Here is a 56,410-nt window from a genome sequence, read left to right as displayed (position 1 = left end):
CCCCTCGGCCTCAAGGAGCACGGCAGCTGCCTGTGCCCCATGCATCGCGGCCTGAACGACGCGGTGAAAACGGTCGAAGCCGCCTTCAAAGAAACCTTGGTAGTGGACTTGCTAAAAACCCGCTCCAAATCCATGCCGCTCGGAATCGACCTACCTCGTCGCGCCCCCTGCAAGCCGAAGTTCACTTCCACCTAAGCTGCGTCCAGCAGCACGGATAGGTTTTCCTCCTGGCTAGCCTGCGGAGGAGCCGCCAAGACGGCGCAGCTTTGAGCGCTTCGCGAACACCAGCCAGCCTTGCTACGATAGACGCTTGTCGCCGTATCCTTCCCATCAATACAAGCACCCGATGCAAAACGAGGCTCTCCGGATAAGAAACAGCACGGCGACCAGCGCAAGCGTAACGGTACGCCATGCGAGGGAAACCTCAGGGCTTCGCCCCAACGCTGCGCGTTGCCCTTCTCCGCTTCGCTACGTCTACCGAGCCATTGAAATGGCGACATGACCACAAGAGCCCAACCCCTTCGGGCTTCTCGCCCCTGCGTCGACGCGTTCATTCGGGTGCAAAGCGCTAAACCCGAAACTGACAGTCACCACTTTTCTAAAGTGGCAGCCTCGCAGGGACTCGAACCCCGACAGAAGGAACCAGAATCCTTATTTATTAGCATTTTATCAACGACTTACAGAGTAAATGTGTAATAATGTGTAATTTAGGAAAAGGTCAAATTGGCTACTTTGACTCCCGAAGAACCTGAATGGCACAACATCCAATGCAAACAGTCAGCGACGCACCATCTAATTAATTCGCATTGCAAGATGCGGAGAATCCGAAAAGTTGGCCAAATCCCTGGAAAGCCTTTGTAAGCTCCAAGGAGACAAAGGAACGGCAGCTATCCGCTCCTGAGACCTCTCGCGGACGGATCGGGAGCGGCTTCTGAAGAACGGCTTCCTTCAGGAAGTCATCAAGGGATGGTAGGTTCCAGCACCATCGGACGAAACCAACGGCGAGAGCACAGCATAGTACGCCACTTTCTGGAAGTTCTGCGCCGCTTACCTCAACGAACGCTTCGGTTCCGAATGGAGCTTGTCGTCCGAGCATTCACTCAAATTGCAGGCGGGGAACTGGACTGTACCTGGTCAACTGCTTGTCCGAGCAAAGAACGCCGGCAACAAGGTGACGAACATTCCCCACGGCACTTCCCTATTCGACATAAAAGCGAATATCCCCTCGTCCGAGGAATCATTATAAGTCGAAGGGCTGCGCCTCTTTTCACTAGAATACGCTTTCGTCGCAGTTAGCCCGACTTTTTTCAAGCAATCCCCAACCAGGCCCGAGCGGCCCTCGCGATGCTACGCGACGCGTCACCACTACTCTCAAGGCTCCCCGAGGGGGGCGCAGCACGGTCGCAGGTAGACTGGCGGGAGTTTACCGCAATATTGGGAGTACGAAAATCGCGGACGAAATAGTCGCGACCATGGAAGCGGCAGGATATTCGGTTAGGGAATCGGACCCTTTCGTAGACGGCGTCAGAGTTCGGATCGCCCAAGCGGGTACTTCGCCCATTGCCAGTCGCACAAACCTGATATGGCAGACTATGCGAAAACACGTGACCGAAATATTCCCGCAAGCGCCTGGACCGCCGAAAGCGAAAAATCGCTAGATGAAATCCGCGGTTGATGCCTATACGACCGACGGCTACAACTCGCCATCTATCGAAGGCTACAAAGTGACGCCAGCGTTGATCGAGTGCGTCAAAAGCGACAGCTGGAATCCCGATGACATCGATACGGATCTAGCGCACCCCGATGCCATGGCGGCCCGCAGGTACTGGCAGTCATTCCAAACAGTCCGTTGAAGCGTTCAAGCGGTTCTGGAAGGCGGCAATCTAGGCAAGGTAGCCGACTCAGACCATGGCAGCTGGTACCGGGAACTTTTCGCCCCAAGCGTCTTCTTCGGACTTCATGCTCCGGCCGACCCGGCAGGCTACCGACGCGGGCAGGTCTACATTCGAGGATCGATGCACGTACCCGTGAAACGAGAAGTGCTCTCCCAAAGCATGGAACCCCTATTAGGCTTATTATCCTTGGAAGAGTCAGCCGCAGTTCGCGTCGCGCTTGGCCATTTCTTCTTTGTATTCATTCACCCATACATGGACGGCAACGGACGCATCGGCCGGTTCCTGATGGACATCATGCCAGCGTCCGGTGGATGCCCTTGGACCGTGATACCTGTCGAAGCGATAGCCGACTATATGCAAGCGCTGGAAGAGGCCAGCGTCAGACAGAACATAAGACCATTTGCGCAATTCGACGCAACCCTCGTCTACAAACAAATGGAAGGCAGCGGAGCAATCACCCCACGCCCCGGGAAAACCAAGAATTCCCCATTTTGAGCCACCGACTTCCCGGAAGCTTAAGCACTCCAACACCTCCCCTTGAGGCTTGGAACCGGATCGAAATCCGATTTATGCGACTTGATCGCCACTTTCAGCCGCGAAATTGCAGAAAATCAGTTCATTCGAGAATCAATAAACTACTAAAACCTCTTTTTTTCTTTTAATTTGGATGCTTTTGTCCATTTTAAAGTTTCAAGAAGACAAACATCATGGAAAACAGCCAATGCCCAGCGAACCTAACAAAATCTCGCTTCTGCGATTTGGCCGTCGCGGAGCCATTCCGCATCTTCTTTCCCCTCGGGATGGCGTTCGGAATCGCAGGCGTCGCCTTGTGGCCTCTTTTCCAGGGCGGCCTTATCGACTTTTACCCGCTCGACGCCCACATCCGGTTGATGAGCTACGGATTTCTGGGAAGCTTCGTGGTCGGTTTCCTCCTTACCGCCGGCCCTCGCCTTCTGTCCTGCCCTAGCCCCAGTAAGCTACTCGTCCACCTCCAGCTTGGATTGAGCCTAGCGACCGCTCTTGCCTCCCTCGTAAACAACGTCATTGCCGACACGGCGTTTCTTCTGCAACTCGGGTCGCTCTTCGCCTTCGCGGGCTACGGTTTCGCAAAGCGCCAAGACCTCCCGCCTCCCGGATTCCTCCTCGGCCTCGCCGGCTTGCTCAGCGCCTTCGTGGGTGCAGCTTGTCTTCTTCAACTTTCCCTCGGGAACGGTGGAGCGACGAGCTATACCCTTTCTCGAGTCCTCTTGTTCCAATCTTTTCCCGCCTTGCCCATCATCGGCATTGGGGCTTTCTTTTTCCCCAAACTCACCGGATCGCCCAATCCCCAGAACTTCCCGGAAAACCCGCTGCCCAGCATTCCCTGGTTGAAACGCGCCGCCTGGGCCGTCGCCACCATACTCCTTTTCCTCGCTACCATCCCCTTGGAGATGAAGGGCAACGCCAGCGCGGCCTACGCCATTCGCGCCCTCGCTTGCGGACTGTACGTCGCCTTTGAAACACCATTGCTTAAGCGCGCAAAGTCGACGACCAGCCAACGCCTCCACCTAGTCCTTTGCTGCGCCTCGCTCGTCGCCAGCTTCCTTGTCATCGCCCTTTACCCGCACCTCCGGGTTGCAGCCTTGCATATCTTCTTCATCGTGGGCCTTACCGGTTCGATCCTACTCGTATCTTGCCGCGTCATCTTCGGACACAGCGGCAGCTTCAAGCATGCTCGCCACAGCGCGAAGCCGCTTCTGATCGGCATCGCTATCCTCCTCGGCGGTGCAGCCAGCCGCTTGCTCATGGACATCAGTCCCTCTTGGCGGGCGGTCGAGCTATACGCCGCAGCGGCGCTTTGGCTTTCCGTCGCCCTCGCATGGATCTTCCTGGTCGCCCCCAAATCTGCGACACCTGATCCCGACGACACACCCTGCAGCCACTAAAGCCAATGAAAGCTCTCGCACTAATCTTTGGGTACCTGGCGACCATCGCAGCGACCTTTGCATCGTCGCCAGTGGACACAACACCAATGCGTCTCATCCCCGAGGGGCAATACGAACCCCTCTTCACTTCGCCCGACCAGCCGAAACTACGGAACGTCGCTAGCTTCGAGCTGGACGAACACCCCGTATCGAACCGCCAGTTCCTCGCGTTCGTCACCGAGAATCCCCGCTGGCAACGCTCGCGAGTGTCTCCCCTTTTTGCCGACGAGACCTACTTGAACCATTGGGAGAGCGACACACGACTCGGCGCCGCCCTAGAACCCTATGCAGACCATCCTGTCGTGAACATTTCCTGGTACGCCGCGCGAGCCTACGCGAGCTGGGCGGGCAAACGCTTGCCCACTCAGGCCGAATGGGAGTATGCAGCCCTTGCGAGCGAAACCTCCGCCAACGGTCGGGAAGATCCCAGCTACCATCAACGCATCCTCGAATGGTACGGACGTCCAAATCTTGGATACGCGGACCAAGCTCCGGGCAGCTTTCGTAACGTCCACGGAATCTACGACCTTCACGGACTCGTCTGGGAATGGGTAGAGGACTTCAATACCTCTCTCACCACCGGCGAATCCCGCGGCGACACCGGACTCGAGCGAAAATTCTTCTGCGGCAGCGCCTCGGTCGGCGCATCCGACTTCAAGGACTACGCCGCTTTCATGCGCTACGGGTTCCGCAGCAGCCTCCAAGCAAAATACTCCGTAAACAATCTTGGCTTCCGTTGTGCCCGCGACCTGCCCAAAAACCTCACCCCCGCCTCGAAATGAAAATCATCGCACCAGCCACCCTCCTCGTCGCCCTTACCGCACCCTTCGAGCTCAATGCGAGCTGCCCCATGCATCCCCAAGCTCCACCCGAGCTGCAAGCCGACCATTCATGCTGCCGCATCGCCCAAGAGAAATGGGAAGCAGCACTCGCCAAAATCGCCCCTTCCGACCTCTCCCTCTACCAAGTCACTTCCGAATGGCAGACCCAGACAGGTAATAAAATCGTCCTAGCCGACCTTGCCGGACAACCTCAATTCGTCGCCCTCGCGTATACGAACTGCCAATACGCCTGCCCGAGGCTCATTGCCGACCTTAAAGCGATCGAATCCTCGCTCCCTGCAGACTCCGAGGCGAAGATCCTTATCGTATCCATCGATCCAGAGCGCGACACCCCAGAACGCCTCGCAGCCTACGCGTCCGAACAGGAACTCGACACCTCCCGCTGGACGCTCCTGAACGGCGCTCCTGGCGACGTTCTGGAGCTCGCCAATCTACTCGGCGTCCGTTACGCGAAGACGCCGACCGGCGACTACACGCACTCCAACATTATCACCTTACTGAATGCCAAGGGGGAAATCGTGCATCAGCAAAACGGACTCGGTGCTGACAATAAGCCCACCCTCGAAAAACTCGCAAAACTCGACTCCTAGCTCTATGCCCGCCCCAACAATCACCTCGCATTCCCCAGCCATCGAGGAAAAACCCAGCAATCAGGCCGCCCTGACCGCCATATCGCACAGCCTGCGCCAAACCGAACTCTTCAAACGGCTCGACTCCCCTTCGCTCAGCAAACTCGCGCAACTCTGCCGCATCGTGAAGCTGCCCAAAAACGGGATCCTCTTTCACGAAGGTGAAGTCGCGCAAGGCTTCTACATCGTCCACACCGGATCGATATCCCTCAGCCGTATCAGCATCGAAGGGAAGGAGCAGGTCATCAGCCTTTTCCGGCCCCACGACTGTTTCGCGGAAGCCACCCTCTCGACCTTGGAAACCTATCCAGCGACCGCTTCCGCACTCGAGCCAACTCAAGTGATACTCGTATCCAAAAAGTCATTTCGCTCCTTCATCGCAGAACGACCCGATCTCGCCATGAGCATGCTCGCCTCCATGAGCCTGCACTTGAAGCACCTCGTGCAGATGATCGAGGACCTCAAGTTCAAGCAAATCGAGTGCCGCCTCGCCAACTGGCTGCTGCGCCAACTCGAAAGCGAAAGCGACATCGTCAACCTCCCCTTTTCCAAGAAAGTCCTCGCCAGCCGTCTCGGCGTGACCAGCGAAACGCTTTCCCGCGCCTTTGCCCGCTTCCGCAAGGAAGGCCTCATAACCGTCAACACCCGCGACATCCTCATCGAGGACCGCGAAGGATTGTCCGCCTACCTGAGAGAGCTTTAAGCTCAAAAACATAGCGCCGATCAGAGCCGCAAACGAAACACGCACTTTAGACAGCGGCCGCATTGCTAGATCCAAGCTCCGAGTTCGCTGGCTGAAGCTCAGCGCTACCTCTATCGCGACATCAGAAACATGACGCAACACCAACCCGGCGTAGTTTACACCAGCGAGGGGCGTTATTCGATTCGTGGGAGCGTGCTTCTCACGCGAATACACAACATAAGTCCATCGCAGCACATAAGTCCATCGCAGCAATCGAGCGACAAGGGCACTCCCACAATCACCAATCCATCGTACTGATTTCCGCACAATAAAGGCGGCCCTCTCGCAAGGGCCGCCTTATGACTTGTTTATCCGTGATATAAATTCGCAGGCTTGTTAGTGAGCACTCTTGACTTCCATGACGTCTGTCGCCGTGACCTCGCCTAGCTTGTTGCCGAAGCTGTTCAACACATAGGTCACCACGCTAGCAACTTGCTGGTCGTTCAAATTGACCGCAGGCATCACTCCATTGTAGCCCTTTCCGTTAACCTCGATGGGACCTTGTAGACCGTTCACCACTACATCTATCACCTTCTTTGGGTCGTTCTTGAAATAGGAGGAGTCAGCTAGAGGAGGAAACGCTCCGGTGATACCAGCACCGCCGGGTTGGTGACAGGCCGCGCAGTTGGAAGCGTAGATCCGCTCTCCCGATTCCATCTTTTCGGCGAAACTCAAGGCTCCTGAAGGAGCAGCTGCCTGAGCGCCAGGGATACTCTGGATACTGCTTCCTTCGGGCAAGTAGATGCCCTCTTCTTCCTTCCCGGAGTAGATGTCCTTGTTCTCTTCTCCGCCGACCTTCAGCATGCCGATAGCACCCTTGTTGAAGGCGCGAAAGATCGAGTGGTCGACCAGGATATAGGTTCCTGTCGTATCCAGCTTGAAGTCGACCATGGCCGATCCGCCAGCGGGCACCAGCGTCGTTTGCACGTTTTCGTTGATCGTCTTGGTCCCGCCTTCTACGTAGACCTTGTCAAAGATTTCGCCGATGACATGAAAACTGGATACGAGGTTCGGCCCGCCGTTTCCGACGTAGAGGCGAACGGTCTCGCCCACTTCGGCCGTGATCGCGTTGTCTCCCACCATCGCTCCGACTGATCCGTTGAACACAACGTAATCAGGAATTTCCGTCAGGGCTTTCTCCATGCTGAAGGGCTGCAAACCTTCGTTTCCATAAGCGCCCTTCGTATAAAATTCGCTTTGCATCACATAGTATTCCTTGTCCACCGGAGGCAGACCTTCTTCTGGCTCAACGAGGATCAAGCCATACATACCGTTTGCGATGTGCATGCCTACCGGAGCCGTAGCGCAGTGGTAAACGTAGAGCCCGGGATTGATGGCTTGGAAAGTGAAGCGCGTCGTCTTCCCCGGAGCCGTGAAAGAGGACGCCGCTCCCCCGCCCGGACCCGTCACCGCATGCAGGTCGATATTGTGCGGCATCTTGCTGGAAGGATGGTTATTTAGATGAAACTCCACGAAGTCACCTTCGCGAACGCGTATGAACATTCCGGGTACTTCTCCCCCAAAGGTCCAAAAGGTATACTCAACCCCGTCCGCCAATCGAGCGTTTAGCTCTAACGTTTCGAGGTTCACCACCACTTTCGCGGGATAGTCGCGCTCGATGGGAGGGGGCACATTGGGAGCATGCGTCAAAACGGCGTTTTCGACAGGAAGTTCGTCTTGAGCCATCACGAAACTAGCGAGAGAGCAAACTCCCGCCGCGACGGCTTTGTTTATGATTTGCGATAGTTTCATGTGATGATGGGGTTGGCCGTTATTCCGGCGATTAACAAAGAATACGGCGAAATCTCCGCCGGAGCCTTGATCTAGATCAAAACCGGAGGGCAAGAGGCTCGCGTCCCTCCCCAAAAATGCGGTTAATTGCCCCCATAATACAGAACGTAAGCGTTCCTTATCGCACGCGCTCGCCTCCCAGCTCTCGCCCGACACAAAGGAACACTTCCTACCTCATGCCCCATGATTAAGTTCGGAAAATTTTCCCAGTACGCCATCGCGTGCCTGACCTGTCTCGCTGAATCTTACGAAAAAGCTGATTCCAAGGTCAGCTCGTCTGAAATTTCCCGCAGGATTCAGCTTCCCAAGCCAACGGTATCCAAAACCATGAACGCCCTCGTCATAGCCGGATTCGCCCAAAGCTCCCACGGACCTCACGGAGGGTTCTCTCTCGCCCGCCATCCAAGCGAAATTTGCTTGATAGAAATCGTTCGCGTCTTCGAAAAGTGCGACGGACTGCCCTGTTGCTATAAAAGCCAAATGCATAGCCACACTTGCCTACATCCCTTGCACAATTCCCTGAACGCCATCAGCGAATCGCTCGAATCCCTATTCAAGGAGAAGACACTCGAGGCCTTAATCGATTCAAAAACGGCTGCCCTGAAATCCGAGCGAGCCTCTCTCTAACCAGTCACGTTTGCCTCAAGCGGCCTACCACTGACCAATGCATTCACTTCGGCCTGCGTGAAATTCCGGAAGCGAACCTCGTAGCTCCGATCCAGGCACAGGCGAGCCAGCTCAAAGCGTCTCCGCATATCCGCCACGTTTCCCAATGTCTTCCCCTGGCGAAACAACTGCAAGTAGAGCGTCTTCCCGAAACCTCGAGAGTCCAGGAAATCCATCATCTCGTCCACCGCTCGCTCGCCCACGATGTCGCTGTGAACTGTGGTGCGCAGCTCCCAATCGATTCCGCTTTCCTGCAGCAAAGCGTAGCAATGCTCCCACTTTCCAAAGTCACCCCAGCCCGTCACCTGCTCGTAGTCTCCCGGCCGCGCTTTGAAATCCATCGCGACATAGTCCACAAGCCCCTCCTTTAAGAGCGTATCCAGGCGGTCCGGATAGCCGCCATTCGTATCCACTTTTATGAGATAGCCCATCGACTTCACTGCCCGGACGAGTTCCAGCACGGAGGAGCTGAGCAGACACTCTCCACCTGAAAGCACCACGCCATCAAGCTGCCCCTTCCTGCGCTCGAGAAAGGAAAGCACTCCATCGACCGAAATTCTTTCCCCCCTGCCGAGCGCCAGCTCTGGATTGTGGCAGTACGAACAACGCATTTGGCAGCCACTCAGCCAAAGAATACAAGCCGAGCGTCCAGGGAAATCCTGCAGGCTAAAGCGGGTTACCGCCGACAAGGGTAAACGTTTCTTCCACGTATCAGTCATACGGACACAAATGCTAGATGGGACGGCAATTCCCAGGAGCTGCCGTCCGCTAATTTTTAATCGCTTCCTTTTTCCTATTCGAAGAGTGGAAGATGCGGATTCGCCTTCAAGGAGAAGTGCTTCCGTTCCCTATGTTCGCCCTTCTTGCCCCGGTTGAAGCTGCTGACAGGGCGATGATATCCCATAACGCGGGTCCAAACTTGAGTATTCTGACCGCACTGCGGGCAGCAAGGTTGCTCGCCGTTCAAGTATCCATGATCCTCGCACACCGAGAAGACAGGCGTGACCGTTAGGTACGGTAGCCGGAAGTTGCTGAGAGCCGTCTTGACGAAGCTTTTGCAGGAGCGTCCATTTTCCAGCCGCTCATCCATGTAGAGATGCAGTACGGTGCCGCCCGTGTACTTGCTTTGCAGCGCGTCCTGCTTTTCCAAGGCGTAGAACGGATCGTCCGTGTATCCCGCTGGCAACTGGCTGCTGTTTGTATAATAAATGTTCTCGCCGCTGCCTGCCTGTACGATCCCAGCGAAGCGTTTCTTGTCCTCCTTCGCAAAGCGATAAGTCGTTCCTTCAGCGGGAGTGGCTTCTAGGTTGTAGAGGTTGCCGGTCTCCTCCTGAAAGACCTTCATGCGCTCACGAACCATATCCAATAAGTCGATACTCATCTTGATCCCAGTTTCGGTCGCTATGTCGTAGCGGTCCTCCGAATAGTTACGCAGCATCTCATTCAAGCCGTTCACACCAATCGTGCTGAAGTGATTCCTGAAGTGTCCGAGGTAGCGCTTGCTGTAGGGAAACAAGCCGCGGTCGAACAAGGACTGGATGAACACGCGCTTCTTTTCCAGAGTGCTCTTCGCCAATTCCATCAAGCGCAGCACCTCCGCTTTAAGCCCATCCCAATCGCCTTGGAACTTGTAGCCGAGCCGAGCCAAGTTGATCGTCACCACGCCGATCGACCCCGTCATTTCCGCCGAACCGAACAGGCCGTTGCCCCGCTTCAAGAGCTCCCGCAAGTCGAGCTGCAAGCGACAGCACATGCTGCGAACCGCATTGGGCTGGTAAGCGTCGGGGTTGGGCACCTTATTCCCCTCCTCGTCGTACATCCATTGGCTCCCGAGGAAATTCTGGAAATAGGAGTTTCCGACCTTTGCCGTGTTGTCGAACAAGGCCTCCGCTGCAGGAGATTCCCAGTCGAAATCTTCCGTAATGTTCACCGTCGGAATCGGAAACGTAAACGGCTGCTCTTGGCTGTCGCCTTCCGTCATCACCTCGTAGTAGGCAATATCGATCATCTCCATTTCCTTCTGGAAATGCTTGTAGCGCAAATCCGTTAGCCGCTCCACGCCCCGCTCGCGAGCCAAAGCTTCGAGAGCCGCATCCTCCACCCCTTCGAAAAGGTGACGATAGTTGCGACTGGGCTGCTGCCCGGCCAAGTCCTGCGGCGGAGTAAAATCGAGCGTGATGTTCGTGAACGGACTCTGTCCCCAACGAGCGGGTACATTGAGATTATACACGAAACGGCGGACCGCCTTTTTCGTTTCTCCGAAACTCAACTGGTCTTTAAACAATAGCGGCGCCAAGTAAGTGTCAAAGCTGCTAAAGGCCTGCGCTCCGGCCCACTCCGATTGCAAGATTCCCAAGAAATTAGCCATCTGCCCTAAGGCTTCGTTGAAGTGGTTTGCCGGGCGACTCGAGACTCGGCCGCTCACCCCGTTGAAACCTTCGTCCAGCAACACCCGCAAGCTCCACCCGGCGCAATAGCCAGACAAGCTGTCCAAATCGTGAATATGGTAGTCCGCGTTCCGATGGGCCTCCCCCTCTTCCTCGGAGTAGACCTGATCCAGCCAGTAGTTCGCGATCAGCTTACCCGCCGACTGGTTGATCAAACCTGCATGACTGTATCCAACATTTGCATTCGCGTTTATCCGCCAGTCGACCTTGTTGATGTACTCTTCGATCGACTGCTTCACGCTGACGAGCGAATCTCTCTCGCCCGTGCGACGGCTCACCGAATCGACAGTCTCGTCCTTGGTCGCCGACCAAAACGCCTTCAAGGCTTTCACCATCCCCATGCCAGCCAACTCCTCCTCGGCCACCGCGTATTCGTCAGGCAATTCGCCTTGCTCGTTAGCAGCCTCCATGCGCGAAGCAATGTTAGCGTAGAGCTCCGGAGAGAAAGCCGTTCCGCTCTCCGACAAGGCCACCTTGAGATGGCGCAGCAAGCGCTCGGACAACTGGTAGCGAGCGATCGATTCTGAAGGGATACGAGAAGGTTCGGAAATATTCATGGTACGTTTCATTCTATATATTGGGGTCAATTTCTAAACACCCACAATATATGGTGTCGCAACCGAAAACCTTGATCCAGATCAAGACAGTCGAACTCCTAACGACTTTTATTAGCGCAGGTTTTGCGATCACGTTTTTGGATCGTTCGCCGCTTCTCCTTCTGGATAAAAACCGCTCTGCGATAAGCACGAGAAAGAGCGCCCACCGAATGGACACTCTTTCCCTTAAACCTAAGCTGCGGAACCAAGTTCCTTACTCGCTTGCCTTGCGCGCTTGGATCGCCTCCAGCACCTTTTCTGGCTTCCAGCGGTTTCCAGGCCAAACCTCGAGCAAGCGTCCCTCTGGTCCAACCAGCAGGGTTCTCAAGTCGTGACTGATCGCTACTCCCTCGCCGGAATAGCTCAAGCCAGCGAAAGTCGCCAGTCGAGCCACCTCACTCGACTCCCCTGTCGCGAAGCGCCAAATGTCGGGATTCGCCCCCACTCGCCGCCCGTAGTCAGCCAAGACATTAGGCCGGTCCCACTCCGGATCCAAACTCACGCTCAATAGCGTTACCTCCGTATCCAGTTTTTGGAACTCTGGATTGTGCAAGATCAAGCCCTGCAGCCGCGCGAACTTGCTCGACAACAAGGGGCAAAACTCCGGAACCGGGCAACGGGTGAAAATAAAGGTTACAACCGTATAGCGCCCCTCTAAGTCGAAATCCCGAATGGAGCGACCGCTCTCGTCCAACAAACGAAAGGCAGGCAGCAAACTGCCTTCTCGGGACCCAGAGCCAAACGTCTTCCCAATCGCACCGCTTTTCCCACTTCGCCTAGCCGCGTCCAATACCTCGAATCGCTCCGCCCGAGAGCTTCCTTCTCCCACTACAAACTGAAAACGTACCTCGTCGCCCAAGGCTAGGCTTACCTTCGGTTCTCCCTCTCCAAGGTAGAACGGCATCGTCATCGCCGGCATGAGGCCGGGAATGTCTTGGTGCTCCACCAGCAAGGTTCCTTCGGTAACTGGGCCTCTAACAATCCCTCTCACCTCGAAAACGTGCTCGCTGCCCGCCAAAAGGACGGGCCCCAAACATCCTAAGGCGAGCCAAGCCAGCATCCATCTTCTCAGTTTTACAAACAGCTGAAAGGCGTTCATGCCTCCATACTAATCGATATAATTCCGCTACGCCTTGATCGACATCAAGGAATCGCGAGGCGATCGCGGTTATTCTGATGCCCACATGAAACGCATCACGATCACTTCACTACTCGCATCATTCGCTCTTTTTCTCGGAGCCTGTGGCAACGACGCCAGCAAGCAAAACGCCGCGCCACCGCCGAGCGACGACGGAGTACGCACCATCGCCATCACCGCAAACGACTCCATGCAATTCAGCGTCACTTCCATCGAGGCGGCTCCCGGCGAAGAGATCCGTATCCAGCTTTCCAATATCGGCCGCATGCCCAAGCAAAGCATGGCTCACAACTGGGTTCTCCTTCAACCCATGGACAACGCCGCCATCAACGCCTTCGGTATGAAAGCCTCCAGCCACGCGCCCGAGTACATTCCTGCCGGAGCTAGCGAGGTCATCGCGCACACAAAGATGCTCGGAGCCGGCGAGTCAGACACCCTCACCTTCAAGGCTCCAAGCGCTCCCGGCCCCTACCCGTTTATCTGCTCCTTCCCTGGCCACTACGCCATCATGAAGGGCACGCTCACCGTCAAATAGCCCTATTGCCAATCGCCGTCGCCCATCCAGAAGATCCAATGCACGAAACGACCTTTCTCCCCTCCATCATCCAAGGAGGCATGGGCGTCGGCGTCTCCAACTGGTCTCTCGCCAGAGCCGTTTCCCAAGCCGGACAACTCGGCGTGGTTTCGGGAACCGCCCTCCCCACTGTCCTCGCTCGCCGACTACAGCTGGGAGATCCAAGCGGCCTCATGCGGGAAGCGCTGTCCGCCTTCCCAATCACCGAAATCGCCCACAAGGTCATAGAACGCTATTTCAATCCGCGAGGAAAGCCCAGCGGCGACAGCTTTAGTTCCAACCCACTTCCCAATCTGGCACACCGCTTTGCGAGCGAACTTACGATCGCTGCCAACTTCGTGGAGGTGCATCTCGCCAAGCGCGGACACGACGGCTTCGTCGGACTCAACCTCCTCGAAAAGGTCCAAATCCCAACCTTGCCCTCGCTCTTTGGGGCCATGCTCGCAGGGGTGGACTACATTCTCATGGGAGCAGGCATACCGCGCTCCATTCCTCGCGTGCTCGACCAATTCGCTATACGTGAACCCGCTCAACTCAAGATCGACGTTCAAGGCGCGCTGCCCGACGAACCTTTCTACGCCACGCTCGACCCAGCAAAGTACGACATTCCCGAGGCTCCTCTCAAACGCCCGGCTTTCCTCGCAGTGGTCTCCTCCGACATCCTCGCCAAAACGCTTGCCAAACGATCCGAGGGCGAGATCAACGGCTTCGTCATCGAAGGCGTTGAAGCCGGAGGCCACAACGCGCCGCCTCGCGGTCCCCTAAACCTGGATACAAACGGCGAACCTCTATACGGACCTCGCGATACTCCGAATCTAGAGCAAATCCGCCAACTCGGGCTTCCCTTCTGGCTCGCAGGTTCTTTCGGTCGACCCGGCAAACTCGCCGAGGCCAAGGAGCTCGGTGCTGTCGGCATCCAGGTCGGCACCGCCTTCGCCTATTGCGAGGAATCCGGCATCGCCCCCGAAATAAAAGCAAGAGTCCTCGATAAAAGCCGGCGCGGCGCCATCGAAGTCTTTACCGACCCACTCGCGTCCCCCACCGGTTTCCCCTTCAAGGTCCTCCAAATGGAAGGCAGCGTTTCCGAACCGGAAGTCTACGCCGTGCGAAACCGGGTCTGCGACCTCGGCTACTTGCGGTCCGCCTACCGTCGCGAAGATGGCTCCCTGGGCTACCGATGCCCCGGCGAACCGGTGAAAGACTACGTCGCCAAAGGCGGAACGCTCGAGGAAACCAAGGGCCGCAAGTGCGTCTGCAACGGCCTCCTGTCCACCATCGGGCTTCCCCAGATTCATAAGTCCAAAACCGAGCCTGCCCTCCTTACCACTGGCCGCGACGCCGATCGCATCCACACCTTCGTCCCCGCAGGCAAATCCACCTACTCTGCCGCAGAGCTTATTCAGACGCTACTGGCACCCTACCCGGAACGAAAAAAAGCTCAGTGCTCTTGATTTAAGCTATACAAGCTTTACTTCCCTTTACGAAGCCCTAACTCCAATCGAAAACCTGCTCCACAAACTGCAAATACTCGTCGCCGCTGCTTGCTTGCTGCTGAGCACCGGCTTCCACATCGCCACCATCCAAGGCGTCGCGTGGGCGAGTATGTACGCAGGCTACCAGCAGACCCTTTCCCCCATCGAAGCGATCGAGCGTACCTTGTCCGGCAACGACCCCTGCGACCTCTGCATAGTGTCCATGGAACTCAGGGAAGAAGCCGACGAAACTCCAGATCGCATTCTATCCCATTGCAACATCGTCTTGTTGCCCCCGACTCAAGAAACCATTCTCGTCGCACCTCCCCCATCAACTTTCCATTGCCAACGGATCCCGCTTAGCAGGATACCACAGGCGCTTATTCGAGAAATAGAGCCACCGCCTCCCAAATCGCGTATCTGCTAGTTTGATACGTTTTGGAAAGTTCGAGCTATTGCTCGAGTGCTGAAACGTAACGTATCCATGTTTTGATACGCAAAGCAACCGATCCCACTAAAGCTCGCCCGTCCGAGCTGTTCGGACTCACTCCTCAAATCTCGAAGTCGCTCGCGAACGTGCACGGCAGTTGTACCTGTCGCACCGATCAAAAAGATCTGCCACGCGCGAGCCTACACAAACCGGATAAAAATCCACCATGAAACACTTTCCAATTACCGCCGCTACCCTAGCGGCCTCCATCACTTACTTAAACGCGGCCACAGCCCAAAACGCTTCGACAACAAAGACCGTCGATCTCGATCCCTTGGTCGTCACCACCACCGAAGCCCTCAACACCTACACCACCCGCTTCGATCCGACAGTAGCCATCCAGCCGCTCCCCGCCAACGACGGTGCGGACGCCCTCCGCCACGTAGCCGGCATCAACGTATCACGCAAAGGCGGCGCCAACGGCGACCCGACCTTCAGAGGCATGGCAGGCTCCCGCCTCAACGTAGTCGTCGACGGCGTTTCTACCCTCGGAGGTTGCGGCAACCGTATGGACCCGCCCACCGCCTACGTCTTCCCTTCCTCCTTCGACCAAGTCACCATACTCAAAGGACCCCAAAGCGTACAGCATGGCCCGGGAGCCAGCGCCGGCTCCATTCTCTTCGAACGAGCTCCCACCCGTCTCACGACTTCGGATACGCAGCTAGTAACCCAACTCGTCTACGCCGGACACGGTCGACGCGACGCTTCCCTAAACGCCCTCACAGGAAACGAATCCCTCTATGCCCGGCTACAAGGCTCCTGGGCCGAGGCGGACGACTACACCGACGGCTCCGGCAACCGCGTCAACTCCGCCTACCAACGCTGGAACACCCAAGCCACCCTCGGTTGGACGCCATCCGAAAATGCGGCCCTAGAACTCTCCTACGGCCTTTCCGACGCCCAAGCCGCCTACGCAGACCGTGGCATGGACGGCGACGCCTACGATCGCGAAACCTTCACCCTGCGCTACCAAGCCGACCAACTAAACGGAACCCTACGATCCATCGAAGCCATCGCCTACCACAATGTAGCCGACCACGTCATGGACAACTACAGCCTGCGGGAGTTTACCCCAAGCATGATGATGTCCATGCCCATGGTGTCCAACCCCGAGCGACTCACCAACGGGGCCTCCGTCACAGCCGTGTTCGATCGCTGGCAAGACCTCGACGCCCTCGTCGGCCTCGATACCCAATACAACAAACACCGCACCCGCAACGCCATGGGCATGGCCGTCGACTCGTATTCGTCGCTTCCTTACAAAGATGACGCTGAATTCGAACAAGTCGGCACCTTCGCAGAATTCAACTACCACCTCGGCGAGAACAACACCCTCGCCTTCGGCACTCGCCTCGACCGCTGGACCGCCACGGACCTCCGATCCACAGTTCAGGTCGGCATGGGTGCCCACTCCATGATAGCCAATCCCACCGCGAAGCAAAAACGCTCCGACACCCTCGCCAGCGGATACCTCCGATTCGAGCGCGATCTGAACCAAAACGGAGCCAAAGCCTCAATCGGCATCGGGCGCTCCGAGCGTTTCCCCGACTACTGGGAACTTGTCTCGAAGGAAGGCGCCACAAGTATCAGCGCTTTCGATACAAAGCCAGAAAGACTCACCCAGATCGATCTCGGTTACCTCGCCACCTACGGCGACACCACACTCACCGCCTCGCTCTTCTACGCCGAGCACGACGACTTCATCCTAATCCAATCGAGGTATCCAAAGATGATGATGGGCTCCTCCTTGTCTCGCATGGCAACCGTAGCCCGCAACATCGAGGCCACCACCTACGGAGGCGAATTCGAAGCCCGCTACCAAAACGACAAAGGCTGGTACCTCGGCGGAGCCCTCGCCTACACCCGCGGCACCAACGACACCGACTACAGCGCTCTCGCACAGATCTCCCCGCTCGAGTTAAAGCTCGAAACTGGTATCCGCCGCCAAAACTGGTCCGCCGGTTGGCTCTCACGTCTAACCTCGAGCCAAGACCGATTCGCCCTCAACCAAGGAAATATCGCCGGGCAAGACGTCGGCCCCTCCGAGGGTTTCGACGTGCACTCCCTGCACGCCAGCTATCGCGTATCCGAAAACTGGAGTCTCGCAGGCGGCATAGACAACCTCTTCGACATCACCTACGCCGAGCACATCACCCGCAACGGCACCCAAATAGCCGGCTACCTGCAAACATTCCGCGTTAACGAACCCGGCCGCACCACCTGGCTACGACTCGAAACCGAGTTCTAGGGCTCTTTTCTCTTAATTAATCGAGTCACCCGCAGATCCAAATCGATCTCCGATCCATCCGTACGTGCAAAGCTGGCGACACGGAGGTCGTCCCTCTATAATTGCTCATTCTGGAGGGACAGCTTCCACCAGCTTGGGGAAACTCAACAGATAGGTCCAATTGGAACTCAACCAGAAACTGGCGAAAACAATATCTCCCAACTTCCGTCGTCCGCCATCTTCGTCTCGTAGCCATACCCCTGCTCCGCAAGCAACTGGTACAGGGGAAAGGGCTCAAAAGGCGCCACCACCAGCAGGCTCTTCCCCGCGCCGAGTTGCTGCACCGCATCGAGGATCACCCCCAGGGGCGATCCTCCTTGGGCCAACAAAGGACGCACATCAAGCCGCTCTACTTCTGTATCTCGCTCATCCATCATTCTTTTCATAATCATCCTCTTTTGCGTGAAAGACAAACCCTTCTCCCTTTTCGTAAGTCAAAACGGATACATGCCGCTCTCTCGCGGAAAACGTCCCTTCCCAGGCGAGCAGCGGCTCCTCGCCACCTCGAGTTACTTCCACCCGCACTTGGCGCTGGCCCGGTGCCACAGGCAAACGCCACTGCCCCATCGCAGGACCGTCGCTAGATACGCCCTTCGCCGCAAAACGTCGCTGCCCCAAATCCTCTCCATCCAAGCTTAGCGTCACTAGCACATCCCCACGTTTGGGCTTAGCTGCAGAGCGTCCTCGCATGTGGATGGGCAACTTTTCTTGCTCCTCCTCCGACAAGGCTTCCACTTCCTCGTAGGCTCCAAACGCCTTGAAGGAAAATACGAATTCCGGCTCCGGCGAAGCGGGATTCGTCACCCTCAGATGGCTCGGCCCCACGGCTGCTGCAAGTATCCCAAGCATCAATACGATCAAGGCAAGGGCGCCCGCAAAGAAAGAAGGCCTACGCCTTCCTGCGGCCGACTCCGAACCGCCTCGAAACGCAGCAGCAGCCCCAACAACTCTTTCCGTATCGCCGGAAGTGTAGTCCAATACCTTCGAGCGGCCACCTTCACCAGCGCGCTTCGGCCGAAACTCGGGACTGCGACGTTGCTCCAGACGATCCTCCACCCACTGGCCTCCGTCGCGGGAGGCGCTCTCCGCCCGGCCGTCGCGCAAGACCAGCACTCCTTTGCTTCCTCGCTTCAGCAGTTGTTCCACCAGCGAGGAGCGAACCCAAGAAGCGGTCGGCACCACAAAAACCTCATAGCCCGCAAGACGTTCTTCCCAAATCTGCTTCCGGTACTGGGCAATTCCGCCATCTACTTCGCCCGCCACGAACGCAATCCAATCGCCTCCTCCGCTCTCTCTCGCAAGGGCCACGGTATTCAAAATTCGCTTCTCCTCGCTCAAGGTGCTGAACCACTGCAAGCCCACCCCAGCCGAATCGCAGGAACCGTTGCACACGCCGCAGCCCACGCAGCGGGCCGGATCCACCCAGGCGACGGACGGAAAGTTTTTCCCGTCGGTACGCGGGATCAAAGTAATCGCGTCATAGGGACAGTCCTGGGAGCACTGCGAACAGGAATGGCAGCGCGACTCCTCCACCACGGCTTGGTAGCTCTCTTTCTTCCTCCGCTTGCCAAACAGCAACGGAACCAAAGCCCCTAGACCGATCGCTCCTCCAATCGCGCCCCAAAGTCCCGCGCTCTGCAATCGCAGGCTCAACGCCAAGGGCGCCATGTACCAAGCGTCCACCGTAAAGGCCTCCGCCTTTTCCGCCATCGCGGCCGCACTGTCCAAGGGAGCTGGATACACGATAGCCGCAACAATCAGCCCAATCGTCAGGCTCAGCCCCAGCGGCCATTGCGGCAGCAGCTTCACCCGACTCAACCGCAACAAATGAACGACTAGCCCAATCGCTATTCCTAGGGGAAGCAACATGTGTAGAAAAAACACCACAAAGAACAGCAAGCTCGGCACCAAGGCATCCGCAAGGAACGAACGCCCTAAGGGCTCGCCAAAAATCGGCAAGGCATCGAGGAAGCGCATCGATTCCGCCGCGACCTGCTGGGCGGGTTGATCCCAGACCAACCAATAGCCCGTCCAGCCGATGAACCAAACCAGAGCCATTAAGCCAATTCCACTCACCCATGCGAGCCACCGTTCGCCAAAGAACTTGCCCGCCACGAACATGCGAAACGCGTGCACGAAAAGCAGCAGCATCATCATGTCCGAGCTGTAGCGATGCACGCCCCGCACCACTCCGCCAAGCGTGCGACCCTCGATGTCCTTGAGCGACGGATACGCGAACTGCACGCTGGGCGAGTACCAGATAAACATCAGCACCCCACTAGCCACAGCAACCAGCAAGCAAAAGTTGATAGCCCGCCCGCTTTGCGCCAAGGGGTTCAGCTCTACTGGCAGCCACCGCCCCAAGAAACCATCCAACCAAGCCCAAGCCGCATCGACTTTCGACAAAATTCCTTGTCCGCGGGCCCCCGCCTGCGGTCTCTCGCTCAATGTTTGTTCATCTACCTTGGCCATCGCAGCCATTCTAGTGCCTTCACGCCGCCACTTCCTTGATGCTCGTCAAGAGCAGCAGCAGCAAACAAGCGAACGCTATCCTACTCGTTCGCTAAATCCAGCACCGCCTCGCTCAGCCATGCTTCCGTACGTTCGTCCAAAGCGAGCCGGTGGGCGATCTTGCCGCTACGGTCCAGAAAGAGAAAAAGGCTCGCATGATTGACCACTCCGGTCTGCGGATCAACCGCTCGGGAGAAGCCAAAGCGTTGCAGCAAACCATCCATCATGCCGGGTTCTCCGTTGAGATAGCGAAACTGCGGATAGGAAAAGCCGTATCCTTCCGCCACACGCCCCATCAAGCTGCTCGTATCGTATTCAGGGTTCAACGACAAGGCAACCACCTGGACTTGGTCCTGCAAGCGATCCGGCAGCGCGTCCAGTACGCCCTTGGTCTGCATTAGGATATCCGGACAGGTTTCAGAGCACATCGCGTACACGCCAGTGAGCAAGACCACCTTGCCTTTCGCCTGATCCAAGCTGAAGGAATTTCCACGATGGTCCTCCAAGACGAAATCCGGTGGCGAGAGACTCACCCGAATTCGACTCCCCGGAAAGGGTAGAGCTTCCGAGTCCGCCGGGTCCGGACGTCCCACTGAAAACAAGCCCGCAATCACCAAAGCCCCGATTCCCACCCCCGAAGCGATGGACCAACGGTCTAGGCGAGAAAGCCGACGGTGACGTAATCCCGCCAGCCCTTTCCTCCACAGGAAAGCCGCAATCACTCCGATGAAAAGCGGCTCGATCAACATAACCACCACCGATGCGTACTCCATCCCCCCCGTTCGCGGGTCGTAGCTGAAGCACCAACGCTTGAACTCCTCGGCGAAGCCGCCCCACCAAGCCGTGGACTCGGCAGGCGCGAAAACGATCGCCAACAAGAACAACTCGTAGACCACCGTGGCGGTCATCAGAAACAGAGGAAACCCTGTATCTGTAAAGAACCTACGCGTGGTCAGGCTTTGGCTTCCAATCGCAAGTGTCGTCATAGTCAGAAAAAAAGGCCCGCCCGAGAACGAGCGGGCCCAAGAAGTTTCGATATTGTTTTGCGGTCTTACTGCACGGGCCAAACGTCGGCCAAGGCTTTCCAGTTCGCGAAATAGTAAACCGCGAAACACATCAGGAAAACTGCCGTCAGAGCGATCGTGCCCTTCATACCCCAATGGGCGTCAACCTTGCTCTCGTCCGCTCCGGGCAAAGCCACAGCGGTTCCCCAATCGTAGATAGGACGTCCCGCATTTTTCTTGCCGAACAACAAAGTCCCGACGCAAAGCAGCACGAAAATCAGCAACGCCAGGACCGCGATGATTGCGCCCACGCCCATGATCCCGAGGAAGAGGTGCGAGGAAGCCCCATACACGCCTGCTGGCTCGATGTCGTAGTCGCGACGCGGGACGCCCAAGGAACCGGCAAAGGACATGCCCAAGGAAACCATCAGAATTCCTCCGCCAAACAGCCACGGCTGGATGCGGGCCCAGCCTTTCCCAATAAAGTCGCGTTGGAAGATCAGCGGGATCACATAGTAGGTCAGTCCCATGAAGGCGAGCGATGTGCCTCCTACCACGGTTGCGTGGAAATGCCCTGTGATGCGCAGGGTATTGTGGGCAATAATGTTGATCTGCTGAGTGCCGAGGGTCACCCCGGTGATCCCTCCGATGAATCCGAAGATCACCACCGACAGGACCGCCGCCGAGAACGCGGGATTGCGCCAGGGCAGTTTCGTCACCCAACCGAACAAGCCTTTGGTATACCCCTTGTAGCGCATGGCCATCTCGACGGAAGCAGGCACGGTAAATCCGTGTATCATCGATGCCAATACAGCCAAGTACATAGCATAGGACGTATTCCAGATTTTCCAGGTAGCTCCCACCGCAGGGTCCACCAGCAAGTGGTGGGCGGAGGCAAGATTGATGAACAGGATGTACAGCACAAAGGCGCCGCGACACACCGTTTCGTTGATAGGCTTAGCCCCTGTCGCCAAGTAGCCGACCAAGTACCAAATGGCCACCATGGCGCAGACGTTCACCTGCTGGGATTGGTGCCCCAGTCCCCACCAGATGGTACGGTACCACATGGGGTCTGGCTCAGGAGTCCAGCCCATGGCGAACGTGAAGGTCGGAATCATCACGATCGCGCCATGAAGCAGCGTTACCACAGCGATGATCGCCGCAGCAGTCGCTCCAAAGGTCACCAACGGCACGGAACCTTCGTAGGTCTTGTCTCTCTTCGCCACATACAAGGTAGCGAAGAAGTTAAATACGCCGATCAAGGTACCCACCGCTACCAGGATAATTCCAAGATAAAAGGCCGGGTGAGCCAGCAAGGGCAGATAGCTCGTCATCAAGACGTCCGCTTTTCCCTTGAGAATGATGTAGTCGACCATCACCGCTCCGACCAGCATCATGATAAAGCCGACCCACGCCACCTTGCGGGAGAACAGCTTTGCCTTCAGCGGAACGGTACAAGCAAAGTACAGGACCGCTACCTCGAAAAAGAGGATCCAAAAGATCAGCATGTTCAGACCATGGAAGGTCAGAATCCGGTAAAACCAGTCGACGGGCAACAAGTGGATCGTCTGCCAGCGCGTCAGGGCCAGCAAGATCGCCGCCACGCCCCCGAGCAATAGAAAGACCACCGCGCACACCGCGCTGAGCTTGATAAACAGTTGCGCCGTCAGACAGACCGGCAAGCCAGTCGTATCGCAAGTGCGCGTTTCAGATGTAGAATTCGTAGCCATCGTATTCAATTTTCCTTACAGTTTCGCTCCCTCATTCCACAAATATCTTGCCGATCATCTTGTCGTGACCGATCCCGCAAAACTCGTTGCACACGATCGTGAACTCGCCGGTCGACGTCGGCGTAATTGTCAGCACATGGTCGTAGCCCGGCAGCACCTGGAAATTCATGTTCAAGGGCTGCAAGGAAAAGCCGTGATTCAAATCGAGAGCCGACAGGTGCAAGCGATAGGTCTCGCCTTTGCGCAGTTTCAGAGCCGGATACCAGCTCCACATCCGAGCCGCCAGGTAAGCTTCGCCGCCCGGAGGTGGCTCCACGATCGGGATACCGTTCCAATCCCCGACCGTACCGGACTCCACGAAGGTCATGGTTCGCTCCATAAACGCCGCCGGCTCCACCGAGTAGGCTTCGCCGCGACTGTTCTGTTTTCCGCGAAAATGCCAGTACGGCATCATCACGCTCATCACCATGCACCAGACTAAGGCCAGTCCGATCCACAGCTTCTCCGCACCTTCCGGCGCCTTGTACCAACCTTTTTCCGGAACTGTAAGGCTCATTGCATCACCTCCTGGCTCACGGTAGTTGAGCTGGCTTTACCAGCAGGATTTCAATCCAACCCCAAACGGTATAGGATAGAAACGGAATAACAACTCCGAGGACGAGCAGTAGCCACGGGTTGTCCATTAGCCGCTTCAGGAACGGTTCTTTTTTTGTGCTCATAATTCTGATACGGGATTTATTGAGAAAATTCTGTTTTGGCCGGACCGACCGAACCACCAGGCGTACATTTCACGTAGGACCAACGCCAAAAACCACAGGCCTGCCACCATCGCCACGATTCCGCCAAGTCCCATGGTCCAGAGTCCCACGTACTCTCCGAATGAACGCACGTGTTGCTCGGAGGCGTAAGCTTTCCGTCCCAGCCCATAGACGCCTCCAATTCCAAACCCGATGGCAAAGACGCTCTGCCCGACGGCGAAGAGGAACAACTGCCGCCTAGCGCTTTTCCAAATCTTGTCTGCGGAGCTATCCCCTCTGCGAGCCAAAGTAACGATCAGGAAAGCTGCTGTCATGAACGCCACGGTCACTCCACCAAGCGAAGCATGGTAATGGGCTGGCACCAGCGTATTCGATCCGCGTATACAGAGGCCTAGGCAGACTCCGAGGAGCGATAGCGATACGCTTGCTATGAACCCAGCCCGCAGAGCCTTAGCCGCAGGGGACTTTATTTCACTGCGATGTTTCCAAAGGTGCCGCGATCCGATCGCTACCAAAGTCAACATTACCGGAAAGATGCCCCAGCGCATCAGCTGCGTGGCGCCCGCATGGTAAAGAGTGTCCATGGTGCCTCGATAAGTTAGCAGAGGCAGCGAAAAGTGAGGAACCGCTAAAATCGAAAATAGGAGGGTAACGCCTTTAAGACTCAATGGAGCCTGCCCCGTCGCCTTTTCCAATACCCATAGCCAAACCGCCATCATGGCCGCTGCATTCGCCACCTGCAGCACATGCCCTGCCCCCCAGATGCTGAATTCGTAAAAGGTGGTCGTGTCCACTCCCTTCGGCATGCCTGACACCGCCGAAACCCATGTAACCGCCGCCGCGGTCACGAGCAGGGCAGATGCTTGCAGCCCGATGCGAGCCGACCGCGTCATCGGTCCCTCGGCATTCTTACCTGATCGGCTGAGCTCCAAGCCGAAGCAAAACAGCACTCCTACGAAGAAGGCTGCCAAACCGCCTAGGAAAAGGGGATGGTCGATCACGGGTATGTAGTTGGAAAGCACCGGCTCGGCTCCTTTTGCCAAACCACCGGCAATCATACCCGCTACGCCCAGCGACGCCACGTAGAAGCCGATCCGTCCAAGGATTCCGCTATCACGGCGAAACCGCAACGCCAGCAGGCTCGCGATGAACCCATAAAACCACACGGAAAGCGAAAGGTCCACGTGTACGACTAGGCAACGCTTGAAGAACAAGGGATCCGCTATCAAGTTCGATATAAACGGTAGTCTCCCTACCACTACAGCCAAGGACAGCAATCCCGCCAGCACGAGGCTCCCAACCGCTAAGCTGCTCCACCGCCTCGCGTCCGCGTTCACGCAACCGCAGTCAGCCTGAACCATGGCTTCAGCTTTCAATTCGACGGATGCAGGGACGGAATCGGCGCGCAACGAACTCATAACGGCGGAACTTTACACTCGTCTGGGATCGAGTTCCTTGATCTTCATCAAAGAAACCGCCCGAAACCTGGCTCGCTCTTAACTTGATGTACATCAAAGCAAACTAGGCCGACCTAGCCTACAATGGAGCCATGAAGCCCGACTACGTTCAACAAGCCGTTGCTCCGCTAGCGAAACGCTCCGCCGCGGAAGCGACGGCAGCGGCACGCGCCCTTTTCGCGTTAACCAAACCGCGCCTCGCCTTTTTCACCATACTCACCGCCATCGCCACCTATGTTGCCACCGCCGATGGACATGGACTGCTGCACGCCTGCGTCACTCTCTTCGGCGTAAGCTGCTCCGCCGGTGGAGCCTTGTCCCTCAACCAGTGGCTCGAACGCGAACTCGACGCCCGCATGGAACGCACTTGCCAACGTCCGCTGCCAGCCCGCCAGGTCAGCCCCCGCTCAGCTCTATTGTTCAGCGCCAGCTTGTCATTCATCGGTATCCTAACTTTGGGCACGATGGTTTCGACCATTTCCGCCTTCCTAGCCCTCACCACTATTCTGGTCTACGGTTTCGTATACACGCCCCTCAAACGCCGCACCCGCTGGGCCACCGAGATCGGCGCCCTCTCAGGAGCCTTGCCACCCCTGATCGGCACCGCTGCCACGGGCAATCCCACGGCGCCCATTGGAGTTTCGCTGTTCTCGATTATACTCGTCTGGCAAATGCCGCACTTCTACGCCATCGGTTGGCGCTACCGGGCTGACTACCGCAACGCCGGCTTCCGGCTGCTTTCCACCCGCGACGACGACGGCCGCAAAACTGCCCGCTGGACCCTTGGCTATTCGCTAGCCCTGCTCGCCCTCCCCGTCGTGCTCTATGGGTTCGGGCTAGCCGCCCTGCCGCTGCTCATCGCTGCCACCTTGGCTGGCAGCGACCTCACTCTCGCCGCCTTCCGTTTCTGTCGTAGCAAAAGCGAGCAGAGCTCAAAGCGGCTTTTCTTCGCTACCATTCGCTACCTTCCTATCGCCCTGACGGGAGCTTGCATTCCGTATTGAGGCGAAGGCATAACCCGCCTCCCGAAAGTATAACTTGCCGAACAGGACATTCTCATCCACTTACTTCAACTATGAAAGTGATTTCCGATACTGCCGAGTATGCGCTCAGAGCCGTCGTCTGGCTGGTGCAGACTCCCGACGAATCCCAAACAACCCGGCAGATCGCGGAAGGCACTCGCACTCCTCTCGACTACCAGTCAAAAGTGCTCCAACTGCTCGCCAAGTCCGGCATCACCAAGAGCCAGCGCGGCACCGGCGGCGGCATTCGTCTCAACGTCTCCCCCGACGGGCTCACCGTCTTGGATGTCATCAACGCAGTCGACCCGATCCAACGCATTCACTCCTGCCCCCTCGGGCTCAAGGAGCACGGCACCTGCCTTTGCCCCATGCATCGCGGCCTCAACGACGCGGTCAAAACGGTCGAAGCCGCCTTCAAAAACACCTTGGTAGCGGACTTGCTCAAAACGCGCTCCAAATCAGTGCCCCTCGGAATCGACCTTCCTCTCCGTGCCCCTCGCAAGCCGAAGCAGGCTTCCGCTTAGCGCATTTCCGGTTTAAGCAGTCGCTAACCCCATCACACAAGTCGATGTGGGAGCGTGCTTGTCACGCGATTCTCTGCGTCAGACCAAACGGAAATTGCTCTAAAACGCAGAATCTCGCCCTAAACCTTGACCTAGGTCAAAGTCGAGTACCTCGCGTTTCGTTAAACTGCAGGCATAACCCAAAAGGCAAGCTACTAGAGCTTGAGGAACCGTCACCACACGAGCAATCATGCAAAGAAACGCACACAAGCTCCTACGCCGACTCCGCACCAGTTCGCTCGAAAAAGTGGCGCGACACGTCACGCGAGCCCATCGGCTACTAGAGAACGACCAATTGACGAACCTGCAGCAAGCCTTCATCCGCCTGCCCTACACCATAGACCCCAGCGCCCTCATTCTCTTCGACGAGATCAGCCTTGCCCTGCAAGACTTCGTGCGCGAGCTACTGCATCACTACATACTCGAAGAAGACGTCTACGGTGAAGGCATCCACGCATTGGATACGCCATGCGTCGACAAAGCCACATCCAACCGCCTGCGATACCAGCACCAATCCTTGCAAGAGTCGCTGAGCGACCTCCAATCCCTCGCCAACCACCTTGCCGAAGTCGCTGGTACCGCCGACGCACACCGCTTCCATCGACTACTCGACGAGCTCGCCGACAACCTCCACGAGCAGATTCTTGCAGAAGACAAGGTCCTGCTTCCCCGCTCCAGCCTCAACTAGCGACACGTCGAGCGTCGCATGACAGGAAACCCTTGGTTGCGACTTCCACCGCGTTGGACCAATCGTAGGGCTGCCGCTCGATGCACGCCGCAACGCCTGAATCATTTTCTTGTCCGGCAACGCGGCTTGCCGCAAGCTGCAGCCTTAAATTCAGGAGGAAAAAAATCGGCACCGAAGACGCGATTCCTCGTATTCACCCCTCAATACAGCCAACCGATTCGGAAAGAGGCGCCCACGACCAAGAACAGCACGGCAACCAAGGTCACAGGGACGATGTGCCACGCCAGAGAAACCAGATTGTCGTTATTCAGCTTGGGGATTATTCTCAAGCGAGCGTCTATCGCCAAGCCAATGGTCGCAGCCAGCAGAATCAGCTTGATGCCGATCAGGCGGCCGACCGGATTCGAAAAATCGAACCACATGCTGGCATCCGGCAACTTCATGTAGGAGAGCCAAATCCCCGTGATCACTTGCACAATCAAGGCGGGGATGCCGACTCGCTCGTAGCCCGCCTCGTAGCGACGCACTGCGTCAGCATCGCGCGTTCGTAGCGCCTTCGGCAATACAGAACAGGCGAGCACCAAGTGCCCGCCCACCCATACGCTTGCTCCCAGCAGATGCAGAACGATGAGTAGACCGTAGAGATTCATCGAACGGAAACTTGCCGGATTTTTGCGCTATTTCAAATCGCTAGCCCGCCATTTGCAGGGCCTGCGGGAAGAGCACCGAATTCTCCAGATGGATATGCTTGTGCATGTCCTCCTCCAAATCAGCTAGCCCAGCGAACAAGGCGCGGTAGGTATTGCAGGCTTCCGGCGGGGGCGTGAAACCGTTGGTCAGCTCTCTCAGCTTGGCCAAGGCAGCCCCCGCGTCGTCATGCTCGTGCAACATGCACTCGATCGGACCATCCAGGGAATCAAGTCCAGCGCCCTCTCCCGCTGCCAGTTTCGCCACCGCTGGGAAAAGCACCTTTTCCTCCTTACCCATGTGGTCCTCCAATTCCTTGGCCAGACCCATAAACACTTCGAACACCTCCACAAGCGAGGGCGTATGCCCTCCGTGCACGTGGGCCACGCGCTGCGACATGGCAAACAGACGCGGCAACTCGTCCCTCAAGAACTGGTGGTGCGTCGACACGATGTAGTTGCAAAGCTCCGCGGGCGGCAGGCTTGCAGGGTTGCTTCCTTCGCTTGCCTTCTGCTTCCCCTCTTCCTCGAGCAATTGAGCGACAAACTCCGGCTTCAAGCCCTTCTTCTCGCAAGCCTGCGCCAGCGTCTTGTTGCCTTGGCAGCAAAAGTCCATCCCGAGGCCTTGGAAAACACGCGAACGCCCCGGGCGTTCCGCAACAAGCTCCCCGACCGTACGGTCAATTAACGGTGTGCCTTCCGGCGAAAATACATTGGGTACGTGACTCATAACGCAATAGACTCTGTAATAGGACCTTTTTGTCCTCATTAAGACCAGCCTCCCATTTTCTAATTGGATGTCAATATCCTTTTAGGAACGAGAACCAACTTTGGGTTTTGAAAACGACTCCCTAGTTAACGCTCAGCCTGCCTCCGTTCAGAGCTTCCGCTGCGCTTTCTTCGCCTATTATAAACTCGCCGGACATCGGACAGTGAGGAGGCAAAGCGCAATTCATATAGGCTGCCTCTATTCGCGAAAGCTCCTCGGAACTCAGGCTGGCCCGGGATGCCTCGATCGCGGAATCCAGCTGCGACTTCACCTTGGGACTGAACTGGACAGAACAGATGCTCTCCTTCGAAAAAAGCCAGGCCAAACCCAATTGGAAAGAGGTCTTGCCAAAATCCTGACGGGCGGTGCTGAAGAGCGGCTCATAACCATCCGTAAAGGGCCAGCGCACGACCAGCGATACGCGATGTTCACGAGTCAGTTCCTCCAAGCAACATTGCGTGAAAGGTCCGTCCAAGTGGGCGGACTCAAGCCTCATACGCGAGGGCTGGGCTCCCCTGCCCAGCCATTCGGCGATTCTCCAACACGGAAAACCAATCGAGCCCACGTACCGCAACAGCCCCCGGTCGGAGAGGCGTTCCAGCACTGACATCACTTCGTAAGTTGGAAAAAAGCCAGTCGACCAATCCAAGAGCACGATGTCCAAGTAGCGTGCTCCCAAACGTTTGAGGGAAAGCTCAATCTGCGACCTTATAGAGTGCTCGAGCTCGAGGCCACTGGCGCCTTGCGGGCACCGTATTCGCGCGCTGACTACAAGCTCTTCCCTGTAATTCAAGTTCGCGTTCAGCCAATCGCCAACCAGCGATTCTGATTGTTCGGGATTGCACTCCCACGACGGAAGGTACGCGTGCGAGGTCGACTGGATAAAGTTCCCCCCCTGCTCGACAAAGGTATCGAGCACCTCGAAAGCAGAGGCTCGATCACTCAAGAAACCGATCCGTCCCGTGCCGAGGCAAAGTTGAGAAACCCGCAAGTTCGTGCGTCCGTATTGTATTTTCTTCATCGCCGTGTGCCCTCCTAGATTGTTCTACGAGGTCAAGCAGTAAGGCCCGTGCACCTTGCTCGACTTCGACTCCCGAGTAACGCTCACCACTCGCAAGCGCCTAAGCCCGCCTGGCGTGCTCCACATAAAGTCTTCGCCTGCGCGTACCCCAAGCAAAGCGACTCCTAACGGAGCGAGAATCGACACGCGATTGAAGTCCGGGTTGGCCCGACTTGGCATCGTCAACTCGTACGTCTCCACTTCGTTCAAATCCAAATCCTCAAGGTGGACCGAGCTGTTGAGCCCTACCGAATCCATAGGCACTTGAGAGTCTCCCAACACGATCGCGCGCGAAATCTCCTCCTTCAGCTTCAAAGCCGTCCCCTGCGGATGCTTGATAGCTCGCAGCAACAAGGACAACGCTTCGTGATCACTTTTTGATAGGTATATACTAGGGTTTTGTTTCATTTCTTTATAACATTATTAAGTTTAATGTTTTTCCGTATTAAAAGGGTCACCGGTCCTCGCCGAGGACCGGTGACTTTTTTTTCACATGACAGAAGCCAGCCAACCATGGCGGATCAAGCTGGCTTCCTACGTCGTTCTCGTCTCTTCGCCCTGCGCGAACCATGGGACGGGCTTCCTCTCCATCTTGCCCTAGTAGTTCAACGAACTCCAGCGAGCGCAGGACGCGAGAATACTTTCACGGGCAAAACAGCACGCATTGCGTCAACGAGCCGGCTCGCTCTGAAATCGTCCTCCCAACGGGCCTCCCTCAAGGCCTCGTCGAGCTTGTCCAACATGGAAGCGAGGCCAAGGTAAGCAGTCATTCCGCTGCCGAAGACTTCAATTTCCCTATCCTTCCAAGAAGCGATGCCGCGAACCCGAAGATCCGGTCGGTTCGGAAGCGCGCTCTTGCTGAAGATCTCGATGGTCAATTGAGCGAGGTTTCGATTCTTCGAAAAAAGAGAAGCGCTGCGCCTTTCCACAAACCGTATCAATAGGCTGGATACGCGTACTCCGTACCCCTCAATCCTTATCCTTTCATTATTCATAGCGTTTCATTAATCAGTTAAAAATATACAATTCAGTTACGCGCCCAAACCACGCGGTCGTCCGATCTAGCAATAAGCCCTTTCACGCGGATGTGCTGCGACCATTCGCAAGCAACGAAAGCTGCTCGAAACTGCTTCGCCCCGGAAGAAAGCGCTAGAGGCTTAGGTGAGTTCCTTCCGCGGCAGCTTCACTTCCGTAAGGGCAAGCAATAGCAAGCTCGCTTCCGGAAGCAGGTCATTCAGACTCTCGTCGCTCCCATACCCCGGAATCCGCAAGGCGACCGCATCCAGCAAAGCCACGTAGCCCCTTGCCCGTCCGAGCGACGGCGGAAATTTTCGTGCCATCACAAGCGAAGCGCCTGAGGTCGGACCCCTGTCCGCCCCACGGCACTCCACCGTCCGCCTCCCATAGGCCCCAGCGAACGGCTCGCAAACTGTGATATTACCCATTGTGTTCATCTCAAACGGCCCGAATCATACGCCGCCGCCATCACTTTGTCTATGACTATCTATCGAACGTTCTCTTAGCTTTTTCCTATCCCTTACAAAAGTCTATGGATCTTTCCAACTACCACCTGCCCTACTTTTGGACCGCCGTAAAAACCGTCAGCCTTCGCCGCCCAGCCGAAGAGAACACTCGGACCCAATCAACCAGCTACATGCCCACTAACTTGATCTTGTGCTCGCTGCACGCGCCTGCTAACAGTATCCATTAATTTAATATACTCAACCATCGCCTTGGCCACTCTGGGATCACCTTCTGCGACAACCCCAAGCTCGCCCCCCCCCAAAAAAAACAGTCACCAACCTCTTCACGACGCACCAGTCCTCCCGCAGAACGAAAACATGGCCATCTGCTGGGTGCTCGAGACCTGGTTCGACCTACATTAAACTCGCCCCCTCTCCATAGGCGAGTTCGAGTATTCCACCCTCATGGAAGTGGCCGCCGCGGGCGACCTCGGCTTCACCACCGTGCACACCGCAGTCGACCAAGCCGCCCTCAAGCACTACGGACTCAAGGTCATCGCCAAGGTCGAGGAGTGCGGCAGCGACTTCTACGCCATCACCGACGAGCGCCGCGTCAAGAACCCCGTCGCCGCCATGATCACCGAACACGCCTTCACCCAACTCTTCACCAACTGAACAGAATTTTTTTATTTGGACATTTACATCCAGTTTATTTTCGGTTCGCCTCACTACGATCGAATAACGCTGGGACAAGCCAGCGTTTCGCAAACGACAAACGGACGGAGGGAAACCATGCAGCACGACAAACTCTTTATCATCCAAGCCGATTTCGCGGACGGCGAACCAAACCAAAATTTCTACTGCCCCGGCTGCGCGGAGATCCTCGGGCTTTTCAAATATTATCCGCAACTAGAATCGAAGGTCGAGATTTGCTACGTGCCGTTCCAGCGTCCACGTCCCAGCATCGTTGACCTCATCGGCGCCGACAACCAAGGTTGCCCCGTGCTCGTGCTCGCGCCTGGCTCCACTTCCGCCAACTCCGCCGCCCAACTCCAAAACGCTGGTGGACACTACTTCACCAACGACCTAAGGGAAATCGGGATCTACCTTTCCGAAACCTACGGCATCGGCTTCCCTTACCCGCCAAAGGCCTGAACGGCCCAAAGTTCGCCCGGATCTCCAGATGGCGTAACGCCAACTACTTATATCGTATTACGTTATTTCAACCATGCACTTCAACCTTCTAATTTCCGTCCTGGCTTCGCTCTGGACCGAACCGGGAATCTGGATTACGGTGGCCTTGCTGAGCCTCGCTATCTTGGCAGCAGTCGCTATCGCCTACTCTCAAGCGCGTCCGCGAAATCGGACCGAGTTCGAGCGTTCGTCCGACTCTCCGCGATCCGCGCCGACTGGCGGTTTGATCGGCAACGTCGACCAGAGCGGAAAGATCCACTACCTGCCTTCCAAGAAGGTCGGCCTGCCCCGCCCCAAGATCGAACCGCAGCTCGGCAGGCTGGTGGCCTGGCACATCATCGCCGCCACCGCCTGGCTTCTCTTTGGAACGACAGTGGGCGAATACCTCGGCGTCAAATTCGTCGCTCCCGACATCGACCAAGTCAGCTGGCTGAGTTTCGGACGGCTTCGACCGGTGCACACCAACGCGGTGTTCTGGGGCTGGTCTTCCTTGGCCATGCTCGGCCTCGGGTACTACGTGACCAGCGTGGTGAGCAACGCTAAGCTGCACAGTTTCCGTTTCGCGTGGATTACCTTCGCCCTCGTCAACCTAGCCGTCGCCATCGGCAGCATTGCCCTCATGGCAGGCATCAACAACGGCGGCGGCGAATACCGCGAGTACACCTGGCCCGTCATGGCGCTGTTCGCCGCAGGCATCGTTCTGGCCCTGATAAACTTCATAGCGACCATCGCCAAGCGATCGACCGCCGACATCTATATATCAAACTGGTACATGGTCGCCGCTCTCATGTTTCTCGTGACGATCGTGCTGGTCGCCTACCTGCCCTTCTGGCAACAAGGACTCGGCGAAACCATCGTGCAAGGCTACTACATGCACCAAGGCGTCGGCATGTGGTTCATGATGTTCCTGCTGGGCTTGACCTACTACTTCCTGCCCCAGCAGCTCAATACTCCGATCTTCTCCTACAGCCTGGGGATCCTCGCTTTCTGGACCCAGATCATTTTCTACACCCTCATCGGGACGCACCACTTCGTCTTCAGCTCGATCCCCTGGTGGCTGCAGACCGTAGCCATCTTCGGCAGCGTCGGCATGATCATCCCCGTAGCCGCCGGCAGCGCCAACTTCCTGCTCACCTTTCGCGGCAGCTTCCACAAGGTCGGCGGCAGCTACACCTTGCCCTTCTTCCTCGTCGGCATCGTCTTCTACTTCACTGGCTCCTTCCAGGGTACCGCCGAAGCCTTCCGTACCACCAACGAAATCTGGCACTTCACCGACTTCACGGTGGCCCATTCCCATCTCACAATGTACGGCATCATCGCCTTCTTCCTTTGGGCCGGAATCTATTCGATCGGCCCTCGGATCCATGGGCAGGAGCCGCCTCAAGCTACCGTCGGGGCCCACTTCTGGATGGCCCTGATCGGCCTGTTTTTCTACGCCGTGCCGCTCATGATCGGGGGCACCGAGCGGGGACTCGCGTGGAAAAGCGACAGCGCCTTCATCGAAAGCGTCACCCTCATGGCCCCCTACTGGCTCTGGCGAGCGATCGGCGGTACCCTCATGTGGCTGTCGCATTTCGTCTTCGCCTACAACGTGTACCGAATGCTCATCGCAAACAAAACCAGCCCCGCCAGCCGCGACCTACAACTCAACAAGTAGCAAGATGAAATACTACGAAGACCATCGTAAGCTGTTTGGAACCGCCATAGCCCTTTTTCTCGGACTCACCTACTTCGTGGCCATCGCTCCCGCCTTGAGAAACGAAGCCATCAACGAGCCTCTGCCCGGCAGCGAGCCGCTCTCGAGCGACGAACAGGCGGGCAAGGAACTCTACATCGCAAACGGATGCGTCGCCTGCCACACCCAGCAAGTGCGCGATATTCCCATGGACGCCAGCTGGGGCAGCCGACCCAGTATCGCAGCCGACTACGCCCGCTCCCAAAGAACTGACCTCTGGCGCAATACAGCCACCCTGATGGGAACCGAACGCACCGGCCCGGACCTTACCGACGTGGGCACTCGCCAACCTAGCGTGGATTGGCACCTCCTCCATCTCTACAATCCGCGAGCCGTCGTTCCAGAGTCCGTCATGCCCGCATACCCTTGGATGTTCCAAAATACGGATATGCCCGCAGAGGGACAAAAGGTAGTACCAGTACCGGACAGCTACAGGCGGGGAAGCGGCAAAATCGTCGCGACCGAGGAAGCGCTCCAGCTCGTGGCCTACCTGCTTTCCCTCAAGCAAGTTCCTTTGCCCGACGGCAGCTTGACGGAAGCGTTCGCCCCGGAGCCCACGCCGCTTCCAGCCTCGTCCGCATCCGACGGCGAGGCTTCCAGCACCCCCCAATTCGACGGAGCGCGTTCCTACCAAAAGCACTGCCAAGCCTGCCACCAACCTACCGGGAAAGGCCTCGCCGGAGCCTTCCCCCCGCTCGCAGGCAGCCCCATCGTGCTCGAGGAAGACCCATCGAAAATCGTATCCATCGTGATGAACGGATACGACGGGCGAGTCAGCGAAGGTTACGCCGTCATGCCTCCGATCGGCACAACCAACAACATTTCCCCCGAGGAACTGCAGGCCATCGTCAACTACATCCGCTCCAGCTGGGGCAACGACGCTCCTGCGGCCGAGATCGATCAAATCCGCACCGCTCTAGCCGAATAGTCGCCATGAGATTCATTATCACGCTTCTCCCCACCCTTATCGCAGCCCTAGGGGCGTCCACCGCTCGAGCTTGCGAGGTTTGTCAAGCGGACCAGCCGAAGATCGTCAGCGCCTTCACCCACGGAACCGGTCCGAGCGGCCCAGCCGACTACATACCGCCCGCCCTCATGGTCCTCGTCATGGCATATGCCATCGCCCGCACCTTTACGTGCTTCCGTCGCTCCACAGACCGCCCCCACCAAACGATCAAGCGTTCGATTCTCGCCGCCGAAACAAAATGAAAAACCATCACGCCCACGGAAACCCAGTCGAGCTGTACCTCGACGATTCGCCCACACCCATCGCGAGCTTCAACACCCCGGTCACCTTCGATCTCGACACCCGCGAGCTCTCCGACGGAGAACATACCCTGACCATTCGCTCCACCGACTCCAAAGGCACAAAAGGATTTCGCGTCATCCCCTTCGTCGTGCGCAACGGGCCCGCCATCGACGTGGAGGGCATTCGCAAAAACGAGTCCGTAGACGGCATCGTGCCAATCCTCATCAACTCCTACGGAAAGGGCGACCAGACCAAGTTCATCCTATCCGGGAGCGAAACCCCGCGCGGCATTCCCTCCTGGATCCTCGCCCTCACCGTCTTCGTGTTGGGCTGGGGCATCCACTACCTTATCAGCTATCTCTACCGCTGATCGAAAACTCGAGGAACCCGAATTGAACAAGAAAACAACAGAGCTTCGCTCCTAGTGAGCGACTACGAGACTTTCGAAAATGCTGCGGGCCGAAACTTCTCGGACGCTGCAGCAACCTCGCTTGCTGGCTCTGGCTCTATCGTTTCCGCGCATTCATGCGATGCCTCGCCTATCGACGAGGCCGCATCCTTGCAATCGACCAGCATAGCTGTTTCCAGCGCACGAATCGCCTTTTCCCTTTCGTCGACAAGCGAAGCGACAAGCGCATCAACCAAGCCGACATAGCCTCCCAGCCTCCGTTCACCTCTGGAAGGGACGTTCGTGGAGCATCCTCCCGCTTCCTCTTCGAACAAAACGTTTCTGAGATGCGCTGGATGGAAAGGATGGTTTCTGCTGTAAATCCCCATGGCCTTCATCGTGCTGACACGCCAAGATACCAACTTACCAAATATTTGTCTATTACTGTTTATTTAGCTTTTTCATAGCTTTTCCCTAACGATTTCCGAAGGATGGTATCGTAGCGATCACAGTTCGGAGCCGCCTTCCTGACCCCTCGCGGCAAATGGCGCCAAACGCTATGAACAAGCCCTTCGTCAAAACGCTAACGCCGCCACGAAAGCAGGCCCGCGGCGCGAATTGCCGCCACCGATTTCGAAATTGTCCTTGCCGCATCTCATTTATATCGTATTACGATATTTATAACAATGAGCAGCAAGAACGAGACGATCAAAAAGGAAAGCATAGGACTCCGCGGAGCGATCGCGGCCGAAATCGACAAAGGCATCGACCATTTCGAAGAACGCGAACTGCAGCTCCTAAAATTCCACGGATCCTACCAGCAAGACGACCGGGATCTCCGCCGCGAGCGCCGCAAGGCGGGGCTAGAGAAAGCCTGGCAGTTCATGGTGCGCAGCAAGATTCCCGGCGGCCACCTGAGCAGCGAGCAATACCTGGTCCACGATCGCATGGCGGACGAGCTATCGAACGGTACGCTGCGTTTCACCAACCGGCAAGGCATCCAACAGCACGGAGTCCTCGCTGGATCGCTGAAAGATTGTATCCACCGCATAAACACTTGCGGACTCACCACCTATGGAGCCTGCGGCGACATCGTCCGCAACACCATGTCCTGCGCCGTCCCAATCGAAGATCCAGCTATCGAGGAAGCAAGATTGCTGGCCAAGGAAATCAGTGAAACGTTCTACGCCCGCAGCCGAGCCTACGCTGAAATCTGGCTCGATGGAGAGAAGCGCGAAATCGAAAACGAAGAGCACGACGATCCCATCTACGGCCCCACCTACCTTCCCCGTAAGTTCAAGATAGGCATCGCCGTACCGCCCTTCAACGACGTAGACTTGCTCACTCACGACGTCGGCCTTGTAGCCGACGTGCAAGGCAAGCGAATCGTCGGCTTCGACATCTACGCGGGCGGCGGCATGGGAATGAGCTTCGGCAACCTCCAAACCCACCCTTCGCTCGCCCAACCTCTATTTTACGTTCGTCGAAACCAAATTTTGGATACGCTCAAAGCCATCGTAACAGCCCAACGCGACTTCGGGCGACGCGACGACCGTAAGCAAGCGCGACTCAAGTACCTCGTCAGAGACCGCGGCATCGTATGGTTTCGCAACGAGGTCGCGTCACGCCTGGACTTCGCGCCCACACCGCACAAATCCATCCAGTTGGGCACCGTCGACGACCTGCTCGGCTGGAGCCACCAGTCCAACGGTTTCTCCTTCTACGGCCTGTGGCTTCCCGACGGACGCGTCGCCGACACCTCACTCGGAAGATATCGCTCAGCCATCCGGGAAATTTGCGAAACCTTCGATCCCCAACTAACCATCACCCCCAACGCAAACCTCTACTTCTCCGACATCCCCGACAGCGCCCGCGTCTCGTTCTACCAAATTCTGCAACGCCACAAGATACCCGACGCGACGACTTTCTCGCGGGCACGCCGCACCTCGCACGCCTGCGTTTCCCTTCCCACCTGCGGACTCGCCCTCGCCGAAAGCGAGCGGGTCTTCCAAACGCTCATGGACTCCCTCGACAGCTTGCTAGCCCTGCTCGGAATCCACGAGGAACCCCTGCTCATCCGTATGAGCGGTTGCCCCAACGGTTGCGCACGTCCCTACAACGCCGACATCGCCTTCGTGGGAAAAGCGCCCGGAAAATACTCGATATTCGTCGGAGGATCCCACCGTGGAGACCAGCTCGCCAGCCTATGGAAGAAGTCAGTCTCCTTCGAGGAAATCGCGCAAACCCTGCGACCTCTTCTTGAGACATTCGTTTCGAACCGGCTTCACAAAGAGACCTTCTCGGACTATTGGCACCGCACCTCGCCAAACACAAAGTTCGCCAAAAACTCAGAGCAATTCCATACGGAACAGGAAGAAACGGAAACGACCACGCTCGTATCACCGTGAGCTTTTCGCAGCATTCGCTTAAATTAAACTTAGACAAGCAGCGAGGGCTCCCGCTATGACTCCTTCCCGTACATGCCAAAACGCAATCAAGCCGCCCAATTGAAGAAAGAGGACTACGAGCTCCTGTCGGAGTTTCGCTATCGGCTGCGGTGCTTCCTCGGCTTCAGCGAAAACGCAGCCATCGAGCACGGCGTCACTCCGCAGCAATACCAAGCAATGCTGTCCATTCATGGCTTCCCTGGGCGCGACTGGGTCACGGTGGGCGAATTGGCGGAAAAGATGCAGATCGAGCACCACTCGGCCGGCGGACTCGTTCGTCGCATGGAAACAGCCGAACTAGCGAAAAAGGAGGCCTCGCCCGACGACGGTCGCGTCATGCAAATCCGCCTCACCGACAAAGGCCTCAGTATCCTCAGCAAACTCATCCGCGTCCACCAAAACGAACTCGGCCTAATCGGGCCAAACCTCATCGACTTGCTCCACGAAGCCGCCCGCAAAGGCCAAAAGAGGTAAGCACATGCTGCCTGAATAACGCAAACGGTTCGCCATCGCAAAGAAGGCGAGCCGAACCTGAAAAAGCAAATGGCGTTCTGTCGTCCCTATTCCGAGGCTTCCACTTCCCCGAATTCATTGCCCCAACTGTTCAACACGTAGGTTACCACGCTATCAAGCTGTTGCTGGTTGAGGCGGACGGCGGGCATCACGCCGTTGTACTCGATGCCGTTCACCTTCACCTTGCCCTGCATACCGTTCCTGATCACCGCGTAAACACGGCTCGGATCCTCCGCGATGTAGTCGGATTTCGCCAAAGGAGGGAAGGCGTGCGGAATGCCCTGTCCGTTTACTTGGTGACAAGCCATACAATTCTGAGAATACACCCGCTCGCCCATCGCCATCTTCTCCTCGAAACTCATGCGAACCGCTCCGGCAGGAGCATCCGTAGGCATTTCCTGGATACCACCGCCTTCCGGCAAATAGATGCCATCCTCTTGCTTGCCGGAGTAGACTTCGTGATCCTCGTCGCCACCCACCGTCAAGATACCGAGCGCCCCCTTGTTGAAAGCGCGAAAAATCGAGTGGTCGACCATGATAAAGTTGCCCGAAGTCTCGAGCTTGAACTCCACAATCGCAGAGCCGCCAGCAGGCACCAAGGTCGTCTGCACGTTTTCATTGATTGTCTTGGTTCCACCTTCCAGGTAAACCTTATCGAAAATCTCGCCGATGACGTGAAAACTAGATACAAGGTTCGGCCCGCCATTGCCCACGAAGAGACGCACCGTTTCGCCCGCCTCAGCCGTGATCGCATTGTCGCCCGTCAAAGCGCCTACCGACCCATTGAAAACCACGTAGTCAGCATCCTCCTTGATAGCCTTCTCCATATCAAAGGGCTGCAATCCCGCTTCGCCATATTCGCCTTTGGTGTAGAACTCGCTCTGCATCACGTAGTATTCGCGGTCTGCCGGTGGCAGGCCTTCCTCCGGTTCGACCAAGATCAATCCGTACATCCCATTCGCGATGTGCATCCCCACCGGAGCCGTGGCGCAATGGTAGACGTACAAACCCGGATTCAAAGCCTTGAAGGAAAAGGTCGAGGTCTTGCCGGGAGCCGTGAACGAGCTCTCCGCGCCCCCGCCGGGCCCCGTCACCGCATGCAAGTCGATGTTATGGGGCATTTTGCTGTCCGGATGGTTGTTGAGATGGAACTCCACCAAATCCCCCTCGCGGATGCGGATGAACGAACCTGGAACCGAATCGCCAAAGGTCCAAAAGGTATACTCGACCCCGTCCGCAAGCCGCCCTACGTGTTCGCGCGTCTCAAGGTTTACGACCACCTTCGCCGGGTGGTCGCGCTCGATCGGAGGCGGCACCTGCGGGGCGCTCGTCAGCACGGCTTGCTCGACAGGCAACTCCTGCGCTGAAATTTCGGATACGTATGGCGAAGCGATCACTGCGATAGCACCTAGAACCGCTAGGCCTGAGCAACGACAGCAACTTCGAAACAGATTCGGATTCATAATCTAGAGGGTATAGAGGTTCAGATCGTCCTGCAGTCACGTGGCAGTCCGATCAGGATAGTCAATGTAAGCAAATTCCATACACCCTAGCGCGTTTCCTTATACCTTCAAGTAATCTCATTAATGGAATCCGTTCAAATTTCTTAATTCCATTCATTGTGCACGAGAAAGAATGAAGGTCTGAACTCCCAAGGCGGATGCGTTCTTTTCTACTCGCAAGGAACTCCCCCTATCTGCTGCAGTACCGGACAGTAGCCCATGGACACCTTCAGAACGAATCTACGAGAAGCCCTCCTAGACTGGCTCCAATCCCAGTCTCCCGAATACGCATACGCGCTCTACAATGGAGTCGCGCTCGCCTGGATATCCATTGTCGCCATCATCCTGCACCTGCTGCTGCATCACTTCGCGCTCAGACTCCTAGACCGGGCCAAAGCCCGAGAACGAAAAAGCTGGCGCAAGACCCTCTATGGACACGGCGTACTCTCCCGCATCGCCTTCGTACTGCAAGGCGCCGTCGCCCACATTCAAGCCAGCCTCTGGTTCCCTCCGGATTCCCTCATCGGAAACTCCCTCGCCACCGCGCTTCAACTCTGGATGCTGCTCTTTGGCCTGCTCGCCTTCTACGCCCTGCTCGACGCCCTAGAAAGTCTCGTCCAAAGCAGCGGCAAGCGTATCCACTTTCCCCTGCGCGGCATCACTCAAACCCTGAAGATCGTCGCCAGCGTTGTCATCGTCATCGTTGGTATTTCCATCCTGATGGGAGAATCGCCGCTCATTCTTCTCAGCGGACTCGGAGCGCTTTCCGCCGTTCTCATGCTGGTATTCAAGGACCCGATACTCGGCCTCGTTGCCGGCATCCAGCTCTCCGCCAACAACATGCTATCGGTCGGCGATTGGCTCGAAATGCCCAAGTACGGAGCGGACGGCGACGTCATCGACATTGGCCTCACCACGGTAAAAGTCCAAAACTGGGACAAGACCATCACCACAATTCCCACCTACGCCCTCATCTCCGACTCCTTCAAAAACTGGCGCGGCATGTCGGAATCGGGCGGACGTCGCATCAAGCGCAGCATCCACATCAACACCTCCAGCATCTCATTCCTCGACGAAGACACCGTGCTGCGGCTCCGCAAAGCGAAGTTGCTAGCACCCTACCTCGAAGAAAAGTTCGCCGAACTGGAAAAGTCCAACTCCGAAACCGAACTCGACCTATCATCCCCCCTCAACGGACGTCGACTCACCAACATCGGCACCTTCCGGGGCTACCTCAAATCCTACCTGAAAAACCATCCTCGGATCGCCCAAAACATGCTCATCCTCGTGCGGCAGCTCGAACCCTCGAGCCACGGGCTTCCCCTGCAAGTCTACGCCTTCACCGCTACCACCAAGTGGATCGAATACGAGGACATCCAATCCGACATCTTCGACCACATCTTCGCAGTGCTGCCCGAATTCGGTCTCCGTATCCACGAATCACCGACAGGAAACGATCTTACTATTTTTTCCAGAATAACCAATCACCACGATTGATTTACCTTCGGCCAGCGTTAGCTGCGAGAAAGCATTAAGACTCAGGCGCTGCTACTCGTGAGCAGCAGCGCCTCCGACACAAGGCTAAAGTTGAAACCGTCACGTAGACCAACTCCATTCAGCAAACCAACGCCGAAACCTACGCCCCCCGCAGTCGGGAATCTCAACGCTCACTGCCCCCAAGGGCCCTGGAGTACTGGTACTCGACCGCTGCGTTCTTCGTAGTCAGCTCGAAGATAGACCCTAAGGAGCCTGCGGGAAAGTAAGGCAGCATGACTCATTACCCGGTGAGCAAGTTCGGTATCCAGAAATTCTATCAATCGGTAAAATAGGAATGCACAACCTGAACTCTTTCCGCTGCCTTCAACTAGCCGCACATGCAGGGAACTCTCGGGGAGACGAAAGTGACAACAGCAACAATCTCCATCCCCCTAGTCCCTTCCAAACGAGACGCGACTTCTCGTAAATGATGCGTCTTCAAGAACAAGCCGCCCCCCGGCGCTTCACCGCGAGCGAGCGCAACTTCACGAGCGGCTCAGAAACTACCCCGAGGCGCTGGCAGACTACACCGCTATCCTTACCATGCCAGGCACCCTCTCTCCGCAGCAGATCACCGCGCTGAAAACGCGCATCGATGAAACGCAAAAAGCAATAAATGCAGAATCCGCCATCGAGAAGGCCAGCGAAAACTGACCAAAGCGGCCGACGCCGGGCATGAGAAAGTCGCGAAGCGACTAAAGCGCGTTTCACGGATCCTGTCGCATTACGACCGCCGCTGGCTTTACGCCCATCCCGCGCCCTATCGAACAGGCGCGACAGGGATGATGAATTTCGCTCTCAAGCGCAGCGTTCGTTCGGGGCACGACACTACAATCGCCTAGTTACCTAGAGTGCACCTGATAGTTCAGTTGGTTGAGAAAGGCACGCATCTGTTCGCGCTCGGCGCTCTGGCGGACGGACTGCTCGAAGCGTCGAGTCGTCTCTGCGGTGTAGGTAAAACCTTGCCAGTCGTTTCGGAAAATCGGAGCGCGAGGGCCCGGCGGAGGCGGCCGCACTTTTGCCGCCAATTCGGGGTTCTCACGCGCCCATTCCGCGAAGGCACGCTCAGCCTTCTCATGCTGCTCCCGCAAGAAGCGTTCCCGGTCCGCACGGAGGCGCTCGTCGCGGACAATCTTTTCCTTGCCGAGGCGGCTATTGAGATCCCTCAGAAAATCCTCGGCGTTGACGATTGCCGCTTCGAGGCTTTCGGCCGAATTGCCCACCGGCTGCGCCACCTGCTGAGGAGCGGGACCGAGCCCGTCGCCCCAACGAATGCCGTAGCGGGAAAAAATATAAGCCTGCCAGGTGTCGCTGCCTTCGAGGCGAGCGACGAGCAGCTTGGGATGGACGCGGGTATAGCGGTTGAAACGGCCGATGTCCGGGTGCTCGACGAAGCGCCACTCTTGCCAACGCGCAGGGCTGTTGGCCAGGGCGCCTGTGGGGCCAGCGTAGCTCCACACAATGCCTTCTTCCTCCGGGTAGGCGACGGCGTGGCTGTGCACCATGGTGAAGGGAACGGACAGGGAGCTTCTTCCGGGCCGGTGGAACTCCCTGGTGATGATCGGCACGAATCCGAGGCTGCCGTCCGGGATGAAGATTTGCCCGCTCGGGCGCAGGATGCCGAAGAGGCCCGGAACGTCGTCGCTTGGTACGAGCATCACCTTTTCCAGCGTCTCAATCCGCAGGTCCCTATTCTGGTAGTTGAGCACAGCGAGCGGGTGGGTGGGGGCGGCGTAGGCGATCAAGGTCGGAAAGAACTGCTCTTGCTCGGCGAGGTCCGGACTGAGCCGGGTCACGCGATGGTATTCGCCTTCAGCGAGGGCTAAAATGATGTGGCCGTCAGCCGTCTTGAGGGCGCGGTAGTCGTGCTCGCCGGCTTTGTTGCCGTGAAGGTGATCAGCACGCTGCCTCTCGATGCCAGCGAGGTCGAGCCAAGAACGCTGCAAGGCTGGGCCCTCGAACAGGTAGGCGTTCATCTTCGCCGTCTTCTCCGGCAGCACAAACTCGGTCTTGCCCTTGCTCGTGGAGAGCTCGCGCGGGCTGATGAAAAGTACGCGGTCTGCTGTTAAGCCGTTTTCGTGAACGCCTGCCAAGTGAACGAACTCGCCGGGGGCCACGGGAGCGAGCTGTCTGTCGTTTTCCGGCACGATCCAAACGATGTTGCCGCGCTGGTCGTAAAGGCTCGCCTCGCGGGTCGGACGCTGTATGCCGCGTTCCTGTATTGGCATTTCGAGTACAAGGTAGCCTACCAGTCCGAGACCGGGCACATAGGCGACGCGTTCGGCGAAAAGCTGCTTTTCACGACTCCCCTTGTAGGGTCCGTTCAGGGCGGCCCGTGTAGGCTTGGGACCCGACGAGCGGTTTTCGATGCGGTAGGTCTGCTTGCCCATTTGCACGGTTTGAGTCGTCCCTCTGAGAGCAACCGTGACGCTAAAATCGCGGGATGGACTGGGGGGAGCGTCTACCGCGCCCAATGGTGTCGAAAGCAGCGCCGAGGCGAACAGCCCCAAAATACAGGCAAGGCTAGACCAGGGCTGACACGCCGCGCCGCGCCTTCGACGAGCGCGACCTTGGTCGAGACTAGAGCCATTGTGGGAAGAGCGTGTAGCGGCCATTTTCATGCAGTTGGTAGAGCAAAAAGTGATTCTGGGGGCCAAGAGCCTAGCCCATTCCCGGTTCGAATCGGCGGAGAGCTCCATGAATGATGCTGTTGTCCGTACAGCGCGGCTGCGAACTCCAAAGCACCTCGCCACGCAGTAAAAAAACGATGGGAAACAGAGTCAGTCCAACATTTCTTTTGTCATGGGTTCTTCGGACGACCCTTCAATCGTCCCGCCAACTCGACAAACCGAGCATGAAGGGACTATTACACAAAAAAGCGAACTCCTCTGTCGAAGGGCTCGCTTAGCAGTAATAGAGTGAAAACCTAACGCTTCCGCTTCGTGAAGGCTACGATGCCAGCTAAAGAAATCAGAAATGCGAGGAAAGAACTCCCCGAGTCAGGGACGGGAGAAGTTCCGGGATTTGGGTTGATGACCGTGCTGATCGCTCCCACTGCATCGATGTCCGCCCCTACTGTGCTCCCTGTTGTGCCATTCAATCCCTTTACGTCTGTCAGTTGCACAAAACGAAACTGGTCACTCACCGAAAAGCCGAAAAGGTCGATGTCAATGCTGCTAACACTCCCATTCACTCGACCCACCGACTCCCAAACGGAACCATCCTTACTGATGTGAACGTCGGTGGCCTCTACGGCACCACCGATTTCGAAGATATGCAAATCGAAGATTCCGTCGGCAACACCCGTAAGGCTACTACCCGTCAGGAAATTGTCCACAAACTCGAGAATGATCCGTCCCCCATCGCCTAGCGACACAGAACCATTGGGTGATTGGTAATCAGGAGCGCCTAGAGCTTTCGAAGGATCCGTGTAATTTGTGTCCGTCGGCACGTTACCGCCTCCAAAAGAGGGAGTGTAGGACACTAGGGAATCCGCAAAGGAAATATCTCCCGCAGGAAACTCAATGCCCTTGTAGGTTACAGCATGAGCTGCTGTAGAGAAAATGGATGAAATCAGCAATGCGGTAGAGGTTAGGATCGATTTGATGTGCATCTGTCGTTTTTACAATAGGGGTTGCTTTGAGAATATGACTCGGCTGCGAGCCAGCGAGACGTAACAGCAACCACCGCGCCACAATTAAGTAGATCACCCCAGCCACAGAGAAAATCCGGTATCCGTGATTCCGAAGAAAAGATAAATTGTTAAGAATAGCCGACACTTTCCGGGGAAATTAACAGCCTATGAAACTAGAGGCATCAGACAGCGCGGTCTCGGCAAATCTTGCCAAATCACCATCCAGCCCGACCTAACAAAACGGCGCGCAAATAGCGCCTGAGTGGAAGAGCTCAGCAACTTCGAAACGATGGAGAACGCACAACGCACCGAGGCGGCACGGCTGCCGTGCAAAGGTCAAAGAACGCTTCGCAGAGTCGATAGTCGGAAATCGCCGCAAGCAAAACCAATTCCCTGCTGAACGAATTTTACCCGGAGAAACACACTCGCACCGCCAAAAAAAATCCGCTCGCTCTCGGAAATTCTTTTGAATATCCAATTTTCCGAGTCGTCAAAAACTCGTCAGAAAAAAGCGAGGGGGTCGCCGCATGCCAAGTAAGGGATCCGCACGCTTTCCCACCTATCCGCTCAAAGTGATGAATCCATACACATGCTACCTTTGCTCCCTCAGCAAAAAACTCGGAGTTCTCACGCTCCTTTTCGCTATCGCGACCCCATCCTTCTCCGAACCGAAAATCGAAACCACAGTCCTGGCTCCGCTCGACGCCTTCTCCGTCCAAATTGACATCAGCGGCCGCTTTTCGGCAGTCCTCCGCCAAGGTAGCCGCTTCGCCGTTTCCGTCGACGGAGAAGTCGGCCCACGGTTCGACCGCTTACTCGCCGCCGATGGAAGCCCCACCCTCGGCCGCTCCCAGTTTCCAGCCATTGTCAGCCAAGACCGGTACGATCACCCGGTCATCTTCAGCGCCGGCGGCAAACGCTACGCCTACGTCGGACTGCAAGGGTCTGAGTACGTCGTAATGGTAGACGGCAAGGAAGTCCACCGGGCTCCCTACCAAACCGGCGCCATCGAGGAAAACAACAAGAGCATCGTCCGCTTCTCGCCCCAAGGGAAACGCTACTGGTTCATCGCCAAGCACGACCTTCCCGGCGAACGCCCCGGCGACTGCCTTTTCATCGACGGCAAACCCATTCCTATCCGACTCGCGACCAACTACCTGCGCAACGGCATCGTCTTCAGCGCCGACGAAACCCGCTACGCCGCCGATCCCACCCGAGGTGAAATGATCCTCAACGGCAAGCTCGCCGGCTACGAAGGCACCCCCGTCCAGTTCCTGCCCAACGGCAAGCTCGTCGCCACCAGCGGGGCGGCCACCCTAGTCGACGGCAAGGTCCTCCATCCCAACCTGCGCCTCCCTATCGTCTCCTCCAACGGCCGGATCGGCGGCATCGCCGAAGGATCCGCTTGGGTTGACGGCAAGACGCTCCTCAACACCGAAGGAGCCGACAGCTTCCTCTTCAGCCCCGACGGAAAACGCATTGTCGTTCACGGCCGCGAGCCGCAAGGCATCGCCATGTGGCAATGGCTCGACGGCAAGCGCGGCCCAAGCTACAGCTCCTTCCAAAACGTCCTGCCCGCCTCCGAAGGCCGCGCCTACGCCGCCTTCACCGCCGACTCCTCCCTATGCGTCTCCATCGCCTTCCAAGGCGGTCTCAACTACCCGCTCGTCAACGGCGAGGAATCCGACGGATACAAGTACACCAATCCCATCGTCCTCGCCCCCCAAGGCAACCGCTTCGCCTACGGAGCTACCACCACCAGCAACGGCTCCGTCGCCGTATTCGATTCCCAAGTACTGTCCGACCCGACTTGGCGCATCGGCAACGCCAACACCGTCTCGACCGTCGTCGACGAAAGCATCGTCTTCAGCCCGGACGGCAAACGCAGCGCCTTCGCTATCGGCGGGATCAAGACCGGCGCCCACTACATCGACGGCAAGTGCGACGACATCGGCGACCATGTAGCCATGCCTTTCCTCGCCAACGGATTCGCCGAAGCCAATCGCACCTCCGCCATCTTTTCGCCCGACAGCAAGCGGGTCGCCTACGTCACCCGCAAGGACAAGACCTACCACGTCCACGTCGACGGCAAGTCGATCTGGAGCCAAGAGCTCGGCATCCGCTCACGGGCCTACTTTACCCCGGACAGCAAGCACTTCCTCTTCTTCAACGACGAACGAGCCACCGACCGCCCCGGACGCAACACCGTGCTCTACATAAACGGCCAACGCGTCGCTGCCTTCGACCTGCAAACCGTCCCCAACAACAACATCGTTAGGTACGCCGGAGCCACCCACATGGGCGACGACGGCGAGCTCCGGCTCATCGCCGCCAACGCCGAAGGCTTCGTTCGCCACACGATAGAGCCCAGCCCTTCCTACACCTTGGCGGACGCCTTGCAAGCGACCGATCTCCCACTCGCCTCCAACGCTTCGGACATCGCACCCGCGCCCACTCAAATCAGCTCGGCCGCTGTAAGGGTCCAGCCAATACAAGCCGTCGCCCAACCCATCGCCGCTCCAACGGTCGCCGTCGCGCCGCTCAGCTGGTCCGAACTCGTCCGCAAACGCGAAGCCTGGCCCCAAACCGCCATTATCCAAAAGGAACTTCGCTTCTCCGACGGGGCCGTCGTCCGCTCCGGCAGCGAAATCGAAATCGTCGAACTCAAGACACGCGAAGTCGTCGCCAGCGCCAACCGCGGCCGCGTCACCTTCGCCGTCGAACCCGAGGCCACCACCACCCTAGACGCAGCCAACGCCGCCTGGGCAACGCTTACGCCCGAGCAACGCGACCTCAGCTACCGCGACCTCGCCAACCGTTCCGAGCTCTGGCCCTACCGCCTCAAGCTGGCCGTGCCCGTCGAGTTCTCCGGAGCTCCCAGTCTCAAGGCAGGCGACGAGGTTCTCTTCCTCAAGTACGACCGCAACCAGCTCCTCCTGCGTATCCCGAATTCGGATATCGCCTTCAATTTCGAAGCGGAAAACACCGACCTGCTCCAACAAGCTCGAGACCGCCTAGCCAAGCCCGACAGCGCCCCCGGACGCCTCCTCGAAGAACTTGCCGGCAAGCTCGTCGATCCCGCCACCGGCCGCCGCGTCGAGCTCCCCCAAACCCAGCCCCAGTACGTCATCCTCTACATGGGCGCCGGATGGTGCCCGCCCTGCAAAGTCTTCGCCCCAAAACTCGTCTCCACCTTAAAGCAAGCCAAGCTCGCACCCGACATGGTCACCATCGTATACGTCTCCGGCGACAAATCCTCCGCCGAAGCCAAACGCTACACCAGCTCGCTCGGCATCGAATGGCCCATGCTCACCTTCACCAACCGCGGCCAGCTCCCCGCGTTCGAGTCGCTCTTCGGCGACACGATTCCCCAACTCGTCGTCACCGATCGCCACGGCACCGTACTCATCGACAGCGCCAAAATCGGCCACGACCGAGCCCTCGCCGAACTCCAAAAGCTCTCTACTTTTTAAGGTAGAGTTTGGGGGTAATTCCAGGCTAACCCTCGAGCGACGGGCTTCCCCAGCAAGACTACGCCTTCACTGCCACCACCAAGTGGATCAAATACGAGGACATCCAATCCCACATCTTCGCCGTGTTGCCCGAATTCGGTCTCCGTATCCACGAATCACCGACAGGCAACGATCTTTCTACTTTTTCTAGAGCTACTAATTGACTCCATTAGCTTGCAGCCACGCGACCCAAAGTGACAGCCGACACTTCCTGTTTAAGTTCTGCATTTCCCACTGTAAATTCGGCACTTTCCCTCGAGCGTACGAACAGAGAGCCATTGGCGTCGTCGCGCTAGGCGATGGAAAACGCGCAGCTGCCAAGATAGGTGCCAGTCAAAATTTCAATCTTGAACGTAACCGGGAGCGATCTCCGCGTTTTCAGCATCGTAGAGAGTCGCTCGATTTCTGAGCCACAGCGCATATTCCCTACCCTTCAAACTTGCATCAGCGGTGCAATCGACATTCCAAAGCCTTAAAACATAGCCGACAAGAGCAGCCCTCACCCTGCACTCCAACAGTCCGTTTTCCATTCCAAATTCTATCTCAAGCATTCTGGCGTTCTTCGTTTTCGGATGCGGAACAATCTCAAGACGAACCATCCGATTCCACTGTTCATCGTTTTCTCTTCTCTCCGAGGCTTTCGCGGTTTCATCAAGACTTTCTGCAGCGACGATACGATTGATCACGAAATCACCAAACCTTCCTTTCAAACGATCATATGCGCGCACGTGCCAACGGAGGCCGTTGCCCGCGAAGGAGAAAGGAACGATATCCCTTTTCTTGGTGGATCCGCTACCTGAGAGGTAGCGAATTCGAAGCACCCCGCCCGAATATATACACCTCGAGACAGCGGCTAATGTGTCCAACCGCGTTTCATACAGCCGAACGGGCAACTCGCAAGGCACCAGTGGATCGACACTCTCTGAAAAATCGTCCCCCGTCCCATGAACCAATGCCCTTAAAAGGGTCTTTTGAGGGCGACCGGAAATCAACGACGGCGAAAACTCCTTCGTTGGACGGTACACCTTTTGGCTTTGGTCGAATTCGATGTTCCTCGGAAAGAAGCCCCTATACGCCGTGAAGTCCTTGGTCGCGGCCGCCTCCTTTATTCCAAATCGTCGCATCAGGTCGCCACGGCCAACTTCGCCAGCGAATAGCAGGCGAAACTCAATGAAGTTCAATCGAAGGAGCTGAGTATGGGGAATATCGTGATCCATGCTGAAGAAATAAAAATAAACAGGTTGACCTCATACTTTTTATGAGGTTTTAAGAATCATACTAACCTAACACTAAGTATTAGGTCCTTAACTTAAGCAGTCAAATACATACAAGAACATGGCAACTAACCCACCTATCGGCGACGGACACAGAAAAGGAGCGGTTAGAAGCCGCTCGCAAACCAAAACTTCCTCTGGCCACTGGGCCAAACGCGACGCGGACACGGGACGCTTTATAGACGTCAAGACCTCCTCAAAAGCTCCATTCAAGGGGGTTCGAAGAGAGAAGAAGAGATAATTTTAATTTTAGAACAATCAACTACAAGAATCGAGAATGCCACAATTCATCATAAACAAAAACCAGCAAGACAATGGCGACTACGAGGTGCACAATGCGACTTCAGGGTGCCAGTACATGCCGCTCCCACAGAATCAGGTGGACCTTGGCTACCACGCGAGTTGCCACGGAGCCGTGCTACATGCGAAGCGACAGTGGCCTAACGAGAGGATCAACGGGTGCTTCTGGTGCTGCAGAGCATGTCACACAAGCTGAACGATTTACAAACAATCTGCTATAGCCCATAATGAGGAACGTTTTCCAGATCTACGCGGATATCCAAACTCTCCCTTTCGCAGCTTCCCGGCGGAACTGGAGCGATCATGATCTGATCGTGATCACGAAAATTGAGCCCAATGGGAAATACGGAAAAGCCTATGGTTTCTCTGTGAGAGACGGCGAGCCCAATGATCATCTGTCATACTCCAACTGGAAAAAGGATATGGAACTCCCGAATGTAGGAAGCTACCAGTGGCGGCTAATAGAGATCCCGGAATTCAGGCTAAACGAACTGATCGACGAGTTTTACGACGGCGTCGCCAAACGATACGGATTCTACCGTCCAGTCGACCGCAAGGATGAATGGATAGCCGATATGCTGGGGCTAGAAGACGACAATTGAAGAGCTCTAGCTCTGATTGCGGATGAGCAAGATTGCGAACGAGTACTGGGACTCGATGAATGAGTTCAAAGCTCACTGCCACTATGTGCATGGCTACCTAATTCGCTCCGAGCGATGGAACAACAGGATCGAAATTTATCTCGCGATTACCTCAAGCGTCTGCATCGGAGGCTGGGCCATTTGGGCAGAATTCTCGTTTCTGTGGGGATTCCTTATCGCGCTTTCGCAAGTGCTCAATGCAGCTAAAAGCTATCTGCCGTTCAGCAAACGCATCAAGCCGCTCAGAAACCTATCATACGCATTTGACGAACTGTTCATCGATATGGAGGACGAGTGGTACTGCATATCGGAAGGAGACCTGACCGTACGAGAAATCCACGCAAAAACGATCGAATTCAAAAGAAGGATTGGGGCATTGTGGAAGCGGCACATCGGAGAATTGACTATACCGCACAACGACAAGCTCCTCAAAAATTCCACTCTAATCGCAAAAGAATACTTCCTTCGAAAATAGCCAATTATGAACAAAGACAAATATTCACGGGAACAGCCAAAGAAGATCTATTCTCCATTGAGCAATTCACGAGGAGCGTCTCTTCGTCCCACAACGACCGGAGTAAAGATGCCGACGATAAAGCCACCAAAGAAGAAGGAGGGGGCCTAAAGTGGCCGCCGATATAAGCCAAGAGGAAGCCATCGAGTTCATCGACGACCTATCGAAGTACAAACTAATCAAGGTAGGCGAAGCGATCGGCGGTACGAGACAAGGAGGCTTGAAGAAAGCATTTCAAGGCGATGGTAAGCTCGTCGCTTGGGCCAAGCTTCGGAAAGAATCGAAACCTTCAACCCCAGGCTTCTTTTGCCGCCGCGTGTTCGATGTCAGATCATGCCACCTAGAACGATTTGGCGAAGCCGATCACGGAACCTATTCCCATACGATCATAGCCGGGGAGCCAATCTCGAGCCAAGCCTAGCGACAACATGGCGAGACAAGCGAACAAGAAAATCGAGGCATCCGACCTTGAGCGATACCTTTCACAGGAAGAAGGGTTCGCTCTTGAAATGGCCGCATTGAAAGCGTGCAAGGAATACCAACTTGAAGCGGTACACGGGGGGAGCTATCTCGATCAACAATCGGGAAAAAGGCGCCAATTCGACCTGCGCGTCAGCATTGGACCATACATCGGAGATTGTGCGCTGAAGCTTGCAATCGAGTGCAAGACTCTTGGCTCGGAATACCCATTACTGGTATCTAGGCTTCCACGGGAACCGCACGAAAGGCTCGCTTGTTATCTAAAAACCGCAAAAGGGAAAATTACCAGCATCGAGCAGAAAACCATCTACAGGGAAGATGGAACATCGCCCTACCGAAGATGGGAGATGGTTGGCAAGGGGATGGCTCGCGTTGGGATCAAGCAGTCGAGAGGAAAGGAAGACGAATTCGTGAGCAACGACGAGGAAGTATTCCTGAAGTGGAACCAAGCGCTGGCTTCCTGCATTGATTTGGTGGCTACGGCATGGAGAGATTTCCAAGGCAGAAACGATATGCCGGTTTACACCTTTGTTATGCCATTGCTGATCCTGAACGAAGGGGACTTGTGGGTCGCAGACTATGACAGCAATGGAAATCTGGCGGAACCTCCCAAACAGGTCGATTCATGCGAATATTTCGTGGACCATACGATAGAATGCGACACAGGACTGACGTATGGACATACCGAATACACAATAAGCCACCTCCACATATTTACCATAAAGGGTTTCCGGAAATTCATCAGTCGAAATCGGATAGACGCGAACTTCGATCGCATTTTCAACGCGCCTGATCTAAGAAACCGCTAGACAAGTACACCGCGTTTATCGGAACAGAAAGATTTGAACAATTGGAATTCCAGAGTATGGCGGACGACCAGCGAATTTAACTTCATTCAGCTCTGGTATATTTGAATCTCGTCTTTTCGACTACGGCTGAAACCTTTGTCCCAAGGACAAACTCCAGGGATTCGAGAGAACAACGTAGAGTTAGGACGAATATATTCACGATAACAGCCATGCCAATAGATACGCCTTCATCTCGACCTCACAATCGTGACCGTCTCGCCCGTGCCGTCTTCATCACTGGTCTTTCATTCTTCCTCATCGCCGCTCTGCTCGGAATCTTCCTTCGGCTCCAAGCCTTGGAACCCATAGCCGCCGTAAACTACCGCCACTTCCTCCACGCCCACTCGCACGCCGCATTCTTGGCTTGGGTCTTCAATGCCCTCCTTGCCGTCAGCATCCAACACTTCGCGACCGAGGACCAACTCCCCGCCTTCCGCAAGGTCTTCTATCTCCTGCAAATCGCCAACCTAGGCATGCTCGCGTCCTTCCCTTTCCAAGGCTACGCCTTCTGGAGCATCTCCTTCTCCACGCTCCACATGACCACGACCTTTGCCTTCGCATGGAAGCTCTTTCGAAAAAATGCACTGCCACCCCTCGGAAGGCAGTACCTGCGAACCGCCCTCGTATTCATGGCAATTTCGAGCGTGGGTCCCCTCGCCCTCGGTCCCTTAGGAGCACTCGAGCTCCGCGACTCCCCCTGGTACACGCTCTCCATCTATTTCTACATGCATTTCCAGTACAATGGCTGGTTCGTCTTCTTCCTCCTAGCATCCGTCATCGCGCTCTCTCACTCAAAGAAACTCGAGTCCGCCTTCGCCGCAGCCTACCCTTTCTTGACCGCTGGTTGCCTGCTTTCCTTGGCCCAAGCCGCCATATGGGCTAATTTCTCCTACTTGGTGAATCTGGCCTCTCTCCTCGGATCAATTCTCCAGCTCATTGGCTGCGGCATCATATTCTCTCGTATCCAAAACTTAGATGCAGGGTTTATCGCTCGCCTGCCCTACCTCCAGAGGCAGCTGCTTCGTGTCGCCCTCGCTTGCCTTATCCTAAAATTCGTCTTCCAGTTCGCAGGCAGTCTACCCGGTCTCGACGTCCTCGCCAGCCACCGTTCCGCAGCCATCGGTTTCTTGCACCTAGTATTCCTAGGCGTCGTCACCCCTGCCCTAATTGCATGGGGAATCTCCAATAACTGGATACGCAATTCAAAGACCACGGTCACTGCTTCGGCCCTTTACCTACTCAGTTTCGCAATCGGAGAGGCAGTTTTGTTCTATGTCCCCGCAGCCACTCTTACCCAATGGCCTCACCTGCCTCACACCCCTGAAATCCTGACCGCAGCCGCTGCCCTGACGGGGCTATCCATCGCCGCTCTCCTCACACAAGCTCGCTTCAACCTAGAAAGAGCGGTCGAGTGTGGATGAGGTGGTGCTAGATGCTGGAGCGAAGGGGCTTTTGAGCCCGCGAAGGTGCGCCAGAATGTTGCTTCGAGTCGGCGCTCAAACGCCCCTCAGCCCAGTAGGTTGCGTCAGGTCGCCGCGGGCTACTGCTCTTTCTAAGTTCAAGGCGTGGTCCCCAAGTTTCCCTCCCAGCCGAAGACGACAAAAAGCGCGCGTACGCTGCAGTTGACAACTGCCCCGCAAGCGTCATTGCACAGTATCTTGTAGCACTTTGACGCTTGAAAACGATCTGGCATCTATTCGTCGCACTTTTTATTGTCACCGCATCTCCCGGCGGTGAAGGCTTTGTTGCCGCGTCGGTGCCAGCGGACAGCAAACAAGCGGCCATCGCCACAAACCACAGCCAACTCGCTTCCATTGAAGGCATCGTCGACAGGGCTTCGCCGCTGCGGCCTCTCCAAAAAGAGGAAACACCCCCAGCGAAACTTGCGTACCTCCCTGATGACTACCTGGCATGGCTCGCCCCCGATTTCCCAATCTGCGACTTACTGGAAGAACGGACTGGGACGACAGGACGCGAATGGCGAGCGTCCTACGACTGTCGCTCTCCTCCCCGGCGAAGCACGACTTCTCGCTAATTTCACAGCTGCGAGTCAGCCTATAAGTTCCCACGAGAGTGCACTACAAGTGCGCCGCTCCCCCGGACCTTCTGTTTCGAAGGAGAAAACTCCTGCGAGCAAGGTGGAGCAGCTGTAAAACACTATACAGCGACATCCGCTCGAGCAGGGTTAGGGTGTCGGATAACGCACAAAACGTATTCAATTTACTATGATTAAACGATGGTGGAAGCGATTCGCTTCCTTCTACGAAGTGGCCAATGACGCGGCGTCCTTAAAAACCCACTACGCCAGTCTTCCCACGATCCAGCTACAGCAACTCGATCCCAAGCAACTCACCTCGCAAGCTCGCTCCACGCTCGCAGAAGAGCTCGGCAGGAGAGAGCAGGAACGGGCCAAGAGAACAAAAGTAGCTTCCTGATAAACCACGAGAGGGGCTACCTAGCCCCTCTCGTTTCCCAATAGTGAATATCTTCGCTCTCAAATCGCCACCCCGCCCCAAGGGGTCGACTCCGTCGATCGCGGGAGACCACGACGGGACATCACGTCGATTTGACCCTACGGGCTTCGAAGCTCGACGAATCGCAGAAGTTAGCGACGCCGCGAGCGGCGGACAATGTACCCGCTGCGATTCAAACACTCAAAACCAGCCGGCTACTCGTCGCCTTCCTCCAGTTCGTCCTTGCCATTGCGTTCGTGCTTGCGCTCCTGGGAAATGAAACCGTTCACCTCCAACTCGAGCGCTTGTATCCCCGAGATCGTCTTCGATTCCAAAGCGCTGGGTCCATAGACCCAGCTCGCCAATGACAATACTAACAGCTGCTTCGAAACACGCTTACGCCAGACCGCCCTGCCAGACCTCACCGTTTTCAAGATCTGAGGCAACTCTGTCGCCAACAAACCTCGCAAGCTAAACGGAAGCCAAGACTCACGCGTCAACAAAACCTCCAGCTCCTCGACGCGTTGCGCGATTCGTCCGCTCAGCGAGTCCTCCCCATAATTCCATCTCCTGTATTTCATTCTACCTCCCTCTTAACGCTCTAGCCCACTAAACTACTTCATACTCTTTAAATTTTCGCCGTTCTTGAGTCAGACACGCGCTTCTCTTCTGCAGGTGCACCCTTAGCGCAACTGTCCGCGCGCATTGAAAGGTACACGCTAGAGCTCATCCCCTTCGATATCGATGTCCTCGAACAGCCACGAGCTCAGGTAACGCTCGCTGCTGGACGGCACAATCGTCACAATTCGCTTTCCCCTGTATTCAGGTCGCTTAGACAACTCTATCGCTGCCCAGATGGCTGCGCCCGAAGAGATGCCCACCGGAATGCCGTCGAGGCAATTTACGTCGCGACTGACAGGAGCCGATTCCGCCTCCTTGACCCGCA

The 56,410-nt window shown here is 56.5% G+C and carries 55 protein-coding genes and 1 pseudogene (3 of these 56 cut by a window edge); 35 read left to right on the top strand and 21 right to left on the bottom strand.

Annotated elements, in window-relative coordinates; translation table 11 throughout:
* Positions 1-55, top strand: the 3' portion of a protein-coding gene (locus QEH57_RS25010; protein WP_343224797.1) for an Rrf2 family transcriptional regulator. The gene continues 275 nt to the left of window position 1, outside the view; only the last 55 of its 330 coding nucleotides appear in the window; its start codon lies off the left edge, out of view; its stop codon occupies positions 53-55.
* Positions 1-195, top strand: partial view of a hypothetical protein gene (locus tag QEH57_RS16545; protein WP_309007877.1) — the 3' portion only. It extends 48 nt beyond the left edge of the window; 195 of the gene's 243 nt are visible here — the last part of the coding sequence; the start codon falls outside the window, past its left edge; its stop codon occupies positions 193-195. Before QEH57_RS25010 ends, QEH57_RS16545 begins: the two co-directional genes overlap by 103 nt.
* A gap of 1,463 nt (positions 196-1,658) precedes the next feature.
* Positions 1,659-1,853 (top strand): hypothetical protein, encoded by a 195-nt coding sequence (locus QEH57_RS16540; protein ID WP_309007876.1) that lies wholly within the window; start codon positions 1,659-1,661, stop codon positions 1,851-1,853.
* 162 nt (positions 1,854-2,015) lie between these two features.
* Positions 2,016-2,390 carry a Fic family protein gene (locus QEH57_RS16535; RefSeq protein WP_343224796.1) on the top strand — a complete coding sequence of 125 codons (375 nt, stop codon included), beginning with the start codon at positions 2,016-2,018 and terminating at the stop codon, positions 2,388-2,390.
* Between the two features lie 212 nt (positions 2,391-2,602).
* Positions 2,603-3,820 (top strand): NnrS family protein, encoded by a 1,218-nt coding sequence (locus QEH57_RS16530; protein WP_309007875.1) that lies wholly within the window; start codon positions 2,603-2,605, stop codon positions 3,818-3,820.
* A 5-nt stretch (positions 3,821-3,825) separates the two neighbouring features.
* Positions 3,826-4,641: a formylglycine-generating enzyme family protein gene (locus QEH57_RS16525; RefSeq protein WP_309007874.1), complete on the top strand. Its 816-nt coding sequence runs from the start codon at positions 3,826-3,828 to the stop codon at positions 4,639-4,641.
* The gene (locus tag QEH57_RS16520; RefSeq protein ID WP_309007873.1) at positions 4,638-5,291 is read left to right on the top strand and encodes an SCO family protein; all 654 of its coding nucleotides are present in this window, start codon (positions 4,638-4,640) and stop codon (positions 5,289-5,291) included. The genes QEH57_RS16525 and QEH57_RS16520 overlap by 4 nt, the downstream gene beginning before the upstream one ends.
* Positions 5,292-5,295: 4 nt before the next feature.
* Positions 5,296-6,033, top strand: a complete 738-nt coding sequence (locus tag QEH57_RS16515; RefSeq protein WP_309007872.1) for a Crp/Fnr family transcriptional regulator — start codon at positions 5,296-5,298, stop codon at positions 6,031-6,033.
* Between the two features lie 375 nt (positions 6,034-6,408).
* Here QEH57_RS16515 and nirK (QEH57_RS16510) read toward each other — a convergent pair whose 3' ends face one another.
* The gene (gene nirK, locus QEH57_RS16510; protein WP_343224799.1) at positions 6,409-7,758 is read right to left on the bottom strand and encodes a copper-containing nitrite reductase; all 1,350 of its coding nucleotides are present in this window, start codon (positions 7,756-7,758) and stop codon (positions 6,409-6,411) included.
* 288 nt (positions 7,759-8,046) lie between these two features.
* On the opposite strand from nirK (QEH57_RS16510), the gene QEH57_RS16505 reads away from it, so the two are divergent.
* On the top strand, positions 8,047-8,490 hold the full coding sequence (locus QEH57_RS16505) for an Rrf2 family transcriptional regulator (protein WP_309007870.1): 444 nt from the start codon (positions 8,047-8,049) through the stop codon (positions 8,488-8,490).
* Here QEH57_RS16505 and QEH57_RS16500 read toward each other — a convergent pair.
* The 3 genes from QEH57_RS16500 to QEH57_RS16490 form a co-directional block, all read right to left on the bottom strand.
* The gene (locus QEH57_RS16500; protein ID WP_309007869.1) at positions 8,487-9,248 is read right to left on the bottom strand and encodes an anaerobic ribonucleoside-triphosphate reductase activating protein; all 762 of its coding nucleotides are present in this window, start codon (positions 9,246-9,248) and stop codon (positions 8,487-8,489) included. The genes QEH57_RS16505 and QEH57_RS16500 overlap by 4 nt on opposite strands.
* Positions 9,249-9,322: 74 nt before the next feature.
* Positions 9,323-11,533, bottom strand: a complete 2,211-nt coding sequence (locus QEH57_RS16495) for a ribonucleoside triphosphate reductase (RefSeq protein WP_309007868.1) — start codon at positions 11,531-11,533, stop codon at positions 9,323-9,325.
* A 253-nt stretch (positions 11,534-11,786) separates the two neighbouring features.
* Positions 11,787-12,671, bottom strand: coding sequence for an SCO family protein (locus QEH57_RS16490; protein ID WP_309007867.1), 885 nt, complete (start codon positions 12,669-12,671; stop codon positions 11,787-11,789).
* A gap of 85 nt (positions 12,672-12,756) precedes the next feature.
* Between QEH57_RS16490 and azu the strand changes: the two genes are divergently transcribed.
* From azu to QEH57_RS16475, 3 genes are all read left to right on the top strand, one after another.
* Positions 12,757-13,245, top strand: coding sequence for an azurin (gene azu / locus QEH57_RS16485; protein ID WP_309007866.1), 489 nt, complete (start codon positions 12,757-12,759; stop codon positions 13,243-13,245).
* A gap of 38 nt (positions 13,246-13,283) precedes the next feature.
* Positions 13,284-14,735, top strand: a complete 1,452-nt coding sequence (locus QEH57_RS16480; protein WP_309007865.1) for a nitronate monooxygenase — start codon at positions 13,284-13,286, stop codon at positions 14,733-14,735.
* Between the two features lie 677 nt (positions 14,736-15,412).
* Positions 15,413-17,494 carry a TonB-dependent copper receptor gene (locus QEH57_RS16475; protein WP_309007864.1) on the top strand — a complete coding sequence of 694 codons (2,082 nt, stop codon included), beginning with the start codon at positions 15,413-15,415 and terminating at the stop codon, positions 17,492-17,494.
* Positions 17,495-17,661: 167 nt separating this feature from the next.
* Here QEH57_RS16475 and QEH57_RS16470 read toward each other — a convergent pair whose 3' ends face one another.
* The 6 genes from QEH57_RS16470 to QEH57_RS16445 all read right to left on the bottom strand — a co-directional run bounded on the left by QEH57_RS16470 (position 17,662) and on the right by QEH57_RS16445 (position 24,954).
* Positions 17,662-17,919, bottom strand: a complete 258-nt coding sequence (locus tag QEH57_RS16470) for a DUF2249 domain-containing protein (RefSeq protein WP_309007863.1) — start codon at positions 17,917-17,919, stop codon at positions 17,662-17,664.
* Positions 17,900-19,981, bottom strand: coding sequence for a cytochrome b N-terminal domain-containing protein (locus QEH57_RS16465; RefSeq protein WP_309007862.1), 2,082 nt, complete (start codon positions 19,979-19,981; stop codon positions 17,900-17,902). Before QEH57_RS16465 ends, QEH57_RS16470 begins: the two co-directional genes overlap by 20 nt.
* 104 nt (positions 19,982-20,085) lie before the next feature.
* Positions 20,086-21,030 carry an SCO family protein gene (locus QEH57_RS16460; RefSeq protein WP_309007861.1) on the bottom strand — a complete coding sequence of 315 codons (945 nt, stop codon included), beginning with the start codon at positions 21,028-21,030 and terminating at the stop codon, positions 20,086-20,088.
* Positions 21,031-21,095: 65 nt separating this feature from the next.
* Positions 21,096-22,778, bottom strand: a complete 1,683-nt coding sequence (locus QEH57_RS16455) for a cbb3-type cytochrome c oxidase subunit I (RefSeq protein ID WP_309007860.1) — start codon at positions 22,776-22,778, stop codon at positions 21,096-21,098.
* Positions 22,779-22,809: 31 nt separating this feature from the next.
* Positions 22,810-23,334 (bottom strand): hypothetical protein, encoded by a 525-nt coding sequence (locus QEH57_RS16450; protein ID WP_309007859.1) that lies wholly within the window; start codon positions 23,332-23,334, stop codon positions 22,810-22,812.
* Positions 23,335-23,493: 159 nt separating this feature from the next.
* A complete protein-coding gene (locus QEH57_RS16445) occupies positions 23,494-24,954 on the bottom strand; it encodes a hypothetical protein (RefSeq protein WP_309007858.1) in 1,461 nt (486 codons plus the stop codon).
* A 131-nt stretch (positions 24,955-25,085) separates the two neighbouring features.
* Between QEH57_RS16445 and cyoE the strand changes: the two genes are divergently transcribed.
* The 3 genes from cyoE to QEH57_RS16430 all read left to right on the top strand — a co-directional run bounded on the left by cyoE (position 25,086) and on the right by QEH57_RS16430 (position 27,266).
* Complete coding sequence (cyoE, locus tag QEH57_RS16440) at positions 25,086-25,997, top strand: heme o synthase (protein ID WP_309007857.1); 912 nt, start codon at positions 25,086-25,088, stop codon at positions 25,995-25,997.
* A gap of 71 nt (positions 25,998-26,068) precedes the next feature.
* Positions 26,069-26,539 carry an Rrf2 family transcriptional regulator gene (locus QEH57_RS16435; RefSeq protein ID WP_309007856.1) on the top strand — a complete coding sequence of 157 codons (471 nt, stop codon included), beginning with the start codon at positions 26,069-26,071 and terminating at the stop codon, positions 26,537-26,539.
* A 229-nt stretch (positions 26,540-26,768) separates the two neighbouring features.
* Complete coding sequence (locus tag QEH57_RS16430) at positions 26,769-27,266, top strand: hemerythrin domain-containing protein (RefSeq protein WP_309007855.1); 498 nt, start codon at positions 26,769-26,771, stop codon at positions 27,264-27,266.
* 200 nt (positions 27,267-27,466) lie between these two features.
* On the opposite strand, the gene QEH57_RS16425 is transcribed toward QEH57_RS16430, so the two are convergent.
* From QEH57_RS16425 to QEH57_RS16405, 5 genes are all read right to left on the bottom strand, one after another.
* The gene (locus QEH57_RS16425) at positions 27,467-27,916 is read right to left on the bottom strand and encodes a CopD family protein (RefSeq protein ID WP_309007854.1); all 450 of its coding nucleotides are present in this window, start codon (positions 27,914-27,916) and stop codon (positions 27,467-27,469) included.
* 40 nt (positions 27,917-27,956) lie between these two features.
* On the bottom strand, positions 27,957-28,682 hold the full coding sequence (gene ric, locus QEH57_RS16420; RefSeq protein ID WP_309007853.1) for an iron-sulfur cluster repair di-iron protein: 726 nt from the start codon (positions 28,680-28,682) through the stop codon (positions 27,957-27,959).
* A gap of 121 nt (positions 28,683-28,803) precedes the next feature.
* Positions 28,804-29,742 (bottom strand): aldo/keto reductase, encoded by a 939-nt coding sequence (locus tag QEH57_RS16415; protein WP_309007852.1) that lies wholly within the window; start codon positions 29,740-29,742, stop codon positions 28,804-28,806.
* A 24-nt stretch (positions 29,743-29,766) separates the two neighbouring features.
* Entirely contained in the window at positions 29,767-30,189 is a 423-nt protein-coding gene (locus QEH57_RS16410; RefSeq protein ID WP_309007851.1) for a GreA/GreB family elongation factor, read from the bottom strand.
* 749 nt (positions 30,190-30,938) lie between these two features.
* Positions 30,939-31,121 carry a hypothetical protein gene (locus QEH57_RS16405; protein ID WP_309007850.1) on the bottom strand — a complete coding sequence of 61 codons (183 nt, stop codon included), beginning with the start codon at positions 31,119-31,121 and terminating at the stop codon, positions 30,939-30,941.
* Positions 31,122-31,330: 209 nt separating this feature from the next.
* Here QEH57_RS16405 and QEH57_RS16400 point away from each other — a divergent pair, with 209 nt between their 5' ends.
* From QEH57_RS16400 to QEH57_RS16360, 9 genes are all read left to right on the top strand, one after another.
* Entirely contained in the window at positions 31,331-31,492 is a 162-nt protein-coding gene (locus QEH57_RS16400) for a hypothetical protein (protein WP_309007849.1), read from the top strand.
* Positions 31,493-31,709: 217 nt separating this feature from the next.
* Positions 31,710-31,919, top strand: coding sequence for a hypothetical protein (locus QEH57_RS16395; RefSeq protein WP_309007848.1), 210 nt, complete (start codon positions 31,710-31,712; stop codon positions 31,917-31,919).
* A gap of 117 nt (positions 31,920-32,036) precedes the next feature.
* Entirely contained in the window at positions 32,037-32,399 is a 363-nt protein-coding gene (locus QEH57_RS16390; RefSeq protein WP_309007847.1) for a DUF3088 family protein, read from the top strand.
* Between the two features lie 73 nt (positions 32,400-32,472).
* Positions 32,473-34,095, top strand: coding sequence for a cbb3-type cytochrome c oxidase subunit I (locus tag QEH57_RS16385; RefSeq protein ID WP_309007846.1), 1,623 nt, complete (start codon positions 32,473-32,475; stop codon positions 34,093-34,095).
* Between the two features lie 4 nt (positions 34,096-34,099).
* A complete protein-coding gene (locus QEH57_RS16380) occupies positions 34,100-35,101 on the top strand; it encodes a cbb3-type cytochrome c oxidase subunit II (RefSeq protein ID WP_309007845.1) in 1,002 nt (333 codons plus the stop codon).
* A 5-nt stretch (positions 35,102-35,106) separates the two neighbouring features.
* Positions 35,107-35,382 (top strand): hypothetical protein, encoded by a 276-nt coding sequence (locus tag QEH57_RS16375; RefSeq protein ID WP_309007844.1) that lies wholly within the window; start codon positions 35,107-35,109, stop codon positions 35,380-35,382.
* The gene (locus tag QEH57_RS16370; RefSeq protein WP_309007843.1) at positions 35,379-35,792 is read left to right on the top strand and encodes a hypothetical protein; all 414 of its coding nucleotides are present in this window, start codon (positions 35,379-35,381) and stop codon (positions 35,790-35,792) included. The genes QEH57_RS16375 and QEH57_RS16370 overlap by 4 nt, the downstream gene beginning before the upstream one ends.
* 704 nt (positions 35,793-36,496) lie before the next feature.
* Positions 36,497-38,218 carry an NADPH-dependent assimilatory sulfite reductase hemoprotein subunit gene (locus tag QEH57_RS16365; RefSeq protein ID WP_309007842.1) on the top strand — a complete coding sequence of 574 codons (1,722 nt, stop codon included), beginning with the start codon at positions 36,497-36,499 and terminating at the stop codon, positions 38,216-38,218.
* 72 nt (positions 38,219-38,290) lie between these two features.
* The gene (locus QEH57_RS16360) at positions 38,291-38,731 is read left to right on the top strand and encodes a MarR family transcriptional regulator (protein ID WP_309007841.1); all 441 of its coding nucleotides are present in this window, start codon (positions 38,291-38,293) and stop codon (positions 38,729-38,731) included.
* Positions 38,732-38,817: 86 nt separating this feature from the next.
* On the opposite strand, the gene nirK (QEH57_RS16355) is transcribed toward QEH57_RS16360, so the two are convergent.
* Positions 38,818-40,233, bottom strand: a complete 1,416-nt coding sequence (gene nirK, locus QEH57_RS16355) for a copper-containing nitrite reductase (protein ID WP_343224793.1) — start codon at positions 40,231-40,233, stop codon at positions 38,818-38,820.
* 258 nt (positions 40,234-40,491) lie between these two features.
* Here nirK (QEH57_RS16355) and QEH57_RS16350 point away from each other — a divergent pair, with 258 nt between their 5' ends.
* The gene (locus QEH57_RS16350) at positions 40,492-41,769 is read left to right on the top strand and encodes a mechanosensitive ion channel domain-containing protein (RefSeq protein ID WP_309007839.1); all 1,278 of its coding nucleotides are present in this window, start codon (positions 40,492-40,494) and stop codon (positions 41,767-41,769) included.
* An 881-nt stretch (positions 41,770-42,650) separates the two neighbouring features.
* Here the strand turns inward: QEH57_RS16350 and QEH57_RS16345 are convergent.
* Both QEH57_RS16345 and QEH57_RS16340 read right to left on the bottom strand, forming a co-directional pair.
* Positions 42,651-44,198, bottom strand: a complete 1,548-nt coding sequence (locus tag QEH57_RS16345) for a hypothetical protein (RefSeq protein WP_309007838.1) — start codon at positions 44,196-44,198, stop codon at positions 42,651-42,653.
* Between the two features lie 536 nt (positions 44,199-44,734).
* Positions 44,735-45,421: a hypothetical protein gene (locus QEH57_RS16340; protein ID WP_309007837.1), complete on the bottom strand. Its 687-nt coding sequence runs from the start codon at positions 45,419-45,421 to the stop codon at positions 44,735-44,737.
* Positions 45,422-46,017: 596 nt separating this feature from the next.
* On the opposite strand from QEH57_RS16340, the gene QEH57_RS16335 reads away from it, so the two are divergent.
* Both QEH57_RS16335 and QEH57_RS25005 read left to right on the top strand, forming a co-directional pair.
* The gene (locus QEH57_RS16335; RefSeq protein WP_309007836.1) at positions 46,018-48,915 is read left to right on the top strand and encodes a thioredoxin-like domain-containing protein; all 2,898 of its coding nucleotides are present in this window, start codon (positions 46,018-46,020) and stop codon (positions 48,913-48,915) included.
* Positions 48,916-48,944: 29 nt separating this feature from the next.
* Positions 48,945-49,118: pseudogene (locus QEH57_RS25005) on the top strand (miniconductance mechanosensitive channel); the annotation flags it as partial.
* 177 nt (positions 49,119-49,295) lie between these two features.
* Here QEH57_RS25005 and QEH57_RS16330 read toward each other — a convergent pair.
* Complete coding sequence (locus QEH57_RS16330; protein ID WP_309007835.1) at positions 49,296-50,171, bottom strand: WYL domain-containing protein; 876 nt, start codon at positions 50,169-50,171, stop codon at positions 49,296-49,298.
* Between the two features lie 118 nt (positions 50,172-50,289).
* Between QEH57_RS16330 and QEH57_RS25000 the strand changes: the two genes are divergently transcribed.
* The 8 genes from QEH57_RS25000 to QEH57_RS16300 all read left to right on the top strand — a co-directional run bounded on the left by QEH57_RS25000 (position 50,290) and on the right by QEH57_RS16300 (position 55,446).
* On the top strand, positions 50,290-50,469 hold the full coding sequence (locus QEH57_RS25000; RefSeq protein ID WP_343224792.1) for a hypothetical protein: 180 nt from the start codon (positions 50,290-50,292) through the stop codon (positions 50,467-50,469).
* 36 nt (positions 50,470-50,505) lie between these two features.
* Positions 50,506-50,724: a hypothetical protein gene (locus QEH57_RS24995; protein WP_343224791.1), complete on the top strand. Its 219-nt coding sequence runs from the start codon at positions 50,506-50,508 to the stop codon at positions 50,722-50,724.
* 226 nt (positions 50,725-50,950) lie between these two features.
* The gene (locus tag QEH57_RS16325; protein ID WP_309007834.1) at positions 50,951-51,130 is read left to right on the top strand and encodes a hypothetical protein; all 180 of its coding nucleotides are present in this window, start codon (positions 50,951-50,953) and stop codon (positions 51,128-51,130) included.
* Between the two features lie 55 nt (positions 51,131-51,185).
* Entirely contained in the window at positions 51,186-51,644 is a 459-nt protein-coding gene (locus QEH57_RS16320; RefSeq protein WP_309007833.1) for a hypothetical protein, read from the top strand.
* Positions 51,645-51,795: 151 nt separating this feature from the next.
* Entirely contained in the window at positions 51,796-52,104 is a 309-nt protein-coding gene (locus QEH57_RS16315; RefSeq protein ID WP_309007832.1) for a hypothetical protein, read from the top strand.
* 7 nt (positions 52,105-52,111) lie between these two features.
* A complete protein-coding gene (locus tag QEH57_RS16310; protein ID WP_309007831.1) occupies positions 52,112-52,972 on the top strand; it encodes a hypothetical protein in 861 nt (286 codons plus the stop codon).
* Positions 52,973-53,181: 209 nt separating this feature from the next.
* Positions 53,182-54,432 (top strand): hypothetical protein, encoded by a 1,251-nt coding sequence (locus tag QEH57_RS16305; protein WP_309007830.1) that lies wholly within the window; start codon positions 53,182-53,184, stop codon positions 54,430-54,432.
* Between the two features lie 804 nt (positions 54,433-55,236).
* Positions 55,237-55,446, top strand: coding sequence for a hypothetical protein (locus QEH57_RS16300; protein WP_309007829.1), 210 nt, complete (start codon positions 55,237-55,239; stop codon positions 55,444-55,446).
* 233 nt (positions 55,447-55,679) lie between these two features.
* Here the strand turns inward: QEH57_RS16300 and QEH57_RS16295 are convergent, their stop codons facing one another.
* On the bottom strand, positions 55,680-56,045 hold the full coding sequence (locus tag QEH57_RS16295; protein WP_309007828.1) for a hypothetical protein: 366 nt from the start codon (positions 56,043-56,045) through the stop codon (positions 55,680-55,682).
* A 138-nt stretch (positions 56,046-56,183) separates the two neighbouring features.
* Positions 56,184-56,410, bottom strand: partial view of a cysteine synthase A gene (gene cysK, locus QEH57_RS16290; RefSeq protein WP_309007827.1) — the final stretch only. Its footprint extends 727 nt past the window's final position; only the last 227 of its 954 coding nucleotides appear in the window; its start codon lies off the right edge, out of view; it ends in the stop codon at positions 56,184-56,186.

Origin of the sequence: Pelagicoccus sp. SDUM812005 (assembly GCF_031127875.1) — a bacterium.
Lineage (GTDB): Bacteria > Verrucomicrobiota > Verrucomicrobiia > Opitutales > Opitutaceae > Pelagicoccus.
Note: the sequence above shows the minus strand (reverse complement) of the source record. Positions and strands in the feature narration are given on the sequence as shown.

What these genes read in the sequence shown, in the direction of transcription:
- QEH57_RS16335 (WP_309007836.1), top strand. Translation starts at nt 46,018, where the DNA reads ATGAATCCATACACATGCTACCTTTGCTCCCTCAGCAAAAAACTCGGA.
- QEH57_RS16525 (WP_309007874.1), top strand. Translation starts at nt 3,826, where the DNA reads ATGAAAGCTCTCGCACTAATCTTTGGGTACCTGGCGACCATCGCAGCG.
- QEH57_RS16325 (WP_309007834.1), top strand. Translation starts at nt 50,951, where the DNA reads ATGGAACTCCCGAATGTAGGAAGCTACCAGTGGCGGCTAATAGAGATC.
- QEH57_RS16330 (WP_309007835.1), bottom strand. Translation starts at nt 50,171, where the DNA reads ATGGATCACGATATTCCCCATACTCAGCTCCTTCGATTGAACTTCATT.
- QEH57_RS16410 (WP_309007851.1), bottom strand. Translation starts at nt 30,189, where the DNA reads ATGAAACAAAACCCTAGTATATACCTATCAAAAAGTGATCACGAAGCG.
- QEH57_RS16435 (WP_309007856.1), top strand. Translation starts at nt 26,069, where the DNA reads ATGAAAGTGATTTCCGATACTGCCGAGTATGCGCTCAGAGCCGTCGTC.
- QEH57_RS16305 (WP_309007830.1), top strand. Translation starts at nt 53,182, where the DNA reads ATGCCAATAGATACGCCTTCATCTCGACCTCACAATCGTGACCGTCTC.
- QEH57_RS16380 (WP_309007845.1), top strand. Translation starts at nt 34,100, where the DNA reads ATGAAATACTACGAAGACCATCGTAAGCTGTTTGGAACCGCCATAGCC.
- QEH57_RS16345 (WP_309007838.1), bottom strand. Translation starts at nt 44,198, where the DNA reads ATGGGCAAGCAGACCTACCGCATCGAAAACCGCTCGTCGGGTCCCAAG.
- QEH57_RS16370 (WP_309007843.1), top strand. Translation starts at nt 35,379, where the DNA reads ATGAAAAACCATCACGCCCACGGAAACCCAGTCGAGCTGTACCTCGAC.
- QEH57_RS16340 (WP_309007837.1), bottom strand. Translation starts at nt 45,421, where the DNA reads ATGCACATCAAATCGATCCTAACCTCTACCGCATTGCTGATTTCATCC.
- nirK (WP_343224793.1), bottom strand. Translation starts at nt 40,233, where the DNA reads ATGAATCCGAATCTGTTTCGAAGTTGCTGTCGTTGCTCAGGCCTAGCG.
- QEH57_RS16530 (WP_309007875.1), top strand. Translation starts at nt 2,603, where the DNA reads ATGGAAAACAGCCAATGCCCAGCGAACCTAACAAAATCTCGCTTCTGC.
- QEH57_RS16540 (WP_309007876.1), top strand. Translation starts at nt 1,659, where the DNA reads ATGAAATCCGCGGTTGATGCCTATACGACCGACGGCTACAACTCGCCA.
- QEH57_RS16360 (WP_309007841.1), top strand. Translation starts at nt 38,291, where the DNA reads ATGCCAAAACGCAATCAAGCCGCCCAATTGAAGAAAGAGGACTACGAG.
- QEH57_RS16400 (WP_309007849.1), top strand. Translation starts at nt 31,331, where the DNA reads ATGGATCTTTCCAACTACCACCTGCCCTACTTTTGGACCGCCGTAAAA.
- nirK (WP_343224799.1), bottom strand. Translation starts at nt 7,758, where the DNA reads ATGGCTCAAGACGAACTTCCTGTCGAAAACGCCGTTTTGACGCATGCT.
- QEH57_RS16445 (WP_309007858.1), bottom strand. Translation starts at nt 24,954, where the DNA reads ATGAGTTCGTTGCGCGCCGATTCCGTCCCTGCATCCGTCGAATTGAAA.
- QEH57_RS16450 (WP_309007859.1), bottom strand. Translation starts at nt 23,334, where the DNA reads ATGAGCCTTACAGTTCCGGAAAAAGGTTGGTACAAGGCGCCGGAAGGT.
- QEH57_RS16425 (WP_309007854.1), bottom strand. Translation starts at nt 27,916, where the DNA reads ATGAATCTCTACGGTCTACTCATCGTTCTGCATCTGCTGGGAGCAAGC.
- QEH57_RS16535 (WP_343224796.1), top strand. Translation starts at nt 2,016, where the DNA reads ATGCACGTACCCGTGAAACGAGAAGTGCTCTCCCAAAGCATGGAACCC.
- QEH57_RS16430 (WP_309007855.1), top strand. Translation starts at nt 26,769, where the DNA reads ATGCAAAGAAACGCACACAAGCTCCTACGCCGACTCCGCACCAGTTCG.
- QEH57_RS16505 (WP_309007870.1), top strand. Translation starts at nt 8,047, where the DNA reads ATGATTAAGTTCGGAAAATTTTCCCAGTACGCCATCGCGTGCCTGACC.
- QEH57_RS16495 (WP_309007868.1), bottom strand. Translation starts at nt 11,533, where the DNA reads ATGAATATTTCCGAACCTTCTCGTATCCCTTCAGAATCGATCGCTCGC.
- QEH57_RS16515 (WP_309007872.1), top strand. Translation starts at nt 5,296, where the DNA reads ATGCCCGCCCCAACAATCACCTCGCATTCCCCAGCCATCGAGGAAAAA.
- QEH57_RS25000 (WP_343224792.1), top strand. Translation starts at nt 50,290, where the DNA reads ATGGCAACTAACCCACCTATCGGCGACGGACACAGAAAAGGAGCGGTT.
- QEH57_RS16395 (WP_309007848.1), top strand. Translation starts at nt 31,710, where the DNA reads ATGGAAGTGGCCGCCGCGGGCGACCTCGGCTTCACCACCGTGCACACC.
- QEH57_RS16405 (WP_309007850.1), bottom strand. Translation starts at nt 31,121, where the DNA reads ATGGCACGAAAATTTCCGCCGTCGCTCGGACGGGCAAGGGGCTACGTG.
- QEH57_RS16385 (WP_309007846.1), top strand. Translation starts at nt 32,473, where the DNA reads ATGCACTTCAACCTTCTAATTTCCGTCCTGGCTTCGCTCTGGACCGAA.
- ric (WP_309007853.1), bottom strand. Translation starts at nt 28,682, where the DNA reads ATGAGTCACGTACCCAATGTATTTTCGCCGGAAGGCACACCGTTAATT.
- cyoE (WP_309007857.1), top strand. Translation starts at nt 25,086, where the DNA reads ATGAAGCCCGACTACGTTCAACAAGCCGTTGCTCCGCTAGCGAAACGC.
- QEH57_RS16460 (WP_309007861.1), bottom strand. Translation starts at nt 21,030, where the DNA reads ATGACGACACTTGCGATTGGAAGCCAAAGCCTGACCACGCGTAGGTTC.
- QEH57_RS16320 (WP_309007833.1), top strand. Translation starts at nt 51,186, where the DNA reads ATGAATGAGTTCAAAGCTCACTGCCACTATGTGCATGGCTACCTAATT.
- QEH57_RS24995 (WP_343224791.1), top strand. Translation starts at nt 50,506, where the DNA reads ATGCCACAATTCATCATAAACAAAAACCAGCAAGACAATGGCGACTAC.
- QEH57_RS16520 (WP_309007873.1), top strand. Translation starts at nt 4,638, where the DNA reads ATGAAAATCATCGCACCAGCCACCCTCCTCGTCGCCCTTACCGCACCC.
- QEH57_RS16365 (WP_309007842.1), top strand. Translation starts at nt 36,497, where the DNA reads ATGAGCAGCAAGAACGAGACGATCAAAAAGGAAAGCATAGGACTCCGC.
- QEH57_RS16300 (WP_309007829.1), top strand. Translation starts at nt 55,237, where the DNA reads ATGATTAAACGATGGTGGAAGCGATTCGCTTCCTTCTACGAAGTGGCC.
- QEH57_RS16470 (WP_309007863.1), bottom strand. Translation starts at nt 17,919, where the DNA reads ATGAAAAGAATGATGGATGAGCGAGATACAGAAGTAGAGCGGCTTGAT.
- QEH57_RS16390 (WP_309007847.1), top strand. Translation starts at nt 32,037, where the DNA reads ATGCAGCACGACAAACTCTTTATCATCCAAGCCGATTTCGCGGACGGC.
- QEH57_RS16310 (WP_309007831.1), top strand. Translation starts at nt 52,112, where the DNA reads ATGGCGAGACAAGCGAACAAGAAAATCGAGGCATCCGACCTTGAGCGA.
- azu (WP_309007866.1), top strand. Translation starts at nt 12,757, where the DNA reads ATGAAACGCATCACGATCACTTCACTACTCGCATCATTCGCTCTTTTT.
- QEH57_RS16375 (WP_309007844.1), top strand. Translation starts at nt 35,107, where the DNA reads ATGAGATTCATTATCACGCTTCTCCCCACCCTTATCGCAGCCCTAGGG.
- QEH57_RS16500 (WP_309007869.1), bottom strand. Translation starts at nt 9,248, where the DNA reads ATGACTGATACGTGGAAGAAACGTTTACCCTTGTCGGCGGTAACCCGC.
- QEH57_RS16415 (WP_309007852.1), bottom strand. Translation starts at nt 29,742, where the DNA reads ATGAAGAAAATACAATACGGACGCACGAACTTGCGGGTTTCTCAACTT.
- QEH57_RS16480 (WP_309007865.1), top strand. Translation starts at nt 13,284, where the DNA reads ATGCACGAAACGACCTTTCTCCCCTCCATCATCCAAGGAGGCATGGGC.
- QEH57_RS16455 (WP_309007860.1), bottom strand. Translation starts at nt 22,778, where the DNA reads ATGGCTACGAATTCTACATCTGAAACGCGCACTTGCGATACGACTGGC.
- QEH57_RS16295 (WP_309007828.1), bottom strand. Translation starts at nt 56,045, where the DNA reads ATGAAATACAGGAGATGGAATTATGGGGAGGACTCGCTGAGCGGACGA.
- QEH57_RS16475 (WP_309007864.1), top strand. Translation starts at nt 15,413, where the DNA reads ATGAAACACTTTCCAATTACCGCCGCTACCCTAGCGGCCTCCATCACT.
- QEH57_RS16350 (WP_309007839.1), top strand. Translation starts at nt 40,492, where the DNA reads ATGGACACCTTCAGAACGAATCTACGAGAAGCCCTCCTAGACTGGCTC.
- QEH57_RS16490 (WP_309007867.1), bottom strand. Translation starts at nt 12,671, where the DNA reads ATGAACGCCTTTCAGCTGTTTGTAAAACTGAGAAGATGGATGCTGGCT.